General features: G+C 69.6%; 58 protein-coding genes (2 of these 58 running past the window's edge). 50 read left to right on the top strand and 8 right to left on the bottom strand.

Annotation, left to right across the window (positions count from 1 at the left end):
- Positions 1-218, bottom strand: partial view of an Lrp/AsnC ligand binding domain-containing protein gene (locus JNB_RS19130; RefSeq protein WP_009778184.1) — the 5' portion only. The gene continues 16 nt to the left of window position 1, outside the view; the window shows 218 of its 234 coding nt (coding positions 1-218); the start codon lies at positions 216-218; the stop codon falls past the left edge of the window.
- Between the two features lie 175 nt (positions 219-393).
- Here JNB_RS19130 and thiL point away from each other — a divergent pair, with 175 nt between their 5' ends.
- The gene (gene thiL / locus JNB_RS19135; RefSeq protein WP_237700714.1) at positions 394-1,407 is read left to right on the top strand and encodes a thiamine-phosphate kinase; all 1,014 of its coding nucleotides are present in this window, start codon (positions 394-396) and stop codon (positions 1,405-1,407) included.
- Between the two features lie 95 nt (positions 1,408-1,502).
- Here the strand turns inward: thiL and rpmB are convergent, their stop codons facing one another.
- Positions 1,503-1,697 carry a 50S ribosomal protein L28 gene (gene rpmB / locus JNB_RS19140; RefSeq protein WP_009778186.1) on the bottom strand — a complete coding sequence of 65 codons (195 nt, stop codon included), beginning with the start codon at positions 1,695-1,697 and terminating at the stop codon, positions 1,503-1,505.
- A gap of 167 nt (positions 1,698-1,864) precedes the next feature.
- Between rpmB and JNB_RS19145 the strand changes: the two genes are divergently transcribed.
- The 10 genes from JNB_RS19145 (at position 1,865) to JNB_RS19190 (ending at position 11,063) form a co-directional block, all read left to right on the top strand.
- Positions 1,865-3,577 carry a DAK2 domain-containing protein gene (locus tag JNB_RS19145; RefSeq protein ID WP_009778187.1) on the top strand — a complete coding sequence of 571 codons (1,713 nt, stop codon included), beginning with the start codon at positions 1,865-1,867 and terminating at the stop codon, positions 3,575-3,577.
- Positions 3,578-3,581: 4 nt separating this feature from the next.
- Positions 3,582-5,789, top strand: a complete 2,208-nt coding sequence (locus tag JNB_RS19150) for an ATP-dependent DNA helicase RecG (RefSeq protein WP_009778188.1) — start codon at positions 3,582-3,584, stop codon at positions 5,787-5,789.
- A gap of 1 nt (position 5,790) precedes the next feature.
- Positions 5,791-6,339, top strand: coding sequence for a 16S rRNA (guanine(966)-N(2))-methyltransferase RsmD (gene rsmD, locus JNB_RS19155; RefSeq protein ID WP_040883992.1), 549 nt, complete (start codon positions 5,791-5,793; stop codon positions 6,337-6,339).
- A 47-nt stretch (positions 6,340-6,386) separates the two neighbouring features.
- Positions 6,387-7,019 carry a hemerythrin domain-containing protein gene (locus tag JNB_RS19160; RefSeq protein ID WP_009778190.1) on the top strand — a complete coding sequence of 211 codons (633 nt, stop codon included), beginning with the start codon at positions 6,387-6,389 and terminating at the stop codon, positions 7,017-7,019.
- Positions 7,020-7,053: 34 nt separating this feature from the next.
- Positions 7,054-7,557 (top strand): pantetheine-phosphate adenylyltransferase, encoded by a 504-nt coding sequence (gene coaD, locus JNB_RS19165; RefSeq protein WP_009778191.1) that lies wholly within the window; start codon positions 7,054-7,056, stop codon positions 7,555-7,557.
- A gap of 198 nt (positions 7,558-7,755) precedes the next feature.
- Positions 7,756-8,337: a DUF177 domain-containing protein gene (locus tag JNB_RS19170; protein ID WP_040883993.1), complete on the top strand. Its 582-nt coding sequence runs from the start codon at positions 7,756-7,758 to the stop codon at positions 8,335-8,337.
- 1 nt (position 8,338) lies between these two features.
- Entirely contained in the window at positions 8,339-8,533 is a 195-nt protein-coding gene (gene rpmF, locus JNB_RS19175; RefSeq protein ID WP_009778193.1) for a 50S ribosomal protein L32, read from the top strand.
- A gap of 11 nt (positions 8,534-8,544) precedes the next feature.
- Positions 8,545-9,318, top strand: coding sequence for a ribonuclease III (gene rnc / locus JNB_RS19180; protein ID WP_050766652.1), 774 nt, complete (start codon positions 8,545-8,547; stop codon positions 9,316-9,318).
- Positions 9,319-9,329: 11 nt separating this feature from the next.
- Positions 9,330-10,202 carry a bifunctional DNA-formamidopyrimidine glycosylase/DNA-(apurinic or apyrimidinic site) lyase gene (gene mutM, locus JNB_RS19185; protein WP_009778195.1) on the top strand — a complete coding sequence of 291 codons (873 nt, stop codon included), beginning with the start codon at positions 9,330-9,332 and terminating at the stop codon, positions 10,200-10,202.
- Between the two features lie 141 nt (positions 10,203-10,343).
- Positions 10,344-11,063 (top strand): SGNH/GDSL hydrolase family protein, encoded by a 720-nt coding sequence (locus JNB_RS19190; protein WP_009778196.1) that lies wholly within the window; start codon positions 10,344-10,346, stop codon positions 11,061-11,063.
- Positions 11,064-11,097: 34 nt separating this feature from the next.
- Here the strand turns inward: JNB_RS19190 and JNB_RS19195 are convergent, their stop codons facing one another.
- Positions 11,098-13,050, bottom strand: coding sequence for an acyltransferase family protein (locus tag JNB_RS19195; RefSeq protein ID WP_009778197.1), 1,953 nt, complete (start codon positions 13,048-13,050; stop codon positions 11,098-11,100).
- 74 nt (positions 13,051-13,124) lie between these two features.
- Between JNB_RS19195 and JNB_RS19200 the strand changes: the two genes are divergently transcribed.
- The 3 genes from JNB_RS19200 to smc all read left to right on the top strand — a co-directional run bounded on the left by JNB_RS19200 (position 13,125) and on the right by smc (position 17,517).
- On the top strand, positions 13,125-13,448 hold the full coding sequence (locus JNB_RS19200; RefSeq protein ID WP_009778198.1) for an acylphosphatase: 324 nt from the start codon (positions 13,125-13,127) through the stop codon (positions 13,446-13,448).
- 85 nt (positions 13,449-13,533) lie between these two features.
- Positions 13,534-13,821: a chorismate mutase gene (locus tag JNB_RS19205; protein ID WP_009778199.1), complete on the top strand. Its 288-nt coding sequence runs from the start codon at positions 13,534-13,536 to the stop codon at positions 13,819-13,821.
- A gap of 129 nt (positions 13,822-13,950) precedes the next feature.
- Positions 13,951-17,517 (top strand): chromosome segregation protein SMC, encoded by a 3,567-nt coding sequence (gene smc, locus JNB_RS19210; protein ID WP_009778200.1) that lies wholly within the window; start codon positions 13,951-13,953, stop codon positions 17,515-17,517.
- A gap of 18 nt (positions 17,518-17,535) precedes the next feature.
- Here smc and lepB (JNB_RS19215) read toward each other — a convergent pair whose 3' ends face one another.
- Positions 17,536-18,243, bottom strand: a complete 708-nt coding sequence (lepB, locus tag JNB_RS19215) for a signal peptidase I (protein WP_237700716.1) — start codon at positions 18,241-18,243, stop codon at positions 17,536-17,538.
- Between the two features lie 96 nt (positions 18,244-18,339).
- Between lepB (JNB_RS19215) and JNB_RS19220 the strand changes: the two genes are divergently transcribed.
- The 6 genes from JNB_RS19220 to JNB_RS19245 are packed head-to-tail and all read left to right on the top strand — an operon-like array spanning position 18,340 to position 23,956.
- Complete coding sequence (locus tag JNB_RS19220) at positions 18,340-18,591, top strand: hypothetical protein (protein WP_009778202.1); 252 nt, start codon at positions 18,340-18,342, stop codon at positions 18,589-18,591.
- The gene (locus JNB_RS19225; RefSeq protein ID WP_009778203.1) at positions 18,591-20,552 is read left to right on the top strand and encodes a M13 family metallopeptidase; all 1,962 of its coding nucleotides are present in this window, start codon (positions 18,591-18,593) and stop codon (positions 20,550-20,552) included. Before JNB_RS19220 ends, JNB_RS19225 begins: the two co-directional genes overlap by 1 nt.
- A gap of 34 nt (positions 20,553-20,586) precedes the next feature.
- Positions 20,587-21,804 carry a signal recognition particle-docking protein FtsY gene (gene ftsY, locus JNB_RS19230; protein ID WP_009778204.1) on the top strand — a complete coding sequence of 406 codons (1,218 nt, stop codon included), beginning with the start codon at positions 20,587-20,589 and terminating at the stop codon, positions 21,802-21,804.
- A complete protein-coding gene (locus tag JNB_RS19235) occupies positions 21,804-22,490 on the top strand; it encodes a maleylpyruvate isomerase N-terminal domain-containing protein (protein WP_009778205.1) in 687 nt (228 codons plus the stop codon). Before ftsY ends, JNB_RS19235 begins: the two co-directional genes overlap by 1 nt.
- Before the next feature lie 45 nt (positions 22,491-22,535).
- Positions 22,536-23,024 (top strand): hypothetical protein, encoded by a 489-nt coding sequence (locus JNB_RS19240; protein WP_009778206.1) that lies wholly within the window; start codon positions 22,536-22,538, stop codon positions 23,022-23,024.
- Positions 23,021-23,956: an HTTM domain-containing protein gene (locus tag JNB_RS19245; RefSeq protein WP_148232522.1), complete on the top strand. Its 936-nt coding sequence runs from the start codon at positions 23,021-23,023 to the stop codon at positions 23,954-23,956. The genes JNB_RS19240 and JNB_RS19245 overlap by 4 nt, the downstream gene beginning before the upstream one ends.
- Here the strand turns inward: JNB_RS19245 and JNB_RS19250 are convergent.
- The gene (locus JNB_RS19250; RefSeq protein ID WP_009778208.1) at positions 23,889-24,281 is read right to left on the bottom strand and encodes a thiol-disulfide oxidoreductase DCC family protein; all 393 of its coding nucleotides are present in this window, start codon (positions 24,279-24,281) and stop codon (positions 23,889-23,891) included. The two genes, JNB_RS19245 and JNB_RS19250, sit on opposite strands and share 68 nt — an antisense overlap.
- A 159-nt stretch (positions 24,282-24,440) precedes the next feature.
- Between JNB_RS19250 and JNB_RS19255 the strand changes: the two genes are divergently transcribed.
- From JNB_RS19255 to JNB_RS19280, 6 genes are all read left to right on the top strand, one after another.
- On the top strand, positions 24,441-25,877 hold the full coding sequence (locus JNB_RS19255; protein WP_009778209.1) for an ammonium transporter: 1,437 nt from the start codon (positions 24,441-24,443) through the stop codon (positions 25,875-25,877).
- Positions 25,874-26,212 (top strand): P-II family nitrogen regulator, encoded by a 339-nt coding sequence (locus JNB_RS19260; RefSeq protein WP_009778210.1) that lies wholly within the window; start codon positions 25,874-25,876, stop codon positions 26,210-26,212. The genes JNB_RS19255 and JNB_RS19260 overlap by 4 nt, the downstream gene beginning before the upstream one ends.
- Positions 26,213-26,311: 99 nt before the next feature.
- Positions 26,312-28,681: a [protein-PII] uridylyltransferase gene (locus JNB_RS19265; RefSeq protein ID WP_009778211.1), complete on the top strand. Its 2,370-nt coding sequence runs from the start codon at positions 26,312-26,314 to the stop codon at positions 28,679-28,681.
- A gap of 43 nt (positions 28,682-28,724) precedes the next feature.
- Positions 28,725-30,335 carry a signal recognition particle protein gene (gene ffh / locus JNB_RS19270; protein ID WP_009778212.1) on the top strand — a complete coding sequence of 537 codons (1,611 nt, stop codon included), beginning with the start codon at positions 28,725-28,727 and terminating at the stop codon, positions 30,333-30,335.
- Positions 30,332-31,162: an alpha/beta fold hydrolase gene (locus tag JNB_RS19275; protein WP_009778213.1), complete on the top strand. Its 831-nt coding sequence runs from the start codon at positions 30,332-30,334 to the stop codon at positions 31,160-31,162. The genes ffh and JNB_RS19275 overlap by 4 nt, the downstream gene beginning before the upstream one ends.
- 68 nt (positions 31,163-31,230) lie before the next feature.
- On the top strand, positions 31,231-32,070 hold the full coding sequence (locus JNB_RS19280) for a class I SAM-dependent methyltransferase (RefSeq protein ID WP_083784541.1): 840 nt from the start codon (positions 31,231-31,233) through the stop codon (positions 32,068-32,070).
- Between the two features lie 14 nt (positions 32,071-32,084).
- On the opposite strand, the gene JNB_RS19285 is transcribed toward JNB_RS19280, so the two are convergent.
- A complete protein-coding gene (locus tag JNB_RS19285; protein WP_009778215.1) occupies positions 32,085-32,561 on the bottom strand; it encodes a flavodoxin family protein in 477 nt (158 codons plus the stop codon).
- 73 nt (positions 32,562-32,634) lie between these two features.
- On the opposite strand from JNB_RS19285, the gene JNB_RS19290 reads away from it, so the two are divergent.
- The 8 genes from JNB_RS19290 (at position 32,635) to JNB_RS19325 (ending at position 40,869) form a co-directional block, all read left to right on the top strand.
- Positions 32,635-33,723 carry an amidohydrolase family protein gene (locus JNB_RS19290; protein WP_009778216.1) on the top strand — a complete coding sequence of 363 codons (1,089 nt, stop codon included), beginning with the start codon at positions 32,635-32,637 and terminating at the stop codon, positions 33,721-33,723.
- Between the two features lie 136 nt (positions 33,724-33,859).
- A complete protein-coding gene (locus tag JNB_RS19295) occupies positions 33,860-34,906 on the top strand; it encodes an extracellular solute-binding protein (protein ID WP_009778217.1) in 1,047 nt (348 codons plus the stop codon).
- On the top strand, positions 34,903-35,826 hold the full coding sequence (gene cysT / locus JNB_RS19300) for a sulfate ABC transporter permease subunit CysT (RefSeq protein WP_009778219.1): 924 nt from the start codon (positions 34,903-34,905) through the stop codon (positions 35,824-35,826). Before JNB_RS19295 ends, cysT begins: the two co-directional genes overlap by 4 nt.
- Entirely contained in the window at positions 35,823-36,653 is an 831-nt protein-coding gene (cysW, locus tag JNB_RS19305) for a sulfate ABC transporter permease subunit CysW (protein ID WP_009778220.1), read from the top strand. The genes cysT and cysW overlap by 4 nt, the downstream gene beginning before the upstream one ends.
- On the top strand, positions 36,650-37,660 hold the full coding sequence (locus JNB_RS19310) for a sulfate/molybdate ABC transporter ATP-binding protein (protein ID WP_009778221.1): 1,011 nt from the start codon (positions 36,650-36,652) through the stop codon (positions 37,658-37,660). Before cysW ends, JNB_RS19310 begins: the two co-directional genes overlap by 4 nt.
- 189 nt (positions 37,661-37,849) lie before the next feature.
- Positions 37,850-38,317, top strand: a complete 468-nt coding sequence (locus JNB_RS19315) for an Rrf2 family transcriptional regulator (RefSeq protein ID WP_009778223.1) — start codon at positions 37,850-37,852, stop codon at positions 38,315-38,317.
- Positions 38,314-39,867 (top strand): SDR family NAD(P)-dependent oxidoreductase, encoded by a 1,554-nt coding sequence (locus JNB_RS19320; RefSeq protein ID WP_009778224.1) that lies wholly within the window; start codon positions 38,314-38,316, stop codon positions 39,865-39,867. The genes JNB_RS19315 and JNB_RS19320 overlap by 4 nt, the downstream gene beginning before the upstream one ends.
- A gap of 18 nt (positions 39,868-39,885) precedes the next feature.
- A complete protein-coding gene (locus tag JNB_RS19325) occupies positions 39,886-40,869 on the top strand; it encodes a phosphotransferase enzyme family protein (protein WP_009778225.1) in 984 nt (327 codons plus the stop codon).
- Here JNB_RS19325 and JNB_RS19330 read toward each other — a convergent pair.
- Positions 40,853-41,299 (bottom strand): hypothetical protein, encoded by a 447-nt coding sequence (locus JNB_RS19330; protein ID WP_040883996.1) that lies wholly within the window; start codon positions 41,297-41,299, stop codon positions 40,853-40,855. The two genes, JNB_RS19325 and JNB_RS19330, sit on opposite strands and share 17 nt — an antisense overlap.
- 163 nt (positions 41,300-41,462) lie before the next feature.
- Here JNB_RS19330 and rpsP point away from each other — a divergent pair, with 163 nt between their 5' ends.
- The 6 genes from rpsP (at position 41,463) to JNB_RS19360 (ending at position 48,728) form a co-directional block, all read left to right on the top strand.
- Positions 41,463-42,230 carry a 30S ribosomal protein S16 gene (gene rpsP, locus JNB_RS22325; RefSeq protein ID WP_371177693.1) on the top strand — a complete coding sequence of 256 codons (768 nt, stop codon included), beginning with the start codon at positions 41,463-41,465 and terminating at the stop codon, positions 42,228-42,230.
- 2 nt (positions 42,231-42,232) lie between these two features.
- Positions 42,233-42,475 (top strand): RNA-binding protein, encoded by a 243-nt coding sequence (locus JNB_RS19340; RefSeq protein ID WP_009778228.1) that lies wholly within the window; start codon positions 42,233-42,235, stop codon positions 42,473-42,475.
- A gap of 81 nt (positions 42,476-42,556) precedes the next feature.
- Positions 42,557-43,108, top strand: a complete 552-nt coding sequence (rimM, locus tag JNB_RS19345; RefSeq protein WP_009778229.1) for a ribosome maturation factor RimM — start codon at positions 42,557-42,559, stop codon at positions 43,106-43,108.
- Positions 43,109-43,123: 15 nt separating this feature from the next.
- Entirely contained in the window at positions 43,124-44,335 is a 1,212-nt protein-coding gene (gene trmD, locus JNB_RS19350; RefSeq protein WP_040885281.1) for a tRNA (guanosine(37)-N1)-methyltransferase TrmD, read from the top strand.
- On the top strand, positions 44,332-44,934 hold the full coding sequence (locus JNB_RS19355; protein WP_009778231.1) for a hypothetical protein: 603 nt from the start codon (positions 44,332-44,334) through the stop codon (positions 44,932-44,934). Before trmD ends, JNB_RS19355 begins: the two co-directional genes overlap by 4 nt.
- Before the next feature lie 311 nt (positions 44,935-45,245).
- The gene (locus JNB_RS19360; RefSeq protein ID WP_083784542.1) at positions 45,246-48,728 is read left to right on the top strand and encodes a DUF11 domain-containing protein; all 3,483 of its coding nucleotides are present in this window, start codon (positions 45,246-45,248) and stop codon (positions 48,726-48,728) included.
- Between the two features lie 81 nt (positions 48,729-48,809).
- On the opposite strand, the gene JNB_RS19365 is transcribed toward JNB_RS19360, so the two are convergent.
- Positions 48,810-49,568: an ABC transporter permease gene (locus JNB_RS19365; RefSeq protein WP_009778233.1), complete on the bottom strand. Its 759-nt coding sequence runs from the start codon at positions 49,566-49,568 to the stop codon at positions 48,810-48,812.
- 61 nt (positions 49,569-49,629) lie between these two features.
- On the opposite strand from JNB_RS19365, the gene JNB_RS19370 reads away from it, so the two are divergent.
- The 10 genes from JNB_RS19370 to dprA form a co-directional block, all read left to right on the top strand.
- The gene (locus JNB_RS19370; RefSeq protein WP_009778234.1) at positions 49,630-50,058 is read left to right on the top strand and encodes a hypothetical protein; all 429 of its coding nucleotides are present in this window, start codon (positions 49,630-49,632) and stop codon (positions 50,056-50,058) included.
- A complete protein-coding gene (locus tag JNB_RS21620; RefSeq protein ID WP_009778235.1) occupies positions 50,055-50,216 on the top strand; it encodes a hypothetical protein in 162 nt (53 codons plus the stop codon). The genes JNB_RS19370 and JNB_RS21620 overlap by 4 nt, the downstream gene beginning before the upstream one ends.
- Before the next feature lie 213 nt (positions 50,217-50,429).
- Positions 50,430-50,786: a 50S ribosomal protein L19 gene (rplS, locus tag JNB_RS19375; protein ID WP_009778236.1), complete on the top strand. Its 357-nt coding sequence runs from the start codon at positions 50,430-50,432 to the stop codon at positions 50,784-50,786.
- A gap of 44 nt (positions 50,787-50,830) precedes the next feature.
- The gene (lepB, locus tag JNB_RS19380) at positions 50,831-51,514 is read left to right on the top strand and encodes a signal peptidase I (protein WP_050766653.1); all 684 of its coding nucleotides are present in this window, start codon (positions 50,831-50,833) and stop codon (positions 51,512-51,514) included.
- 17 nt (positions 51,515-51,531) lie between these two features.
- Complete coding sequence (gene lepB, locus JNB_RS19385; protein ID WP_009778238.1) at positions 51,532-52,377, top strand: signal peptidase I; 846 nt, start codon at positions 51,532-51,534, stop codon at positions 52,375-52,377.
- 56 nt (positions 52,378-52,433) lie between these two features.
- The gene (locus JNB_RS19390; RefSeq protein WP_009778239.1) at positions 52,434-53,219 is read left to right on the top strand and encodes a ribonuclease HII; all 786 of its coding nucleotides are present in this window, start codon (positions 52,434-52,436) and stop codon (positions 53,217-53,219) included.
- Positions 53,209-53,523 (top strand): DUF2469 domain-containing protein, encoded by a 315-nt coding sequence (locus JNB_RS19395; RefSeq protein WP_009778240.1) that lies wholly within the window; start codon positions 53,209-53,211, stop codon positions 53,521-53,523. Before JNB_RS19390 ends, JNB_RS19395 begins: the two co-directional genes overlap by 11 nt.
- Before the next feature lie 109 nt (positions 53,524-53,632).
- Positions 53,633-53,992, top strand: coding sequence for a YraN family protein (locus JNB_RS19400; RefSeq protein ID WP_009778241.1), 360 nt, complete (start codon positions 53,633-53,635; stop codon positions 53,990-53,992).
- Positions 53,989-55,533, top strand: a complete 1,545-nt coding sequence (locus tag JNB_RS19405; protein WP_009778242.1) for a YifB family Mg chelatase-like AAA ATPase — start codon at positions 53,989-53,991, stop codon at positions 55,531-55,533. The genes JNB_RS19400 and JNB_RS19405 overlap by 4 nt, the downstream gene beginning before the upstream one ends.
- Positions 55,530-56,253 carry the 5' portion of a DNA-processing protein DprA gene (dprA, locus tag JNB_RS19410; RefSeq protein ID WP_009778243.1) on the top strand. Its footprint extends 449 nt past the window's final position, so only the first 724 of its 1,173 coding nucleotides appear in the window; its start codon is at positions 55,530-55,532; the stop codon falls past the right edge of the window. Before JNB_RS19405 ends, dprA begins: the two co-directional genes overlap by 4 nt.

Raw genomic sequence — 56,253 nt, forward strand, 5'->3', positions numbered from 1 at the left:
GTGCAGGTGAGGGTACGAGTGATGCCCTCGACCTCTTGGATCTTGGCGATGACGAGCTTGCCGAGCTCGTCGACCGTCTCGGCCTCGACGCGCGCGATGCAGTCATAGGGGCCGGTGACGTCCTCGGCGAGGGCCACTCCCGGGATCGCTGCGATCGCGGTCGCCACGGCTGCTGCGCGACCGACTTCGGTCTGAATCAGGATGTAGGCCTGGACCACTGGGTGTCACCTCACTGTCAGGGAGAGGCTCTGTGCGCCGCTCCGCCTGAGTCTTTCTGAGTCTCGGTCGACCGTCGCCGAGGCGATGGTGTCTGCACGGTACCGTGCCGATGGTCCGCAAGTCTCGGGTGGTTCAGGAGGTGGCCGTGTGGTCGCGCACACGACGATCGGTTCGGTGAGCGAGTCCGATCTCCTCGCACGGATCATCCCGATGTTCGGGGAGAGCCCCTTTGCTGGTTCCGGAGTGCTCGTGGCACCCGGTGACGACGCCGCCGTGATCACGGCACGCGAGTCCGTCGTCGTCACCACCGACTCCATGGTTCGCGGTCGGGACTGGCGCGACGACTGGTCCAGTGGCCACGACGTCGGCCTCAAGGTCGTCGCGCAGAACGTCGCCGACGTCGCCGCGATGGGCGCGGTCGCGACCGGCCTGCTCGTGTCCGTCGCCGCCGATCCCGAGACCGAGCTCGACTGGGTCATCGACCTCACCCGCGGGATCGCCGACGCGGCCGAGGACGCGGGCTGTCCCGTCGTGGGCGGCGACCTGTCGTCTGCGCCTGCTGGGGTCGTCCTGGTGGCGGTGACGGCGTTCGGGGACCTCCAGGGGCGTATGCCGGTCCTGCGGTCGGGTGCCCGACCGGGAGACGTCGTCGCGGTCGCAGGGTCGCTCGGCTGGTCCGGAGCAGGACTGGCGCTCTACGAGGCAGGAACGCCGGACCCCATCGCGCCGGACGCCGGGGCCGGTCACCTCACGGCCAGGGAGCGCGCCACGTCGGTGCTCATGTGGTTCCACCGCTCGCCCCGACCCCCGTGGGAGTCCGGGCCCGTCGCCGCCGATGCCGGTGCGACGTCGATGATCGACCTCTCCGACGGGCTCGTGCGCGATGGCGGACGGATCGCCGTCGCCAGCGGCGTCGAGCTGGCCCTCGACGAGGCGCAGCTGCGTGAGCACTTCCTCGCCGGCCCCATCGAGCTCGCGGTCGGGGAGGACGTCGGCTGGCGTCAGGTGCTGTCCGGGGGAGAGGAGCACTCGCTCCTCGCGACCTTCCCTGCCGATGCGGTGCCGGATGACCCGCACGCGCCCTGGACGGTCATCGGGCAGGTCGTGGAGGCCGGACCGCAGGGGCCGCGGCTCACCGTCGGTGGAGCCGTGCCGAGCGTAACGGGCTGGGACCACTTCGCCGGCTGACCGGCATACCCCGATGTCTTCTTCCCCGGTCACGCTGGGCATGCGAAAGGGCGCCGTCCGAATGGAGGGCGCCCTTTCGGGATACAGCTAAGGGGTCAGCGCTTGACCTTGCCGGCCTTGAGGCAGGAAGTGCACACGTTGAGCCGCTTCGGGGTCACACCCTTGTCACCGACGAGGGCCTTCACGCGCTGGATGTTGGGGTTCCAGCGACGCTTGGTGCGGCGGTGCGAGTGCGAAATGCTGTGGCCGAAGCCGGGTCCCTTGCCGCAGACATCGCAGTTGGCAGCCACGGTGGATCTCCTTGAGTCGTGTCATACGAAACGGCTGGAATGCCAGCCGCCTCAGGTCAGTGGATTCCGGTGCCCGCCCCATATGGGGCTCACGCGGAACCGTCAAAGCGTAGCCGAGTTCGGGTGTGGCTCCAAAACGAGCCGGGCACGCCCGATAGCCTGCCACCGTGCCTGCCGTTCTCGATGCCGATGGAGCCCGCCTCTGGGCAGCTCTCACCCGAGCCGCGTTCGCGCTGCGCCGCACGGAGATCGACGCGCTCAACGTCTTCCCGGTTCCCGACGGTGACACCGGCACCAACCTCTATCTCACGATGGACACCGCGATCAACGAGCTCAACCGCCTCCACGGCGCGCAGGGCACGATCGGTACGGCCACCCTCGTCGACGAGGCCCGCGACCTCGCCCGCGCCATGCTCATGTCGGCGCGCGGCAACTCCGGGGTCATCGTCAGTCAGCTCGTCGCCGGCATCAGCCACGTCATCGTCGAGGAGGAACTTGACGAGGTCGACGGGGCCGCCCTGGCCCGGGCTGTCACGCGCGGCGCCGAGCTGGCCCGTGCCAGCGTCGCCCATCCTCAGGAGGGCACGATCCTCAGCGTCGCGGACGCGATCGCCGAGGCCGCTCGCGCCAGTGCCGACGGGGGCGGGGACGCCGCCGAGGTCGCCGGATCGGCCGTCGCCGCTGCCGAGACCGCTCTGGCCCGCACGCCCGAACAGCTGCCGGCGCTCGCTCAGGCCGGCGTCGTTGACGCCGGTGGGGCCGGCTGCCTGCTCATGATCGAGGCGCTGCACCGCGCGCTGACCGGCGACTGGACCAGCGAGTCGGGCACGTTGAACCACGCATCCGAGGACCTCGTGCCGCGGGCGTCCTGGCACGCGGAGGCGTCCGCCGACGGCTCCCAGCCCGCGGGTGGTGGCGGCGTTCCGCGCTCCCCGGACGGCCATGACCCTCTCGACACTCCCGCCGCCGGGCTCGACGGCCCGGCCTTCGAGGTGATGTTCCTGCTCGATGACAGTGACGTCGGCCGGGTCGCGATGATGCGGACCGCGCTCGACGGCCTGGGCGACTCGCTCCTCGTCGTCGGGGGACCGGACCTCTGGAACGTCCACGTTCACGTCGACGACGTCGGTGCCGCCGTCGAGGCCGGCATCCTGGCCGGTCGCCCGCACCGCATCAAGGTCACGCACTTCGCCACGCAGATCTCGGCCCGGGAGCCGCAGCAGTTCGCCGTCGTGGCGTGCGCCGCAGGGCCGGGCATGGCCTCGATCCTCACGCAGGCCGGGGCGACCGTCGTGTCGAGCGCTCCCGGAGCGAGGGCCTCGGCGGGGCAGCTCCTCGACGCCATCCGCCGCACGGGCGCGGCCTCGGTCGTCGTGCTGCCCAACGACAAGGACACGCTCATGGCCGCCGAGGTGGCCTGCCGGGCAGCAACCGACGACGGCATCGACACCGCGATCATCCCGGCGCGCACCGCCGTCCAGGGCCTCGCGGCCCTGGCCGTCGTCGACTTCGACAAGGGCCTGCGCGAGAACGCCATCGGCATGACCGGAGCAGCGGTGGCGACTCGTCACGGCGCCGTGTCGATCGCGTCGCGTGAGGTGCTCACCTGGGCCGGTTCGGTGTCCGTCGGCGACATCCTCGGCATCGTGAGCGGCGACGTGGCCCTCATCGGCGACGACCTCACGGCCACAGCCGTCGAGGTTCTGGATCGCCTGTTGTCCGGTGGCGGCGAGCTCGTCACCCTCGTCTCCGGCGCCGACGCCGACCCGGCCTTCATCGATGCCGTCGAGGAGAGCCTGGGCAAGAACCATGCCGAGGTCGAGGTCGTCCGCATCGACGGTGGCCAGCAGGTCTACCCGCTCCTCGTGGGGGTGGAGTAGCCCGGTGTACGACGAGTCGACTCCGCTCACCAAGGTTCTGGACAAGCGCGAGGCGAAGAAGTTCAAGGACGCTCGCGGGATCGAGACCGTGGGCGACCTCCTGGCCTACTGGCCCCGGCGCTACCAGTCGCCCGAGAGCAACCTCGCGGCCGCCCGCATCGGGTCCTACATCGTCGCCGTCGCAGAGGTGAAGACGGCGACCACGCGGTCGATGAAGAACCGGCGCGGACGCATGCTCCAGGCCGTCATCACCGACGGCTCCAAGGACCTCGAGATCACCTTCTTCTCCTCGCATGGACACGAGGGCAAGCTCGTCCCCGGCGCACGAGCGCTGTTCGCGGGCAAGGTGTCGGCGTTCAACAACAAACTCCAGCTCGCGCACCCCGGGTATTCACTGCTGAGCGACTTCGACCGCGGCGACCGGCGCAACCTCATCCCGATCTACAAGGCCGTCGGCAACCTCCACACGTGGACGGTGACCGAGTGCGTCCGGATGGTCCTCGACCTGCTGGACGAGTCGCCCGAGGCGATTCCCGAGGACGTTCTCGACCGTCGCGATCTCGTGGACCGGATGGCTGCCCTGCGGGGTATCCACACGCCGGACTCGCGAGCCGAGATCGACGCGGCGGAAAAGCGCATGTCCTACGAGGAGGCCCTGATCCTCCAGGTCGCCCTTGCGCAGCGTCGGGCGCGTCAGGCCAAGGAGTCGACGCTGGCGAGAGTGCCCCGCCCCGGTGGGCTGCTCGACGCCTTCGACCAGCGGTTGCCCTTCACCCTCACGGCCGGCCAGGTCGACATCGGCGAGACCCTTGCGACGGAGATGGCCCGCGACGTCCCCATGCACCGACTCCTCCAGGGAGAGGTCGGCTCGGGCAAGACCGTCATCGCCGTGCGCGCGATGCTGGCGGCAGTCGACGCCGGGGGACAGGCCGCCCTCCTTGCCCCCACCGAGGTCCTCGCGTCGCAGCACCACCGCTCGATCACCACGATGCTCGGCGACCTCGCCGAGGGCGGCATGCTCGGCGGCAGCGACATCGGCACCAGGGTCACCCTGCTCACCGGCAGCATGTCGACCCAGTCACGCCGCAAGGCGATGCTCGACATCGCCAGTGGCGACGCCGGGATCGTCATCGGGACACATGCCCTCATCCAGGAGCACGTGAGCTTCCAGGATCTTGCCCTCGTCGTCGTCGACGAACAGCACCGCTTCGGCGTCGAGCAGCGAGATGCGTTGCGGGGCAAGGCTGCTCAGCCCCCACACGTCCTCGTCATGACGGCCACGCCGATCCCGCGCACGGTCGCCATGACCGTCTTCGGTGACATGGAGACCTCGACCCTGAGTGAGCTGCCGGCGGGGCGAGCGCCCATCACCACCCACGTCGTCCCCGAGGCCAAGCCCGGCTGGCTCCAGCGCACCTGGGTGCGCATCGCCGAGGAGGTCGCCCTGGGGCGCCAGGCCTACGTCGTGTGTCCGCGCATCGGCGACGACGACGAGCCGGACGAGGACGCCGAGATCTTCGCGCCCGACGCTGGCGGCGATCCCGACTCCGATGGTGACGGCGCCGACGAGGGCGCCGAGGGAGACGCTCCGCCACCTCGCCCGCTCGCCTCGGTCCACCGTGTCCACGCCGACCTCGTGGCCAACCCGGCGCTCGAGGGGCTCAGCATCGAGATCCTGCACGGCCGCCTGCCCGCCGACGAGAAGGACGCGATCATGCGCGACTTCGCGTCGGGCGCCATTGACGTCCTCGTCTCCACGACGGTCATCGAGGTCGGTGTCGACGTCCCCAACGCCAGCGTCATGGTGGTCATGGATGCCGATCGCTTCGGTGTCTCGCAGCTGCACCAGCTCCGTGGTCGCGTCGGCCGTGGTGGCCTCCCCGGCCTGTGCCTGCTCGTGCACGGTGGCGACGCCGACGCCCCGCACGAACGCCTCGACGCCGTCGCCGGCACGACCGATGGTTTCGAGCTGGCCCGCATCGACCTCCGTCAGCGCCGCGAGGGTGACATCCTCGGGTCCTCCCAGCACGGCAAGCGCACCCAGCTGCAGTTCCTCCACGTCCTCGAGGACGAGGACCTCATCGAGGCAGCACGCGAGGACGCGTTCGCCGTCGTCGCCGACGACCCGGACCTGGGGGCACATCCCCGACTCGCCGAGCTGGTCCACGCACGAGTGGACGCCGAGCAAGCGGCATACCTGGAACGAGGCTGACGTGACCCGAATCATCGCCGGAACGGCGGGCGGACGTGAGCTGAAAACCCCTCCCGGCAAAGGCACGAGGCCCACGAGCGACCGCGTGCGCGAGGCGCTCTTCTCCGCCCTCCAGGCGCGTGATGCGCTCTCGGGTGCGCGGGTCATCGACCTGTATGCCGGGTCCGGCGCCCTGGGCCTGGAGTCCGCCAGTCGTGGTGCGGGGGAGGTGACCCTCGTCGAGTCCGACCGGACCGCTGCGGGCGTCATCCGCGACAACGCCGGGCGACTGGGGCTCAAGGCGACCGTGCTCCCGGTGACGGTGGCGTCAGCGCTCGCGGGCACGCCGCGCGAGCTCGACCTCGTCTTCCTCGACCCGCCCTACGACCTCAGCGAGGAGGCGCTCGCCGCCGATCTCGAGGCCTTGGCCACGCGCAGTTGGCTGGCCGACGGCGCCCTCGTCGTCATCGAGCGGTCGAAGCGTTCCGCCGAGCCGACCTGGCCGAAGGGGCTGGAGCCGGAACGCCTCAAGAAGTACGGCGAGACCGTCATCTGGTACGCCACGCACTGACCCAGCACGCCGCTCCCACAGGGAGCCTGACCTGCAAGGATGGGGTCATGAGCGACTTTGAGATTCCCCGTCCGACCAGTGGTGACGTCCTCGAGCTCATCCTCGACGACCACCGACTCTTCGAAGACCTCCTCCGGGCGGCACGGCGCAACGACGTCGACCGTGAGGCCGCGCGCTCGGCCCTGACCGAGCTGCTCGTCGCCCACGCGGAGGCCGAGGAGGAGAAGGTCTACCCGACCCTGCGCAAGAAGCGCGCGATCGGGGCGCACGAGGAGGAGCACGGCGAGGAGGAGCACGCCGAGATCACCGAGGCGATCGTCGGCTTCCTCGAGGCCAAGGGCACCGACACGGAGAAGTACGACGCCGCCCTCGAGGACCTGGCGACCGTGGTCAACCACCACACCAACGAGGAGGAGCAGACGATCATCAACCCGGCTCGCGAGGACGTGGCCGTCACGGTTCGTGAGGAGCTCGGCGTCGCCTGGGCGACGCGCCGCAACGAGCTGCTCGAGCAGGGATGCGCCAGCCTCGACCAGGTGAAGGCCCTGCTTCACCGCGCCGAGAAGGAGGGCGTCATCGCGACCCCAGCGGCCCGTGACCAGGCCGAGGAGATCGAGGAGCAGGCCAAGGAAGAGGCCAAGAAGGTCGAAGAGGCCGCCAAGGAGAAGGCCAAGGACTGAGGTTGGGCCCGCCGCGGAACGTAGGGTTGCGCAGGTGAGCGACCAGCAGATCAGGCGAGCGGTGTGCCCCGGGTCCTACGATCCGGTCACCCTCGGACACATCGACGTCCTCGTGCGCGCGGCCGCGCTCTACGACGAGGTCGTCGCCGCGGTGCTGCACAACCCGGCCAAGAGCGGCACGTTCTCCGTGGAGGAGCGCATCGGCTTCATCGAGCGCGCCCTTCCTTCAGTGGTCGCCGACCGCGTGCGGGTCGAGGCGTTCGCGGGTCGCCTTCTTGTCGACGTATGCCGTGACGTGGGTGCCGATGTCGTCGTCAAGGGCCTGCGTGGCGGCACCGACTTCGCCTACGAGCTGCCCATGGCGCTCATGAACCGCCACCTCACCGGCGTCGAGACCGTCTTCCTGCCCGGCGCCCCGCAGTTCGAGCACGTGTCGAGCTCGCTGGTCAAGGAGGTCGCGAAGTTCGGTGGCGACGTCTCCGGACTCGTCCCGGACGAGGTTCTCGCCGCTCTGAAGGAGCGCCTGGCGCAGGAATGACTCCCGTCTTCGTGCCCCGTACGGACACGGCGAGCAGCAAGGCGTGTCCGCACGGGGCACAGAGACGGAAGGTGCGCACGCGGCATACGCTCGGCTCGGAAAGGGTGCATTTGGGGAGGTGGCACCACCTCCGGTACCTTTGATCTTCGGTCTGCGTCAGCCGTGACGAAGACCGAACCACCCGACCAAGGCAAGGCAATGACTCGTCTCGATCCTCGGTCTCCTCTGGTGCTCGACACCAAGGAGGTCGGCCGGCGACCCGGCTCGATGGCGGAGCTCTCTCGCGAGGTCGGGGCACCAGCTGAGTTCGGCACGGCGGTGCTGCGCGTTGTTGAGGGGGAACCCTTGGCGGTCAACGTGCGGCTCGAGTCCGTTGTCGAAGGAGTGCTGGTCACTGGTTCGGTGCGAGGAACGGCGACCGGCGCCTGCGTGCGGTGCCTGGATCCCATCAGCCACAATGTGGCCGGGAACTTCCAGGAATTGTTCGCCTACGCCGATCGCAACGCTCACCACCAAGAGGTGGGCGACGAAGAAGCAGCCGAGGAGTACCTCGTCGAGGACGGTCTGATCGACCTCGAAGCGGTGCTCCGGGACTCGGTGGTGCCTGCACTGCCGTTCCAGCCCGTGTGTCGCCCGGATTGCCCGGGGTTGTGTTCCGAATGTGGGATGCACCTCGCGGAGGATCCGGACCACGCACATGACGTGATCGACCCCAGGTGGGCGGCTCTCACGGACCTTGCGTCCGAGTCGTCCACGACACAGACTTCAGATAGGACCTGACGTGGCTGTTCCGAAGCGGAAGACTTCGCGTTCCAACACGCGCCACCGCCGTGCCAACTGGAAGGCCACGCCGGTCACCCTGACCTCGTGCCCCCAGTGCAAGGCCCCGACGCAGCCGCACGTTGCGTGCCCGTCGTGCGGGACGTACAACGGCCGCCACTACGGCGTTGCCGAGCGCACCGAGCACCAGAGCTGATCCCACTCCTCATGGGGAGGGGCTCGCACGGCCCGGTGGCCAAGACGCCACAGCGCCCCGTCGTTGAGCTTCACCAACACCTCAAAGAGGTGACCGGTGAAGACATCGACGTGGCGCTGCTTGGTCGTGCCCTGACGCACCGCTCGTATGCGTACGAAGCCGGTGGCATTCCTCACAACGAGCGTCTGGAGTTCCTGGGCGACTCGGTCCTGGGGCTCGTCGTTACCGACTCGCTCTATGTGACCCACCCCGACCTCACGGAAGGGCAGCTCGCGAAGCTGCGCGCCGCCGTGGTCAACATGCGTGCCCTCGCGGCCGTCGGTCGCACCCTCGGTCTGGGGGACTACCTCCACCTCGGTCGCGGTGAGGAGTCGACGGGTGGGCGCGACAAGGACTCGATCCTGGCCGACACGGTCGAGGCCGTCATCGGCGCGACCTATTGCAGCGCCGGCCTCGTCGCGGCCGGTGACCTCGTGCACCACCTCCTCGACCCGCTGATGGCGTCGTCGGCCACCCTCGGCGCGGGTCTGGACTGGAAGACGAGCCTGCAGGAGATCTGCGCCCTGCATTCAGCGGGCCCGGTCGAGTACGTCCTCGAGGAGGACGGCCCCGAGCACTCCAAGACGTTCAGCGCCCGCGTCCTCGTCGGTGGCGTGGAGCATGGCTCCGGCGTCGGCCGCACCAAGAAGGACGCCGAGCAGCAGGCCGCCGCCCAGGCCTGGCAGACCCTGCGCGAACGTCACGGCGATGGCCTGTCGACCGCGCCCCTGCCCGACCTGTCCTGAGCGACTGAAGCGTGCCAGAGCTGCCCGAGGTCGAGGTCGTCCGTCGCGGACTCGCCGACCACGTCGTCGGCCGCCGCATTGCCACGGCCGCCTTCACGGGTGCGCGAGTGGCCCGGCGCCACGTCCCGGGACCGATCGACCTTGCTGAGCGGATCGTCGGGCTCGACATCACGCAGGCGCGCCGCCGCGGCAAGTACCTCTGGCTCGTCCTTGGCCACGACGGAGAGCCGGTCCACGGCCTCATTGCACACCTCGGGATGAGCGGGCAACTGCTCGTCGAGGCGGCTGACGCCCCGGACGAGAAGCACCTGCACGCGCGCTTCACCTTCGCCGACGGCGATCCCGAACTGCGGTTCGTCGACCAACGGACCTTTGGTGGTTTCGCCCTCGACGATCTGGCCGACGACGGCGTGCCGCACCAGATCCGACACATCGCGCCAGACCCCTTCGAGTTGGCCTATGACCAAGTGGCTGTCGTGCGTCGGATCAAGGCCAGCGACAGTGCGATCAAGCGGATGATCCTTCACCAGGGCGTCGTCTCGGGCATCGGGAACATCTACGCCGACGAGGCCCTGTGGCGGGCGAAGGTCCACGGTGAGCGGCCCTCGAGCAGTCTCACGAAGCCGGTGATCGCACGCGTCCTCGACCACGCCCGCGAGGTCATGGCAGCCGCGCTCATCGAGGGTGGGACGAGCTTCGACGCGCTCTATGTCAACGTCAACGGGGCCTCGGGCTACTTTGACCGTTCCCTGCACGCCTACGGCCAGGAGGGTGAGCCGTGTGCGCGGTGCGGAACCCCGATCCGTCGCGAGCACTTCATGAACCGGTCGTCGTTCTCGTGCCCGACCTGCCAACCCCGTCCGCGGGGAGCCCGCCACAGCTGATCAGGCCCGAGCTGGCGAGAAGTCGCCAATGGTGGGTCTGCCTCACGTCGCGGCGCGTACCCTGTTCTGCGGGGGTTGCAATCGCGGTCGTGCCCTCGGGTCGGCAAGGCCCAGCAGAGCCACACCGGGGGAGATCACTTGATGAAGAAGTCCATGCTTGCTGGCCTCGTGGCTCTCGGGGGAGTCGCTGCGGCGCTCGCGCCGGCGGAGATGGCCTCGGCCACCACCATCACGCCTGGCTCGCACTACCGGATGTACACCGGAGCGGGTTCCGGCAGCCTGGGGGACTGGAAGCTCCTGGGGCGCACCACGTCCACCGATGCGTCCTTCAAGGCCGCCAAGGCGGGGGTGTGGGTCTACGGCGACTCGATCACCCGGGCCGACTACGCCGACCTCGCGGCGAGCCTCACTGCGAAGGGTGTTCCTTCGGCCGTGGACGCGCAGGGCGGCCTGCCCACGTTGCCGGCCGTGGATCGACTCGCGGCCCGGGTCGCACGGCAGGGCTCCCCGAGAATCCTTCTCATGGCGACTGGTTCCAACGACATCTTCCGACCCACCTTCGTCGGCTCTGCGGCGACGAAGGTGCGGGCGCTGGTTGGACCCGGCACCAAGATCGTGTGGGTCAACACCTACGTCAAGCGCACCCGCGTCCCGGCCACGATGCAGACCTACGACCTACGCAACTCGATGTCGGTCAACACTGCGGTCACCACGGCACGCGTCAACGTGGTCGTGGACTGGTCGGGGTTCCTCCGGGCGAAGGCGTCCCGGCCAGGCGCGTACCTGTCGGACGGTGTGCACACCACACCGCTGGGGCGGGACGCCCGCAACGCCTTGATCCTGGCCAAGATCGCACCCTGACCTCAGCCCCCGCAGCGGGATCCGACCCGGGCCGTCAGGGGATCGGGAGCTCCTTGAGCGTGACGGCCTTGCCGGTATGCCGTGTGCTCAGGTCCGCGAACGCCTGGCGGATGGTCTTGGCGTAGAGGTGGGCACCGATGAGGGAGGGGTGGATCCCGTCGGACTGGAGTTGGCCCGTCGTGCCGTTGAGGGCGGAGTCCCAGTCGGCCACGGCGACGTTGTCGCGACCAGCAGCGAGCTCCTTGAGGGCGGCGTTGTCCGCGGCGATCCGGCTGATCCGGCCGTGGAGGGTCACGAGGACGACCATGCGATCGGGACCGAGCGCATCGAGCGTCTGCCGCGCCCGGTCGAGGTCCGTGCCGGCGTTGGTGCCGAGGGCCAGGACGACGGCGCGACGGTTGGCGTTGCCGCGGGCACTGATGACCTTGAGGCCCTCGGCCCACTGACGGTTGGAGCGGGCGTCCATGCGGATGCCGGGGAAGTAGTAGCGCAGGGCGTGCACGCTGCCCACCATCATCGAGTCGCCGTATCCGTCGATCTCGTTGCCGGTCGGCATCGCCCACGATTGCGCGATGGGAGCGGCGGGCTTGGCGGCCGGGGTGGACTTCGACCCGGACGACGGGGATGCTGACGAGTTGGGCTTCGACGTGGGCACCGGCGCGGAGACCGTTGCGGCAGAGGCGTTTGCATCGAGAAGCTTCTCGACGCTGGTCCGGGTGGGGGCAGTCACGAGGACCACGGTCAGCACAATGGCGAGGACGGCCACCCCGGCCCAGACCGCCCGAGCGGTGCGGGTGCCGGCGTAGCGGATCGAGTGGAGAAGGTGAGCCGCGGACCCGCGGAAGCCGCGGCTCCGGACCGGAGTCTCGATGAAGCGATAGGACAGGTCGGCAATGGCAGCCGTGACGACCACGCACCACAGGCGCGACCAGAGGTAGTCGTCGGCGCCGCGAGAGGCCCACGGCAGGTCGGCCTCGACGATGAGGATCACGGGCCAGTGCCAGAGGTAGAGACCGTAGGACCGCTCGCCGATCCACCGCAGGACCGGCTGGTCGAGGGCAGAACGAAGGGGAGTGGGGCGCTCCACGACGCCGAGAACGAGAACGGTCGTGGCGAGCGAGGCCGCCAGGATGCCTCCGCGGAACGTCAGCGGCGTGGACTCGTCGAGCAGGGCCACCAGCGCGACGAGCACCAGGCCGGCGACCGCGACGGCGGGGACGCGAACCCGTTGCCAGGTGGCCGTCGAGGTCCAGGCACGGTGAGGTGCCGCCCAGGCGAAGGCGAGGGCCGCGCCGAGCATGAGACCCATGAGGTGGGTGTCCGTGCCGTAGTAGACGCGGGTCGCGCCCATCGCCGGGTCGTAACTGCTCGCCATGAGGACGGCGGATCCCAGCGCGAGCGCGACCGCGACGCCGGCGCGCGCCCGTGACGACGGCGCAAGCCGGAGCAGGACGAGGGCGACGACCGGCCAGACGAGGTAGAACTGCTCCTCGACCGCGAGCGACCAGAGGTTCATCAGCAGTTGCGGCGCGGTGCTGTGGAAGTAGTCGGAGCCGGCGCCGATCTCGAGCCAGTTGCTCGTGAAGGTCAGTGCACCGACGGCCTGGCGCCTGATGCCCACGAGCAGATCGGTCTCGACGAGCCGCGCCAGGAGGATCGTGCTCGGGACAAGGACGAGCAGGGCAGGCAGGAGGCGCCGGGCCCGACGCGTCCAGAATCCGCGCAGATCGACGCGTCCGTTGCGCTCGTGCTCGCGCACGAGGAGGGTCGTGATGAGGAAGCCGGAGATGACGAAGAAGACGTCGACGCCGAGGAACCCACCGGGCACCCAGCGCGGATCGAGGTGGAAGGCGAGAACGGCGAGGATCGCGATGGCGCGCAAACCATCGAGCCCGGGCAGGCGACCTGCCGGGCGCGACTCTGCGCTGCGGGAGGGAGTCGACGCGCTCGTCGCCCCGGGTCCCGCCTGCGAGCTCTCCACGCTCATGTCCTCAGGCTATGGACGGGCACTGACAGGGTCAGGGAGGCGCGCTGGGGAGTGACGGACCTAGCATCTCGCCCATGGAGACGAGCCTCGACCCCACAGGCGATGGGCTGCAGCCCGTCCGCGTGACCGTGAACGTCCGGGGGAGGGTGCAGGGCGTGGGCTTCCGGTGGTGGACCCGGGCCAGAGCACTCGAGTTGGGGCTGATCGGGCACGCCCGCAACACCTCCGACGGGCGGGTCGAGGTCGTCGCCCAGGGTCCACGCGGGGCGATCGCGCGCTTCCTCGACGTCCTCGCCGAGCAGCCCTCGACGAAGCACCGCCCCGGCCAGGTCGTCTCGGTCTCCACGCCCCTCGAGAGCGCCCCGCGCGCGGATCTCACCGGCTTCGTCGAGAAGTGACGCCCGGGAGCTCAGGGTGCGCACCCGGCATACCGGGTCGTGGGACGCAGGGACCGCGCGAGGTGTTCGTTCCTACGATGGGCAGATGAGTGACGTCCCTCCGGAGCTGGCCCGCCTGCGTTCGAGCATCGACAACATCGACGCGGCTCTCGTGCACCTGCTCGCCGAGCGCTTCAAGTGCACCCAGCAGGTCGGCGAGCTCAAGGCGGACGAAGGTATGCCGCCCGCGGACCCTGCGCGCGAGGAGCGTCAGATCCAGCGGTTGCGCGGCCTGGCGGACGAGAGCGGTCTCGACCCGGAGTTCGCCGAGAAGTTCATCAACTTCGTCATCGCCGAGGTCATCCACCACCACGAGTCGATCGCCAAGGGCTGACCCCGCCAGTCACATCCGCCACTCTCGTCACAGGCAACGCAGGGGCCCTTCTGCTTCCCCGTCGGTGCTCCGGCCCGCCGGTACAGTGAGCGGTCAACCAGCTGTCCCCGAGGAACCGAGAGTCATCGCGTGTACGTCAAGAGCCTGACCCTCAAGGGGTTCAAGTCCTTCGCCTCGGCCACGACCATGCGCCTCGAGCCCGGAATCACCTGCATCGTGGGCCCCAACGGCTCCGGCAAGTCCAACGTCGTCGACGCCCTCGCCTGGGTCATGGGGGAGCAGGGTGCCAAGACCCTGCGCGGCGGCAAGATGGAAGACGTCATCTTCGCCGGCACCGCCGGCCGCCCGCCCCTGGGTCGCGCCGAGGTCAGCCTGACGATCGACAACACCGACGGCGCGCTCCCCATCGACTACGCCGAGGTGACGATCACCCGGACGATGTTCCGCAACGGCGGCTCTGAGTACGCCATCAACGGCACGCCCAGCCGTCTGCTCGACATCCAGGAACTGTTGTCCGACAGCGGAATTGGCCGCGAGATGCACGTCATCGTCGGACAGGGACAGCTCGATGCCGTCCTGCGTGCGACCCCCGAGGAGCGCCGCGGCTTCATCGAGGAGGCCGCGGGTGTCCTCAAGCACCGCAAGCGCAAGGAGCGCGCCCTCCGCAAGCTCGACGCGATGGAGGCCAACCTCACCCGCGTCCACGACCTCACCGGTGAGATCCGTCGCCAGCTCGGCCCCCTCGGTCGTCAGGCCGAGGCCGCCCGCAAGGCCGCCGTCATCCAGGCCGAGGCCCGCGACGCGCGCCAGCGCCTGCTCGCCGACGACCTCGTGCAGCTCACCTCCACGCTCGAGCAGGAGGTCGCCGACGAGACCGCCCTCATCGAGCGCCGCACCACCGTCGAGAACGCCCTCGAGTCCTACCGCTCGCGCATCACCGAGATCGAGCGCCAGGCCTCCGATGCCGCCCCCGAGCTCGGGCGCTCACAGGACAGGTTCGTCAAGCTCCAGTCCCTGCGCGACCGCCTCGAGTCGACGGCCTCCGTCGCCCGCGAACGCGTTCGGCTTCTCAGCCAGGACGACGTCGACGAGACGACGACCGGCCGCGACCCCGAAGAGCTGCGCGCCCAGGCGGCCCAGGCCCGCGAGGCCGAACAGAAGCTCCTTGCCGAGGTCGCGACCGCCGCCGAGCAGCTCACCGCGTCTGTCGCCGCCCGTGAAGACGCAGAGAAGGCGTATGCCGCGGAGCAGGATCGCTTGTCACGTCTCGCCCGCGCCGCGGCCGACCGGCGCGAAGGCTTGGCCAAGCTCGCCGGCCAGGTCGGCGCCCGCCGCAGCCGCATCGAGGCGGGGGAGGCCGAGATCGGTCGCTTGCGTGGCGTGATCGAGGCCTCTCAGGCCCGCGCCACCGAGGCCGAGCAGTCGTTCGCACGCCTCGAAGGCACGGTCGCCAACGACGAAGAAGGCGAAGAGGGTCTCGACAGCGCCTATGAGACCGCCGCCGAGGAGCTCGCCGAGCTCGAGGGCCGCATCACCGCCCTCGAGAACGCCGAGCGCGAGGCCGAGCGCGACCGTTCGTCCGCTGCTGCCCGCGTCGAGGCCCTGGGCCTGAGCCTGCGCCGCAAGGATGGCGCCGCCGCCCTGCTCGCTGCCTCGGATGCAGGCCACGGCATCGTCGGCACCGTCGCCTCCCTGCTCCAGGTGACCGGGGGCCACGAGGGCGCGGTTGCCGCTGCCCTCGGTTGGGCCTCCGAGGCGCTCGCCGTCGGTTCCGCGCAGCAGGCCGCCCGCGCCGTCGACCACCTCCGGCAGGACGACCAGGGCCAGGCGACGCTGCTCGTCGGCGACACCGCGCGTGCGTCGAACCCCAGCACCTGGCCCGACCTCGACGGCTCCGGCGTCTGGGCCCGAGACGTCGTCTCCGCCCCGGCCGACGTCCTGCCCGCAGTCGAGCAGCTGCTGGATCGCGTCGCCCTCGTGGCCACCACCGAACACGCCCTTGCCCTCGTCGCACGCGGGGACGGCATCACTGCCGTCACCGAGGACGGCGACGTCTTCGCTCCGGGGTGGGTCCGCGGTGGGTCCAGCGCCGGCGAGTCCCTCCTCGAGATCCAGTCGGCCCTCGAGGAGGCCCAGGCGGCGGTCGCCGCAGCCACGACCAAGAGCGAGCAGACCCGATTCGGTCTGGCCACAGAGCGCGAGAAGGCCGCTGCGGTCACCGAGCGGGTCGAAGCCGCCCTCGAGGCGCTCCACGACAGTGACGCCCGCATGGCCGCCGTCGCCGAGCAGCTCGGCGGCCTGCAGTCCACGATCCGCACGAGTCGCGCCGAGGTCGAGCGCACCGAGCGGACCGTCGCCGACGCCGAGGCGGCCCTCGAGACCGACCGCTTGGAACTCGCAGCCCTGACCGCCCGTCTCGAAGAGGCGAGCGCCGAGCCGACCGAGTCGCAGGAGCCCTCCACCGACGAGCGCGACGACCTCGAGCTCGCCGCGAGCCGGGCCCGCACCGCCGAGACCGAGCTCCGCCTCACCCTGCGCACCCGCGAAGAGCGCGCCCGCTCCCTCAAGGGTCGGGCCGACTCGCTCGAAGGCGCCGCCCGCAACGAGATCCAGGCCCGCGAGAAGCTGCGCCAGCGCCAGGAACGACGTCGTCGGGAGGTGACGATCGCCGACGCAGTCAGCCGCGCGGCGGCATACGCCACCGATCGCATGGCGAGCGCGCTGGAACGCGCCGCTCGACTGCGTGAGGACGCCGAGCGCCAGCGCACCGAGCGCGACGCCGCGGTCCACGCGCTGCGCACCGAGATGGGCACCCACCAGGACGAGCTGCGTGAGCTCACCGACTCGGCCCACCGCGACGAGGTCGCCCGGGCCCGTCAGCTGGCCCGCATCGAGCAGCTGCAGGCCAAGGCCGTCGAGGAGCTCGGGGTCGACCCCGACGTCCTCATGGAGGACTTCGGGCCGCACCAGCTCATCCCGTTCATCGCCGGCCCCGACCACGAGGGCGACCTGCCCATGCCGTCGGCGTTCGTGCGCGACGAGCAGGAGAAGCGTCTGCGGCGGGCCGAGCGGGGACTGTCGGCCCTCGGTCGGGTCAACCCGCTCGCGCTCGAGGAGTTCGCGGCGCTCGAGGAGCGGCACAAGTTCCTCACCGAGCAGCTCGAGGACCTCAAGAACTCCAAGCGCGACCTCCTCGACATCGTCAAGTCCGTCGACGAGCGCGTCGAGCAGGTCTTCACCGAGGCCTTCCACGACACGGCCGCGCAGTTCGAGCAGGTCTTCCAGCGACTGTTCCCCGGCGGTGCGGGCCAGCTCATCCTCACCGACCCGAGCAACATGCTCACGACCGGCATCGAGGTCGAGGCGCGCCCACCGGGCAAGAAGGTCAAGCGCCTCTCACTGCTCTCCGGTGGCGAGCGCTCCCTCGTTGCCGTGGCCATCCTGGTCTCGATCTTCAAGGCGCGGCCCAGCCCGTTCTACATCATGGACGAGGTCGAGGCGGCGCTCGACGACACCAACCTCGGCCGACTCATCACGCTCTTCGAGGAGCTGCGTGACAGCAGCCAGCTCATCGTCATCACCCACCAGAAGAAGACGATGGAGATCGCCGACGCGCTCTACGGCGTGAGCATGCGCGGGGACGGCATCACGACGGTGGTGTCGCAGCGCATCCGCGACGTGGCCGCCAGCGCCTGACGCTCCGGGGCGAGAGCCTCAGTGGTTGTTGACGCGTCCAAACGACTCGAGCGGCCAGATCCGGAACACGACCGGGCCCACGACGCGGTTGAGCGGCACGAAGCGCGCGCACCCTTCGGCCACCGTGCCGCCCCGGCAGTTGACGACGGAGTCGGCGGACTGCGAACGGTGGTCGCCGAGGACGAGCAGCCGATCGGTGGGCACCCGGATCTCAGGGAAGCACCGTGAGGACCGTGGTGTCGTGTCGCACGTGAGCTCGGGGGTGCGGAACGCGTGGTCCTGGTAGATGTAGGGCTCCACGAGCGGCTTGTCGTTGACGAGAACCCGCCCGTCCTCGTCGCAGCACTTCACGAGGTCGCCGGGGAGACCGATGACCCGTTTGACCGTGTATGCCGTGTTCGACGGCCCGATCCCGGTGAGGTCACCGACCTTGCGCGCCGCCTTGACGAGCGGGTTGGGCGACTCAGGAAGCTGGGCTTCCTGCCAGGTCGCACCGTGGGAGAAGACGACGATGTCGCCGCGCTCCACCGTGGAGTTCGTGCGGTTGACGATGATGCGGTCACCGATGCGCAGGGTCTGCTCCATCGACTGCGACGGCACCCCGAACGGCTTGACGACGAACGTCTGGATGAGCGCAACCGCCAGGACGGCAAGCAGGATCTCGAACCCCACCGGAAGCCTTCGGCGGGTCCGTCGAGGGGCCCCTGCCGAAGTCGTCGCCGTCACGCGTGAGAGCCTACGCGGCGCCCGGCCGTGCACGCGCGCCATCTCACTGCGGGGTGTCGTTTTGCAGGGAGGGCCACCCTGGGAGACTCTTGACTCATGGTTGCGCTCATCATTGGCATGCTCGTCTGCGTCGGACTCGCTCTGGCAGTTGTTGCGCTCGTCGCGGTGCCTGCGCGACGTGATGGTCGTGACCTCCTCACGTCCAAGGGTGAAGAGGTCGTGAGTGCCCTCAAGGAGCGTCAGCAGTCGGCCCGTCAGCGCCTGGAGCGCGACGACACCGAGGACGGTGAGGCGGCGACGGACACGGACGTGTCCCCGACCGTTCCCGTCGACCCCGCTCGCTCCTGATGCGCTCCGGGATCGACCACTCCGCCAGCGACCCCGAAATCCGTCCCCAGGACGATCTCTTCGGCCACGTCAACGGCGGCTGGGTGGCACGCACCGAGATCCCCGCTGACCGCGGTCGCTACGGCTCGTTCGACATGCTGCGTGAGAGCGCAGAGCAGCAGGTGCACGACATCATCGCCGCCGTCGCTTCAGGCAACCCGGAGTCCGGCACGGTCGCGCGCAAGGTCGGCGACCTCTACCGCTCGTTCATGGACGAGGCGCGCATCGAGCAGCTCGGCGTCGAGCCACTCGCGCCGTTCCTGAGCGCCATCGACGAGGTCGCCAGCACGCGTGATGTCCTCGCCCTCCTCGGTCGCTTCCTGCGCGCCGGGGTGGACGGCCTCGTCCACCCCATCGTCAACACGGACGACCGGGACTCGACTCGCTATGTCGTCTACCTCGAGCAGGCCGGCATCGGTCTGCCCGACGAGGCTTACTACCGCGAGCCGCAGCACGAGGCGATCCGTTCGGCCTACCCGGCTCACGTTGCGCGACTGCTCACCCTCTCCGGCGCGTATGCCGGTGACGCGGCGACCGCTGCCGCCGACCGGGTCGTGGCCCTCGAGACCCGCCTTGCGGCCTCGCACTGGGACACCGTCGCCAACCGTGACGCGGTCAAGACCTACACCCTCGTCGACCGGGCAGAGCTCGACGAGCTGACGCCCGGCGTCGACTGGGACGCCTTCCTCGAGGGCGCTCAGGCGCCCGACGGCGCGTTCGACCAGGTCATCGCCCGCCAGCCCGACTTCCTGCAGGCCATCAGTGCAGCCCTGTCCGAGGTCGAGCTCGCGCACTGGCAGGACTGGCTGCGCTGGCGCGTCGTCCACGCCCTCGCGCCCTATCTCACCGATGCGATCGTCGCCGAGAACTTCGACTTCTTCGGCCGCACCCTCTCCGGCGTCCCGGAGATCCGGGAGCGCTGGAAGCGCGGCGTGGGTCTGGTCGAGGAGGCGCTCGGCGAGGCCGTCGGGCAGCTCTACGTCGAGCAGCACTTCCCGCCGCGGGCCAAGGACCGGATGGTCGAGCTCGTCGCCAACCTCGTCGAGGCGTTCCGCCGCAACTTCGAGACCCTCGAGTGGATGGGCGCCGACACGCGACGCGAGGCCGTCGCCAAGCTCGAGGCGTTCACTCCCAAGATCGGCTATCCCGACGAGTGGCGCGACTACTCCGCGCTCGCCGTCGACGGCGACGACCTGGTCGGCAATGTCGCGAGGGCCTCGGCCTTCGAGATCGACCGCAACCTCGCCAAGCTCGGTGGACCCGTCGACCGCGACGAGTGGTTCATGACGCCGCAGACGGTCAACGCCTACTACAACCCCGGGCTCAACGAGATCGTCTTCCCGGCCGCGATCCTGCAGCCGCCCTTCTTCGACGTCGACGCCGACGATGCCGTCAACTACGGCGGCATCGGTGCGGTCATCGGACACGAGCTCGGCCACGGCTTCGATGACCAGGGCTCGCAGTTCGACGGCTCGGGCAACCTGCGCAACTGGTGGACCGAGGCCGACCGCGAGAACTTCGACGGTCGCGCCCAGCGGCTCATCGCCCAGTTCAACGACCTGGAGTCGCGCGACGCCCCGGGGCACAAGGTCAACGGCGCGCTCACGGTCGGCGAGAACATCGGTGACCTCGGCGGGCTCACGATCGGGCACGCGGCATACCGGATCTCCACCGAAGGTGGCGACGCGCCGGTCCTCGACGACCTCACGGGTGACCAGCGGTTCTTCGTCGGTTGGGCCCGCGTGTGGTGCGGTCTGGCCCGCGAGGCCGAGGCCGTGCGCCTCATCGCCATCGACCCGCACGCGCCGATGGACCTGCGCGCCAACGCCGTGCGCAACCTCAGCGAGTTCCACGAAGCCTTCGACGTCACCGAGGGTGACGCGATGTGGGTGCCCGAGAAGGACCGCGTCCGGATCTTCTGACGGAGCCGTCCCAGCGTGATGCGAGGATGACTGCGTGAGCGCCATCGACACCCTCTGGGAATTCCTTGCCATCGGCTTCGGCCTGCTCGTCGTCCTCGGCGGACTTGCAGCAGCACTCCTGCGAGGGCGAGGTGGAGCCACCAAGGAGCTGCCCGGCGACCGGCCAGCTGACGCGTCGCCAACGCGGCCGGGATCTGCTGGCGGAGCCGACGATCATGACGATCTGCCGACTGGTGGGTCGTCCGTCGACACCCTTCCGGCGCCGGTTGATGACGCGGCGGTCGTCGAAGACCTCCCCACGACCACGGTCCCGGACGTCGAGCGTCCGGAGTCCCCGCAGACCCGACTGCAGCGACTGCGCGCCCGCCTCGCCCGCTCCAACACGGCGCTGGGCAAGGGTCTGCTCGCGCTGCTCTCGCGCGGCGACCTCGACGAGCAGGCCTGGGAGGACGTCGAGGACACCCTCCTCACGGCCGACCTCGGTGTCGAGGCCACCACCGAGCTCGTCGACGCCCTGCGCACCAAGGTCAGGGTCCACGGGACCGCCGACGAGGCCACCGTGCGCGGCTGGCTGCGTGAGGAGCTCATCGCCCTCGTCGACCCCTCGATGGACCGCTCGATCGCGTCGTCCCGCGTGGACGGCCGCCCGGCGGTGATCGTCGTCGTCGGCGTCAACGGCACCGGCAAGACCACCACGGTCGGCAAGCTCGCCCGCGTCCTCGTCGCCGAGGACAAGGACGTCGTCCTCGGAGCGGCCGACACGTTCCGTGCCGCCGCCGCCGACCAGCTCCAGACCTGGGGTGAGCGCGTGGGCGTGCCCACGATCCGCTCCGACCGCGACGGTGCCGACCCGGCTGCCGTCGCCTTCGACGCCGTCAAGGGCGCCGCGGAACTCGAGTCCGACGTCGTCATCATCGACACCGCCGGCCGGCTCCACAACAAGGTCGGCCTCATGGACGAGCTCGGCAAGGTCAAGCGCGTCATCGAGAAGCAGAGCCCCATCGACGAGGTCCTCCTCGTCCTCGACGCCACGACGGGCCAGAACGGCCTGCGTCAGGCCGAGGTCTTCAGCGAGGTCGTCGGCATCACCGGCATCGTCCTCACCAAGCTCGACGGCACCGCCAAGGGCGGCATCGTCGTCGCCGTCCAGCGCAAGCTCGGCGTCCCCGTGAAGCTCATCGGGCTGGGCGAGGGACCCGACGACCTCGCGCCGTTCGACCCCGAGGGCTTCGTCGACGCCATCATCGACTGATGAGCACTCCCGTCCATCCTGTCCGGCTGGGCCCGGTCCTGGATCGCGACGTCGCGGGGGCCGCCTTCCTCTCGTGCGCCTCGGTCTCTCTGGAGCTCGCGTCCCGTGACGAGGTGCGGGACGCGTGGGCACACGAGAGCTCCTGCGACGGGATGACGGTGGGCGGGCTGACCCACCACCTGCTCCAGCAGCTCGTGAACTGCGGCAAGGGGCTGGCTGCACCGGCGCCGACAGACGCGCCCGTCATCGGCCTGCTCGACCACTACGCGCAGGCGCCGTGGGTCGCGGCCTCGCGTGAGGGAGACCTGGACCCGGACCAGAACGCCAAGGACAACGCCGCAGCCGAGGCCGGGCCTGACGCAGTGCTCGACCTCGGGCGTGGCGCACTCGCCGACCTTCCGGCGCTCTTCGCGCAGCCGCGGGAGCCCGACGTCATCCACATCCCGTGGCAGGGCTGGTCCCTCGCCACGCCGGACTACCTCACGACCCGGATGATGGAGCTCGTCGTCCACGGCGACGACCTGGCGTCGAGTGTCGACCTCCCCACGCCAGAGCACGAGCCCACCGTGGTGTCTGCCGTCCTCGGCCTGCTGGCCGACGTCGCGCTGGCGCGGCACGGGCAGGTGGCCATGGTGCGGGCGCTGAGTCGTCCCCAGCGACTGACCGGGAGCATCTCGGCCTTCTGAGTGTTCGTTTCTCCGGGTCGCCGCGGGCCGCGTAGCCTCTGGCCCATGAGCGTGGGGGAGAGAACGGAGGTCGCGACCGCCGAGCCGGTGCGGCTGAGCGGGGTCGCGAAGGCATGGCGGACGGCCGTGACGGTTGCGCTGATCGGGCTCTTCTGCGCCGGCTCGCTCATCGGCAACGACCACTGGTGGCCGTTCAGCCCTTGGCGGATGTTCTCCACGTCGCAGGCCGCAACGGGATCGGTCTGGTCAACCGGTATCGAGGTCCGCACGGCCGACGCCCCAGCCGTGTGGATCCCGGCGCCCCTCAGCCCGGCGAACGTCGGGGTCAACCGGGCCGAGATCGAGGGCCGGATCCCTCAGATCAAGGCCGACCCTGCCCGCCTCGGCACCCTGGCAGAGAGCCACTCCAGGCTACGACCGAACTCCGCCGCCTGGTTGGGCCTGCGGGTCGTCGTGCACAAGATCGTCGTGGTGGACCGCAAGCCCACGGGTGAGGTCCAGACCGAGGTCCTGGCCGAGTGGTCGGCGTCATGAAGCGCCTGTCCGGGTGGTTGTTCGCGCCCATGCCCGTGGCCCGCGTCGCGGTCCTGCGCTGGCTCGTCTTCGCCTTCGTCATCATCGACGTCCTGCTGCTCCACACGTCGGGCTGGTACCACGGTTATGCCGACCCGGTCTGGTACGAACCGTTGGTCATGGGCAAGGTGCTGCACCTGCCCGCGGCCTCGGTGCTGCTCGTCCAGGGCCTCAAGTGGGGCTGCGTCCTGGCGGCTCTCGCGGCCATGACCGGCCGGGCGCCACGACTGCTCGGCTGGGCCGTCGCCGTGGGCTGGATCTGGTACCAGTACGTCGCCTTCAGCTACGGCAAGGTCGACCACGACCGCGCAGACTTCGTCGTCGCGCTCGCCCTGCTGCCGACCGTGGGCCTCGCGCACCTGTCGGACCGTCGCCGCTCCGAGGCCGCCGGCTTCGCGCTCCGGGCCGTGCAGATGGCTGCTGTCGCGACCTACTTCCTCTCCGCGTGGGCCAAGCTCCGCTTCGGCGGGGTGGAGTGGGTCAACTCGGCCACCATGGTGCGCGCCGTGGTGCGCCGCGGCACACCGTGGGCCGAGTGGCTCCTCGAGGTCCCGTGGACCCTGCACGCGGCTCAGTGGGGACTGATGATCGCCGAGATCACGGCTCCGGTGATCTTCCTGCTGTCGGAGAGGTGGCGACGACGTGCCGTCGCCGGCTGGTTCGTCTTCCATGCCATGACGTATGCCGCGATCACGATCGCGTTCTGGCCGCACCTCGTGATGATGCTCGCGTTCCTCCCGCTGGAGGAGTATGCGGACCGCCTGCGGGCGCGCTGGGGGAGGAGCCGCGCCGGCCGATGGTGGGTCGAGAGAAAGGTCGGAGGAGTCAGCTCGGGCGCTGAGCTGCCGGAAGCGAGCACGCCGGTGTCCCACCGGGCAGCCGGTGCCGGTTGAGCGCGACCCAGCGGTAGACCAGTCCGGCGAGGGCGTTGATGCCGGGGACGAGGATGACGGCGCCGAGCGGCTTGAACGGCGCACGGCCGGCCAGGAGGACTCGTGCGACGGCGTCCTGGGCCGAACTGACCCGCCCGGTGGACGACACCCACTGGAGTGCTTCGTCGCACTGCTCCGCCGTGAGGCCGAGCGCGTCGAGGTCTGCGTCCTGGTAGGCGCTCACGGCGAAATCGCCAGCCGTCCTGCGCACCCCCGTGGTGACGAACCGGGACAGCTTCGTGCAGACGCCGCAGTCACCGTCATAGATGAGTACCGAAGTGGCCATGACTCCAGTGTCGCACCGGTGAGCTGACCCTCGAACGCGGGCAGGCGGCATACCCTCCGCGCTTGCGAAACACACTTCTTACGCGCACGGGGAACGTGCAACATGGCTGTAACACAAGGCGGTGCGACGTGAAACGGGCCGATCGCAGACTCCTTCCCCATGAGCCCAACACTCCTCCCTCTCGCGGACACTCCCGCGATCGACGCATCGGCGACAGCCTTCGTCATCCTCTGCTCCTCCCTGGTGCTGCTGATGACGCCGGGCCTCGCCCTCTTCTACGGCGGCATGACGCGCGCCAAATCCGTCCTCAACATGATGATGATGTCGTTCGGCGCCATGGGCGTCGTCGGTGTCATCTACGTGCTGTGGGGCTACTCGATGTCCTTCGGCGGCGCCAACATCGGCGGCATCATCGGCAACCCCTTCGAGAACTTCGGCCTCAAGGGCGTCGTCGGTGACGCCACCGGCGCCACCCTGGACGCCAACGGCACGGCCGTCATCGACGTCTTCGGGTCCGGCGCCTGGATCCCCGAGGTCCTCTTCGTCGGGTTCCAGCTCACCTTCGCGATCATCACCGTCGCGCTCATCAGCGGTGCCATCGCCGACCGCGTGAAGTTCTCGACCTGGCTGGTCTTCAGCGCCTTCTGGGTGACCCTGGCCTACTTCCCGATCGCGCACATGGTGTGGGGCGGCGGACTGCTCAGCGGCTCCGCTGACGGCATCTCGGCCAAGATCTTCGGTGCGACCGACGGTGCGGCGAACGTCCTGCCCATCGACTTCGCGGGTGGAACCGTGGTCCACATCAACGCCGGTATGGCTGGCCTCGTGCTCGCCCTCATCGTCGGCAAGCGCCTCGGCTTCGGCAAGACCGCCATGCGCCCGCACAACGTGCCGCTCGTCATGCTCGGTGCCGGTCTGCTGTGGTTCGGTTGGTTCGGCTTCAACGCCGGCTCCGAGCTCGCCGCCGACGGTGTCGCCAGCCTCGTCTGGGTCAACACCACGGTCGCGACCTGCGCCGCGATCCTTGGATGGCTCGTCGTCGAGAAGCTGCGTGACGGTCACGCCACCTCGGTCGGTGCCGCGTCCGGTGTCGTCGCGGGTCTCGTTGCCATCACCCCGGCCTGTGGCGCCCTGTCGCCCGTTGGCTCGATCGTCCTCGGTGCCGTTGCTGGTGTCCTCGCGGCCCTCGCCGTCGGTCTGAAGTTCCGCTTCGGCTACGACGACTCCCTCGACGTCGTCGGCGTCCACCTCGTCGCTGGCATCTGGGGCACCGTCGGTGCCGGCCTCCTCGCGACCTCCGGTGGCCTGTTCTACGGTGACGGCCCGAAGCAGCTCGTGGTGCAGATTGTCATCGCGCTCGCCTCGATCATCGTCTCCGGAATCGTCACCGCCATCATCGGTCTGGCCCTCAAGCGCACGATGGGCTGGCGCATCTCCGACGACGACGAGGTTGCGGGCATCGACCAGTCCGAGCACGCTGAGTCCGGCTACGACCTGGTGTCCCGTGGTGGACGCCTGGGTACGACGTCGTCCGGCGCGCTGTCCCACGATGCCCGTCACCACGACGAGCTCACCTCCGAAGGAGTCAAGGCATGAAGCTCATCACCGCCATCATCAAGCCCCACCAGCTGGACGCGGTGAAGGAAGCTCTCGAGGCCTACGGCATCTCCGGCATGACGGTCAGCGAGGCGTCCGGCTATGGCCGCCAGCGCGGACACAGCGAGGTCTACCGCGGCGCTGAGTACAACGTCGACTTCGTGCCCAAGATCCGCGTCGAGGTCCTCGTGGATGACATGGACGCCTCCAGCGTCGCCGACGTCATCCTCAAGGCCGCCCAGACCGGTCGCATCGGCGACGGGAAGATCTGGACCGTGCCGGTCGAGGACGTCGTCCGCGTCCGCACCGGAGAACGCGGCTCCGAAGCCATCTGAGGCTCGCCTTGTGTGCCTGAGCGGGCCCGTACCGGGACCGCTCAGGCACACAAGGCAGGTTCGGTCAGGCAGGCACGACAGATCTAGGGGAGTGAACGCATGACGGACGTCACGGACGTTGCGGCTCGACGGCTCGACCTCGCGGGAACGCGGGCCTTCGAGACTGCCGGTTCGGGCGTGCAGCGCCGACTCCGGCTGGCGGAGTTCAACCGCGAGTGGTTGGACGGCGTCTGGCAGGAGGCGACGAAGGGACAGCGGGTCGAGGGTGTCGCCCTCGCCGCGGTGGGCAGCGTGGGCAGGGGAGACGCTGGACCGCTCTCGGACTACGACCTGGTCCTCCTGCACTACGGACGGACGCTCTCGACCGACGAGATCACCCGGCTCGCCGACCGCATCTGGTACCCGATCTGGGACGCCGGAGTGCGACTCGACCACAGCGTGCGGACCGTGAGCCAGTGCCGCACGGTCGCCGCCGAGGACCTCACCGCGGCCGTGGGGCTGCTCGACATCTCGGCTGTCGCGGGGGACGCCGAGGTCGTCGCAGCAGCTCGGGCCACGGTCAGTCACGACTGGCGCGCCAATGCCCGCAAGCGTCTGCCGCAGCTCACCGAGGCCATGGCCGTGCGCCACCACCGCCACGGGGACCTCGCCCAGTCCATCGAGCCCGAGCTCAAGGAGGCGCACGGCGGCCTGCGTGACATGACCGTCCTCGCCGCCCTCGCCGAGGCCTGGCTCGCCGACCGACCGCGAGGTGAGGTCGACACGGCATACGGGCTCCTTCTCGATGTGCGCGACGCCGTGCACGTCACCACCGGTCGCGGACGCGACCGCCTCGGACGTGAGGACCACGACGCCGTCGCCGCGCTCTTGGGCTACGACGACCCCGACGACCTGCTCGCCGACGTGTCCGACGCTGGCCGGGCCATCGCCTATGCCCTCGACGGAACCGTTCGGCGGGCCAGCCAGTCTCAGCGCGCTCGCGTCCTGCGCGTCGGTCCGCGGCGTCCGCAGATGACGCCCCTGGGCTACGGACTGTTCGAGAGCGACGGCGAGGTCGTCCTCGGGACCGGCCGGCTCATCGACAGCGACCCCCACCTGCCCCTGCGGGCGGCGGTGCTCGCGGCTCGGGCCAACCTCCCCATTGCACCGACGACCCTCGAGAACCTCGCGACGAAGTGCGCCGACCTGCCGACCCCGTGGTCGCCTTTGGCACGCGGCCTCTTCAGTGACCTGCTCGCCGCCGGCCCGGGTCTCGTCACCGTCTGGGAAGGGCTCGATCAGCAGGGCATCATCGAGCGCTGGCTGCCCGAGTGGGTTTCCGTGCGTTCGCGGCCGCAGCGCAATGCCGTGCACCGCCACACGGTCGACCGCCACCTCATCGAGACCGTCGTCCACGCGACGGGCCTGCTGCGCGGCGTTGGACGTGCGGACCTCCTGCTGCTCGCCGCCCTGCTCCACGACATCGGCAAGATCCCGGGCGCTCGCGACCACTCCGTGACGGGCGCGCCCATCGCCGAGACGGTCATGCGTCGCCTCGGCCACCCCGAGGCCGATGTCGAGGTCGTCGCGTCGCTCGTGCGCGAGCACCTCACGCTCATCGAGCTCGCGACCCGCCGCGACCACTCGGACCCGCGCACGATCGACGCCGCCCTGGCCGCAGTCGACGGCGAGGCCGACCAGTTCGAGCTGCTGCTGGCTCTCACCGAGGCCGATGCGGTGGCTGCTGGACCCAAGGCCTGGACCGACTGGCGGGCCGCGCTCCTGGGCCAGTTCGCCACAGCGGTGCGGGCGCGCCTGAGCCCTCCGACGCCGGCCGTCGGCCACTCGGAGCCGTCGCTCGTGCCGGATGACCTCATCAACACCCTCGCCACGGGGGAGCCCTACGTCGACGTCGTCTCCAACGGCGGCTCCTACCGGATCGACATCGCCGACCGCGACCGCCTGGGCCTCTTCGCCGACACGGCCGGGCTGCTCGCCGCCGAAGGGCTCGTGGTCCGCACGGCCGTGCTGCGCACTGTCGATGGGATCGCGGTCAACGAGTGGCACGTCGAGAGCCCGAGTGACACCGAGCCGGAGAAGGCCCGTCTCGTGCGCGGTCTCATGCGTCTGGCGACCGGTGACCGGGCGCCGTTGAGCCTGCTCGACCGGCGCCGTCAGTTCGCCACCCGTCCCAGTGGTTCGTCGACGATCGGGACGCCCGGTCAACCGCGGGCCCTCGTGGTGCCCGGTGCGAGCACGGACGCCACGGTCATCGAGGTGCGCGCCCACGATCGCCCCGGGCTGCTCCACGAGCTGGGAATGTGCTTCGCGAAGGCGGGAGTGTCGGTCCGGTCGGCGCACATTGCGACGTATGCCGGTCAGACCCTCGACACGTTCTACGTCTCGGACTTCTCGGGTCGCCCGCTCGACCCGGGCAAGGTCGCGCAGGTCGTCGCCGCCGTCATCGACACCTGCGACGGCACCGTTTGACCACGAAGTCAGTGGTGGTCCTGACTCCGGTTAACCTTGGGCGGTGTTCACGAGCCTCTCCGACCGCCTGACAGCGACCTTCAAGAACCTCCGTACCAAGGGGCGCTTGTCCGAGTCCGACGTCAACAAGACCGTCCGCGACATCCGCATGGCGCTTCTCGATGCCGACGTGGCCCTGCCCGTCGTCAAGGAGTTCACGTCGGCGGTCCGTGAGCGTGCGCTCGGCGCCGAGGTCTCCCAGTCGCTCAACCCGGCCCAGCAGATCGTCAAGATCGTCAACGAGGAGCTCGTCGACATCCTCGGCGGGCAGACCCGCACGATCCGCTTCGCCAAGACCGGCCCGACCGTCATCATGCTCGCGGGCCTCCAGGGCGCAGGCAAGACGACCCTCGCCGGCAAGCTCGCCCGCTGGCTCAAGGACCAGGGCCACACCCCGATCCTCGTCGCCGCCGACCTCCAGCGACCCAACGCCGTGACCCAGCTCCAGGTCGTCGGTGAGCGTGCCGGCGTCCCGGTCTTCGCTCCCGAGCAGGGCAACGTCGGCGGCCACGACGCCGTCGGCGGCACCGGCGAAGGCACCCGAAGCTTTGGTGACCCGGTCACGGTCTCGCGTGACGGCATACGCGAAGCAGTCAACAAGCACCACGACGTCGTCATCGTCGACACCGCCGGACGCCTCGCGGTCGACGCCGACCTGATGAAGCAGGCCGGAGACATCCGCGCCGCCATCAACCCCAACGAAGTCCTCTTCGTCATCGACGCGATGATCGGTCAGGCTGCTGTCGAGACCGCCGAGGCGTTCCTCGAGGGCGTCGACTTCACCGGTGTCGTCCTGTCCAAGCTCGACGGTGACGCCCGCGGTGGTGCGGCCCTGTCGGTCGCCAAGGTCACCGGCCGCCCGATCATGTTCGCCTCGACCGGCGAGGGCGTGAAGGACTTCGAGGTCTTCCACCCCGACCGCATGGCCTCGCGCATCCTCGACATGGGTGACGTCCTCACCCTCATCGAGCAGGCGGAGAAGGCGTTCGACCGTGGCCAGGCCGCCGAGATGGAGCGCAAGTTCCTCGCGGCCGAGGACTTCACGTTCGACGACTTCCTCCAGCAGATGTCGGCCATCAAGAAGATGGGCTCGCTCAAGTCGATGCTCAAGATGATGCCGGGCATGGGGCAGATGTCGGCACAGCTCGACAACCTCGACGAGCGTGAGTTCGACCGCGTCGAGGCGATGGTCCGCTCGATGACGCCGTTCGAGCGCAACCACCCCAAGCAGATCAACGGCTCCCGCCGCGCCCGCATCGCCGGCGGTTCAGGTGTCACCGTCTCCGAGGTCAACCAGCTGCTCGAGCGCTTCGGTGAGGCGCAGAAGATGATGAAGCAGCTCGCCCGCGGCGGCGGCATCCCCGGTATGCCGGGCATGGGCGGTGGCGGCGGCAAGAAGGCCCGTCAGCAGCAGCAACAGATCCGCGGCAAGAAGTCGAAGTCGGGCAACCCTGCCAAGCGGGCGGCCGACGCGCAGGCGGACGCCCAGCGCGCCGCGGCCAAGCCGGCTGGTGGTTCGTTCGGTGGCGGAGCCGGGGCAGATGCCGGCATCGATCCCGCGAACCTCGACCCGTCGCAGCTGCCCAAGGGCTTCGAGAAGTTCCTGGGCAAGTGAGCGCCGCGGCCGCGGACACCGGGCCGCTGCACACGCTGTCGGTCGGCACTGCCGGGCCGCGCGTCGCGTTCCTCCATGGCCTGTTCGGTCAGGGGCGCAACTGGTCGACGATCGCCAAGGCGCTGGCCGGTCCCGAGGGTGACCTCGCGCGATGCACGCTCGTCGACCTTCCCGACCACGGTCGCAGTCCGTGGACGGAAGAGTTCTCCTTCGCGGCGTATGCCGCGTCGGTCGCCTCCACGTTGCGCGCCATCGACCCGGGGCCGTGGATCGTCGTCGGCCACTCACTCGGTGGCAAGACCGCGATGGTGCTCGCCCTGACCGAGCCGGACCTCGTGTCACGGCTCGTCATCGTCGACATCGCGCCCAAGGGGTATGGCGACCTCGAACGCTTCAGTGGCTACATCGCCGAGATGCAGGCGCTGCCGCTGGGGGAGCTGTCGGACCGGGCGGATGCCGAGGCCCGCTTCGAGGAGTCGAATGCTGGGGTCAAGGCCTTCCTCCTGCAGAACCTCCGTCGCGAAGGCACGTCCTGGCGCTGGCAGGCCAACGTCGAGCTGTTTGCCGCTGATGCTGCGCGCGGGAGTGGGTCGGTCATCGCCGACTGGCCGCTGGCCGTGGGCTCGGTGGAGCCGTTCGCCGGTCCCGTCCTGTGGATCGCTGGCTCCGAGTCGAGCTACATCAAGGACGAGGACGGCGAGACGATGCGCGCCTTCTTCCCGCGGGTGCGCCAGGTGACCGTCAAGGGTGCGTCGCACTGGGTCCACACCGACGCCCCCGAGGTCGTCATCGAGGCCCTGCGCCGAGTCGTCGCTGCCTCTTCCTGAGTTCGCACCGCTCCTGCGCGTTGGGCAAACCCGGTCCATGCGGGGCCGAACGGGCGGACACTGGTGGCATGGCGGACAGCGATTCGGGGGCAAGGCCCGGGGTGGGCGCACTGTTCAACGCGGTCGCCGACGACTACGACCAGAGCGGAGTGGACTTCTTCGCGCCCATTGCTCAGGGGCTGGTCGACGAGCTCGCCCCGACCTCGGGCGAACGTGCTGTCGATTTGGGCTGTGGCCGTGGAGCGGCAACGGTGCTGCTCACCAGAGGCGTGGGTGCGACCGGATCCGTCGTGGGGCTGGACCTGAGCGAAGGAATGCTCGCCCACGCCCGGGCCGACCTTGACCGCCAGGGCCTGGTCGTCGATCTTCGGGTCGGCGATGCGTCGGAACCGGATCTGCCCACGGGCGAGTTCGACATCGTGGCCTCCTCGCTGGTCCTCTTCTTCCTCCCCGAACCACGTGTGGCGCTCGAGCGTTGGGTGCACCTGCTTGCCCCGGGAGGCCGGATCGGTCTGGCGACCTTCGGCGACCAGGACCCGGTGTGGGGCTCGGTTGATCGCGAGTTCAGGCCGTGGCTTCCGCCTGCGATGCGCGACCCGAGGGTGATGGGACCGCAGAGCCATTTCGGATCCGACGAGGGGATGGAGCAGCTCCTGTCGGATGCAGGCGCCACCGACGTGCGCACGAGGTCGGTGCGCCTCCCCGTTCGGTTCGGCACGGTGGAGCGGTGGGAGGCCTTCTCGCGTGGCACCGGCCAGCGGGCCATGTGGGCCAGCGTGCCGCCCGACGAGGTGGCGGGAGTGCGGGACCGTGCCGCCGCCCACCTCGAGGGGGCCCGGAACGGTCACGGTGAGATCGAGGTGTGGCAGGACATCCGCTACACCCTCGGCGGTCGACCTCATCCCTGACCCGAGACGGGGGCTCAGGCTCCCGGCATGATCGATGCGGCGAGCACGGCGCCGAGTTCGCGGCACGAGTCCAGCGCCGCCCGGTCAGGGGCTCCCATGACCTCAAGCGGTGGCGCGACGGCCTCCCAACCCAGGGCGGACGCGATGCTCGTGATGCCGCGCACCGCTCCTTCGAGCCCCTCGTTGCCGTGCACGTACGCGGCATACGGACGCTTGGTCGTGGCCGTGAGGCAGGGGTAGTAGATCTGGTCGAAGAAGTGCTTGAGCGCCCCCGACATGTAGCCGATGTTGGCGGGTGTGCCGAGCAAGCAGGCGTCGGCCTCGAGGACGTCCACGACAGCGGCCGTGAGCGCGGGACGGACGACGACGTCGACGCCCTCGATGTCCTCGTGCCGCGCGCCCTCGAGGACTGCCTCGAGCATGGCCTGCATGCCGGGAGACGGCGTGTGGTGGACGACGAGGAGCCGACGACGACCGGTGGAGGGGTCCATGGCCACAGAGTACGGATCGGCCGTGCTGGCCGTGGCTGCGAGTGGATCGGGGCGGGTGGATAGTGTCGGAGCCATGACGGCACCGGTGCTGCACCTGTTGGGCGAAGTCCTCGTCGGACTCGAGGACGTGAGACCCGAGGCCTGGGTCGTCGGGGGACGGCTGACCTTCGAACGGCCCACGGGGGCAGGCAACGACATCGAGACCCTGCGCGGCTGGTTCGTGCCCGGCATGGTCGACGCCCACTGCCATGTGGGACTTGACCGTCACGGCGCCGTGGACGACGAGACCGCGCTGGAGCAGGCCACGACCGACCGCGACAACGGGACGCTGCTCATCCGGGACGCCGGCTCGCCCGCGGACACGCGCTGGATCGACGCACGCGACGACCTCCCCAAGATCATCCGTGCCGGTCGCCACATCGCCCGCCCGAAGCGCTACATCCGCAACTTCGCCCACGAGGTCGAGCCCGAGCAGCTCGTCGAGCGGGTCCGTATCGAGGCGCGTGCCGGTGATGGCTGGGTCAAGCTCGTCGGCGACTGGATCGATCGCGACACCGGTGACCTCGAGCCCTGCTGGCCCCGCGACGTGCTCATCGAGGCGATCGCCGCCGCCCACGAGGAGGGCGCGCGCACCACGGCGCACTGCTTCGGTCCTGACTCCCTGCGCGACTTCGCGGCGGCCGGCACCGACTGCATCGAGCACGCCACCGGTCTCGAGCCCGACACCATCGATTCCTTTGCGGCACAGGGGATTGCGATCGTTCCCACCCTCGTCAACATCGCGACGTTCCCGGCCATCGCCGAGCCCGCCAAGGAGAAGTTCCCCGACTACCACCGGCGCATGCTTGACCTGCACGCACGACGTTACGAGACGTTCGGCGCGGCGCGAGAGGCCGGCATACCCATCTATCTCGGGACCGACGCGGGAGGTTCGATCGCCCACGGACTCGCGGCGCAGGAAGCCGTGGAACTGAGCAGGATCGGCTTCACCAACACCCAGGTCCTGGCTGCCGCTACCTGGGGCGCGCGCGAGTGGCTGGGACGTCCCGGCCTCGAGGAAGGCGCGGACGCTGACTTCCTCGTCCTCGACCGTGACCCGCGACACGACATCACCGCCCTGGGGGAGCCGAGCGCGATCGTCCTGCGAGGCGTGACGTACTGAGCCGCATCCACGATGCGAGATATAATGCGATGTTATTTGACGGATAACGTCTGACTATCAAAACTCCTAGGTGTCCGGTAGGAATTGCGGCCACCCTGGGTCCGCTCTACCGGGCCGTGAATGAAGGAGTTCTGTCATGAGTCGTCATCCCCGTCTCGCCCTGGCCGCCGTCGCGACCGCTGGTGCGCTGGTGATGTCGGCCTGTGCCGGCGGAGGCGCGAGCGACACGGCCGGTGCGGCCAAGGCCGAGGGCGCAGCGCCCGCCTCGACGAGCACGCTCAACCTCTTTGCGTATGCCGTGCCCAAGGTCGGTTTCGACAAGCTCATCCCGGCGTTCAACGCCACCGACGACGGCAAGGGCGTGACGTTCCAGCAGTCCTACGGCGCGTCGGGTGACCAGTCGCGCAAGGTCGCGGCCGGAGCCGAGGCCGACTTCGTCAACTTCTCGGTCGAGCCCGACATCACCCGCCTCGTGGACGCCGGCCTGGTGGCCGCGGACTGGAACGCGGGCGAGCACAAGGGCATCCCGTTCGGCTCCGTGGTGACGATCGTGACCCGCAAGGGCAACCCCAAGGGCATCAAGGACTGGGACGACCTGCTCAAGCCGGGTGTCGAGGTCGTCACGCCCAACCCGTTCAGCTCGGGTTCGGCCAAGTGGAACCTGCTCGCTCCCTACGCCGCCAAGAGCGACGGTGGCAAGAACGCCGCGGCCGGGCTCGCCTACATCGAGCAGCTGGTCACCGGGCACGTCAAGGTCCAGCCGAAGTCTGGTCGCGAGGCGACTGAGACGTTCCTCCAGGGAACGGGCGACGTGCTCCTGTCCTATGAGAACGAGGCGCTCTTCGCCGAGCGCAAGGGCGACCCGGTCGAGCACGTCACGCCACCCACGACGTTCAAGATCGAGAACCCCGTCGCGGTCCTGACCAAGGGCAAGAACGTCGAGAAGGCCACGAAGTTCCGTGACTTCCTGTACACCCCCGCGGCGCACGAAGCTGTGGGCGCAGGCAGGGTTCCGCCCGGTCGACCCGACGGTCGCGGCGGAGTTCGCCAAGGACTTCCCGGCCCCGACCAAGCTGTGGACGATCGACGACCTCGGTGGGTGGAAGACCGTCGACGGCACGCTCTTCCAGAAGGACACCGGCTCCATCGCGGTCATCTACGACAAGGCGACGTCCTGACATGACGGCAACCGTGACCGGCGGCAGGGACGACACCGACGTGTCGGCCCTGCCGCCGAGCGCGCAGCCACCGGAGTCAGACCCGGGTGCTGCCGAGAGTGAACCGTCACGCCCCGTTGGGCGCTCGCGGTTCGGTGTGGTCGGGCGACCGCTCGGGGTCGGCGTCGTGGGCCTGTGGCTCAGCGTCATGGTGCTGCTGCCGCTGGCCGCGCTCACGGTCACGTCCTTCGAGGAGGGCTGGGGCGGCTTCTGGGAGGCCGTCACCGCACCGGTTGCCCTCGCGTCGTTGCGCGTCACGATCGTGGCCGCCCTGGTCGTGGCCCTGATCAACGCGGTCATGGGCACGCTCATCGCGTGGGTGCTCGTGCGCGACGACTTCCCGGGCAAACGCATCGTCAACGCGCTCATCGACCTGCCGTTCGCGCTGCCGACGATTGTCGCGAGCATCGTGCTCCTGTCGCTCTACGGACCCAACAGCCCGGTGGGGATCCACCTCAACGCGACCCAACCCGGGCTCGTGGTGGCCCTGGCGTTCGTCACCCTGCCGTTCGTCGTCCGGTCGGTGCAGCCGGTGCTCATCGAGGCCGACCGAGAGGTCGAGGAGGCCTCCGCCTCGCTCGGCGCCTCGAGCTGGGTCACCTTCCGCCGCGTCGTCCTGCCGACCCTGCTGCCCGCGATCATCTCCGGCACGGGACTGGCGTTCGCGCGCGCCATCGGTGAGTACGGCTCCGTCGTCCTCATCGGCGGCAACATCCCGCGCGAGACCCAGGTGGCGTCCCAATACATCCAGCAGCAGATCGAGATCGACCGCCCGGTCAACGCGGCTGCGGTCTCGGTGGCCCTGTTGGCGATCGCCTTCCTCACGCTGGCGGTGCTGCGCTGGTTCGCCGGGCGTTCGCTGCGCCGTGAGGAGACCGCGTCATGAGCACCGCCACGCGCACCGGACCCTCGACCCGGACACCGGCCAAACTCGCCCTGCGCACCATCGCGCTGGCCTACCTCACGCTCCTCGTGGCGGTCCCGATCGTCCTCATCCTGTGGCGCACGTTCCAGCCCGGCATCGGCGAGTTCATCGACTCGATCAGGACACCCGCGGCCATCTCGGCGCTCAACCTCTCGGTCCTCATCGTCGCGATCGTCGTGCCGCTCAACGTGATCTTCGGTGTGAGCACGGCACTGGCCCTCGTGCGCGGACGGTTCCCCGGCAAGGGTCTGCTGCAAGCCGTCGTCGACCTGCCGTTCGCGGTCTCACCGATCGTCGTCGGAGTCGCCCTGATCCTGCTGTGGGGTTCCGGCGGCTGGTTCGGTGGCGTGGAGAGCCTCGGCTTCCAGGTGATCTTCGGCCTGCCGGGCATGGTCATCGCGACCCTGTTCGTGACCCTGCCCTTCGTCGTGCGTGAAGTCGAACCCGTCCTCCACGAGATCGGCACCGAGCAGGAGCAGGCGGCCTCGACCCTGGGCGCGAGCTCGTGGCAGACGTTCTGGCGCATCACCCTCCCGGCGATCCGGTGGGGCCTCACCTACGGCGTGGTGCTGACGATTGCCCGCGCCCTCGGTGAGTTCGGCGCCGTGATCATGGTCAGCTCCGGCTTCCCCGGCGTGTCACAGACCCTCACCCTGCTCGTGCACTCGCGCTACATCGACGACCACAACACCTACGGCGCGTATGCCGCCGCCACCCTTCTCATGGGCCTTGCCGTTGCGACGTTGCTCGGCATGACCCTGCTCGACCGCAAGAGGAGCACACGATGATCAGCGTCACCGGCGCCCGCAAGAACTACGGCGACTTCACCGCCCTCGACGACGTCTCGCTCGAGATCCCGGCCGGCAGCCTCACCGCCCTGCTGGGTCCGAGTGGCTCCGGCAAGTCGACCCTGCTGCGCGCCATCGCGGGTCTGGAGAGTCTCGACGGCGGACGGATCGTCATCAACGGAACGGACGTCACCGGCATACCCCCTCAGAAGCGGGGGATCGGCTTCGTCTTCCAGCACTACGCCGCGTTCAAGCACATGACGGTGCGCGACAACGTCGCCTTCGGGCTCACGATCCGCAAGCGCCCCAAGGCCGAGATCAAGCGCAAGGTCGACGACCTGCTCGAGATCGTCGGGCTCGACGGGTTCCAGCACCGCTACCCGGCCCAGCTCTCGGGTGGGCAGCGCCAGCGCATGGCCCTGGCCCGCGCCCTGGCCGTCGACCCCGAGGTGCTGCTCCTCGACGAGCCGTTCGGCGCCCTCGACGCCAAGGTGCGTGCGGACCTGCGGCAGTGGCTGCGCCGCCTGCACGACGAGGTCCACGTGACGACGGTGCTCGTCACCCACGACCAGGAGGAGGCGCTCGACGTCGCCGACCGCATCGCCGTCCTCAACAAGGGACAGATCGAGCAGATTGGTGACCCGATCTCCCTCTATGACCGTCCGGCGAACGACTTCGTCATGTCCTTCCTCGGATCGGTCGCGCGTCTCGGCGGACAGCTCGTGCGCCCTCACGACATCGCGCTGCACCGCACCCTCGAACGGGCGGTGCAGCTCGACGCCCGGGTCGGCGGATCGCCCGGCGTCATCGAGGCAGTCGTCGAGCGCGTCGTCCGGCTCGGCTTCGAGGTGCGGGTCGACCTGCGCGCCACCAGCGGCGAGCGGTTCGCGGCCCAGCTGACCCGGGCCGAGGCCGACGCTCTCGCACTCGCGGCCGGGGACACCGTCTTCGCGCACACCGTGAACGTCGTCAACCCCGCCGAGACCGAGCCCGCCCTCGCCATCTGACCCTGCCAAACACAAGTCCGCGCGAATGGTCGGCTTCTCGACCACCCGCGCGGACGTTGGCGTATGCCGCACCCTTGCGTCCGCGCGGACGGCTGGGTTTGCGACCATCCGGGCGGACGCAAGCCTGGGCGAGTCGCGCAAGACGTGACCTATTGGTCGAATGTAGCTCGGGTAGGTGAGAATGCGGGCGTGGACATCTCGGCGCGCACGGACTATGCAGTGCGGGCCATGCTCATCCTCGGCGAGGCCCAGCAGGCCGAGTCGGGCCCGGTGAGCGTCGAGACGTTGGCCCAGCGGCAGAGCCTGCCGCGCAAGTTCCTCGAGGAGATCGTGGCCGACCTGCGCACCGCCGGGCTCGTCACGAGCACTCGCGGAGCCCGCGGCGGCTACTCGCTGGCCCGACCTGCGACCGAGACGGTCCTCGGTGACGTCTTCCGTGCCGTCGACGGACCCCTCGCGGAGGTGAGGGGACTGCGTCCGCACGAGACGGCATACGAAGGTGTTGCCCTGCACCTGCCCCAGGTCTGGGTCGCCGTTCGCGCCGCCCTGCGGGCCGTCCTCGACACGACCTCGCTCGCCGACGTCCTCAGCGGCGAACTGCCCGACACCGTTCGCGAGCTCACCGCGAACCCCGACGCCTGGATCAACCGCGCATGACCGAACGCCCCGCCAAGAACGACCCAACCGACCCCAGCCTTCGGGTCCACGACCTCGGGCCGGGAGTCGACCCCGACGACCTCGCGACCCTGCTCCGGGTCCTCGACGAGCTGCCGACCCTCGACGGCGACCACCCCGACATCCAGGTCGTCAAGCGCGCGGTCGGGCGCATGTACAAGCAGGTCCGCAAGGCCCGCCGCCGCGAGGCCAAGCAGCCGCAGATCGACCACGACGAGGCGATCATCGCCCAGACGGCCACGGGCTCGCCCATGCGCATCGACGACGAGACCAAGGGGATTCTCCTCGAGGTCCCGCCCGTCGGGACCACTGTGGGGGAGTTGATCGAGCCGCGGGGCTGCTACATCTGCAAGGACGACTTCACGCTCGTTGACGCGTTCTACCACTGGCTCTGCCCGCCCTGCGCCGCCAAGAGCCACCTCAAGCGGGTCCAGCGCGCCGACCTCACCGGCAAGCGCGCCCTGCTCACCGGTGGCCGCGCCAAGATCGGCATGTACATCGCGCTCATGCTCCTGCGCGACGGAGCCCACCTGACGATCACCACGCGTTTCCCTCACGACGCCGCGAGAAGGTTTGCGGCACAGGAGGATTCGCACGAATGGATTGACCGGCTCAAGGTCGTCGGCATCGACCTGCGCGACCCGACCCAGGTCGTCGCGCTCGCCGACGAGGTCGCGTCAGCTGGCCCGCTCGACATCCTCATCAACAACGCAGCGCAGACGGTGCGCCGCTCGCCCGGGTCCTACTCGCACCTCGTCGATGGTGAGCAGGTGCCTCTCGAGAGCAACGTGCGCTACCCGGAGCTCGTGACGTTCGACCGGATCAGCGAGGCCCATCCCGCCAACCTGCTCGGCACACTCACCGGACACAAGGTCGCCCACCACGAGGGCGAGTCCGAGGAAGATGCTGCTCGCTCCCTGGCCCAGCGCACCGCCGCCTCGATGACCGAGATGGCCCTGACCGCAGGGCATGCGAGCCTCGAGGCCCACCTCGCCGGGACGGCCGTCGACGCCGGTGGCCTCCTGCCCGACACCCAGCGCAACAACAGCTGGACGCAGGTCGTGGACGAGGTCGACCCGCTCGAGCTCCTTGAGGTGCAGCTCTGCAACTCGACGGCTCCGTTCATCCTCATCTCGCGCCTTCGCCCGTCGATGCGCGCGGCGGTGCAGGCTGGCGCCCGCCGCGCCTACGTCGTCAACGTGTCGGCGATGGAGGGTCAGTTCTCCCGCAAGTACAAGGGCCCCGGCCACCCGCACACCAACATGGCCAAGGCCGCGCTCAACATGCTCACCCGCACGAGCTCGGGGGAGATGTTCGAGACCGACCGCATCCTCATGACCGCCGTCGACACCGGATGGATCACCGACGAGCGGCCGCACCACGAGAAGCTGCGGATGGCCGCCGAGGGCTGGCACGCGCCGCTCGACCTCGTTGACGGCGCGGCCCGCGTCTACGACCCGATCGTGCGCGGCGAGGCCGGCGAAGACCTCTACGGTGCCTTCGTCAAGGACTTCGAACCCAGTCCCTGGTGACAGAACGGGGTATGCCGCGTGGACGACTTCGCTGAGTGGGTCCGGGTCGCCTTCGGGCTGGGTGAGGGCCCGCTCGTCCGCACCGTCGGCGGCAGGGGCGCGGACGGCGACGTCTGGCACCTCCGGGTTCGGGATCGGGAGTATGCGGTCAAGCGCCCCTTTCGCGCCTTCGACCCGGCTGCAGTCCGGCACGAGGCTGCACTCCTCGAGCACCTCACCTCGGGCGGGGTCGAGGTGCCAACGCACGTCGCGTCGCCAGAGGGCCAGCTGGTCGTCGAGGTCCCGGACCACCTGGGCGGCGGCAACGCCCGCGTGAGCCATTGGGTGACCGGAACGTCCGTCACGGATCGCACGTCCGAGGTGGCCGAGCAGCTGGGAACCCTTCTGGCACAGCTGCATCGGGCCGCCCCGGCCACGTGGGACCGGCCCCGGAGCTGGCACACCGCGATGGTGCCGCCCGACGAGTGGGCCGAGCTGGTCAGGCGCTCATCCGGACAGCCATGGCACCAAGCCCTCGTCGCACGACACGACGACCTCACGGCATACGCCGAAGTCGTGGACCGGGCCGGTCCGGGGACGGGACCGTTCGTCCTCGGCCACTGCGACCTCCATCCCGACAACGCGCTGGCGGCGCCGGACGGCAGCCTGCGAGCCCTCGACTGGGAGGACTGCGGGCCGGTGGACCCGACCCGCGAACTCGCCAAGACCCTCGTCCAGTGGCACGTGCTCGGCGAGAGCGTCGACGACGACGCGATCACGAAAACCGTTGCGGCCTACCGAGACGCGGGTGGGCCCGGCTTGCTCGCAGACACACCGGACTTCGCCATGGTGCTGTGCAGCGAGACGAACTTCCTGGCCAACCAGGTCCGGCTCGCCCTCGATGTCAGTGCACCGGGGGAGCGGCGCGATCAGGCCCGCGGCGAGATCACCGAGGCGCTCGCCGACTACCTACCCAGCATCGCCGCACTCGAGCGCGTCCTGTCGGTCACGCGACCTGGTTGACGCGTTTGCGCAACGCGACGTAGCCAAGGCAGCTCAGCAGGACCACAGCCGCCGCGGCCGCGAACCAGGGGATCGCCTTGGCCCATGCGATGGCGTTCTCGTCGATCGGGACACCGTTCGACGTGCAGGTCGTGGGCACGTCAGAGCCACCGGAGCACGAGATGTCGTTGGGGCCAGCCGTGGCCAGGACCCAGCCGAGCCAGATCAGCCCTGCGGCCAGCGAGAGACCGAGGCCGGCGACGGCGGGCCAACCGTTGGGGCGACGCTCCGTCAGGATGATCGACAGGACGAGCAGCGCGATGGCGATCGGGAGCACGAAGATCCCGATCGTGAGCATCCCCATGAGGGCCAGGACCCCCGCCAAACCCGTGAGCATCCACAGGACGAACAGCCCCGTGGGTGCTGAGGTCGGACGCGCCATGACGGTCACACCAACCACGATAGGACCGGAACCCGCCCACGGACAGGAGCTCACGGCATACCCGGAAAAATGGGGGTATGCCGCACGCTCACCTTGCGCGGTTCGGACCACCTCGCGTGGTCTGGCAGAATGGTCGGCTGTACACCTTCTGGTTGGCGCTGATGTCGACCGGATGCCTACCCCGGGCCGTTCGGTACCCCGCGTGTTTGCTCCCGCGGTCTGGCCGTGCCCACAACCTGAAAGCGAGACCACACACGTGGCCGTCAAGATTCGTCTCAAGCGTATGGGCAAGATCCGTACCGCCATCTACCGCGTCGTCGTCATGGACTCGCGCACCAAGCGCGACGGTCGTGCGATCGAGGAGATCGGCAAGTACGACCCCAACCAGGAGCCGTCGCTCATCGAGATCGACATGGAGCGCGCGAACCACTGGCGTTCGCTCGGCGCCCAGCCGACCGAGGCAGTTGCTGCCCTCCTGAAGATCATGGACGAGGGCACCCTCAAGGTGGCCGAGCCCAAGCCCAAGAAGAAGGACCTCTACGAGGCCGCTCTCGCCGCTGCTGGCAAGACCGAGGGCGACGACGCCTCGGGCGCCACCACCGCCAAGAAGAAGGCTGCAGCCAAGAAGGCCGACGAGGCCAAGGCTGACGAGGCCCCCAAGGCCGAGGAGAAGGTCGAGGAGGCCCCCAAGGCTGACGAGGCTCCCAAGGCTGAGGAGACCACCGAGGCTGCTGCTCCCGCCGCCGCCGACCTCCCCAAGGGTGCGGCTGCCGCACTCGAGGGTGGCGCCGCTCCCGAGGGCTACACCATCAAGGGCAACGCCGACTCGATGAAGTTCCACGAGCCCGACGGCCAGTGGTTCGAGCAGACCGTCGCCGAGGTCTGGTTCAAGAACGCCGCTGACGCCGAGGCCGCTGGCTTCGTCAAGGCTGGGTCCTGACAATGCTCGAGGAGGCGCTGGAGCACCTCGTCACCGGGATCGTCGACCACAAGGACGACGTCGCGGTGCAGCGCAAGGAGCTCCGTCGCGGCGAGATCATCGAGGTCCGGGTTCACCCGGATGACCTTGGTCGCGTCATCGGCCGCTCCGGCCGCACCGCCAGCGCACTGCGCACGGTGTTGACCGCGCTCGCCGGTGGTCGCCCCGTCCGGATCGACATCGTCGACACCGACCGAGTGCGCTGAGCACGTTTCATCTCGAACGCGCCGTGTCCCGACAGGGGCGCGGCGCGTTCGTGCTTTCCCCGGCCTGAGAGGATCTGACCCATGCCCCGCAGCTCCAACGCCCTCCTCGTCGCCCGCATCGGCAAGCCCCACGGGCTTCGTGGTGAGGTGACGGTCCAGACCCACACCGATGACCCCGAGGCCCGCTACGTCCCCGGCACGGTGTTCGACACCGAGGCCCAGCCCGGGACCGGCGTGCCGCGCACCCTCACCGTGAGCACGGCACGCCTGCACCGGCAGATCTGGCTGCTCGGTTTCGCCGAGATCCCGGACCGCACCGGAGCCGAGTCGCTGCGGGGGACCCAGCTGTTCCTCGACCCCGACGAGGCCGACGAGGTCGAGAGCGACGAGGACGACGGCTTCTACGAACACGACCTCGTGGGCCTCGCCGTCCAGGACCCCTCGGGAGCCGTTCTTGGCGAGGTGACCGGCCTCGTCCTCGGCGCCGTGCAGGACCTGCTCGAGGTGCGACTCACCAACCGTCGCGACGTCCTGGTGCCGTTCGTCGAAGCGATCGTGACCGAGATCGACATCGAGGCAGGGCACGTCGTCGTCGACGCACCCGCGGGCCTCTTCGACCTCGACGAAGCCTGAGTCGTGGGCATCGCCATGCGCCTGGACGTCGTTTCGATCTTCCCCGAGTACCTCGCGCCCCTCGACCTGTCGCTCATCGGCAAGGCCCGGCGTGAGGGCCTGATCGACCTGAAGGTGCACGACCTCCGCGACTTCGCCCACGACAAGCACCGCACGGTTGACGACTCGCCCTATGGCGGGGGAGCGGGCATGGTCATGAAGCCCGGCCCGTGGAGTGAGGCGCTCGAACACGTTCTGGCACAGGAGGATTCGCCCTCTGGTGACGAGCCGCGCAAGGTCCCCACGCTCATCATCCCCGGCCCGGGTGGCGAGCCCTTCACCCAGCAGATCGCCCGCGAGCTCGCCGACGAGCCGTGGCTCGCGTTCGCCTGTGGTCGCTACGAGGGCATCGACGAGCGGGTCTACGAGTGGGCCGGCGAGCGCATGCCCGTCCGCGTCCTCTCGCTCGGTGACTACGTCCTCAACGGCGGTGAGGTCGCGGTCCTCGCCATGGTCGAAGCCGTTGCCCGCCTCCTGCCCGGTGTCATCGGCAACGCCGAGTCGCTGGTCGAGGAGTCCCACGAGGACGGCCTGCTCGAGTACCCCGTCTACACCAAGCCCGCCGAGTGGGACGGGCGCGCCGTGCCCGACGTGCTCCTCGGAGGCAACCACCGGGCCATCGCAGACTGGCGCCACGAGCAGCGGGTCCAGCGCACCGCCGAACGCCGCCCCGACCTCCTCCCTCCGACCGCGGCCGCATCTGCCCTGAGCGACCTCGAGGAGCGCGTCGCCACCCCCGCTGATGCCCCCGACCTCCAAGTCCTCACCCGGGCCTGCTGGGCGCCGGAGTTCGCCCGCTACGGCATGTTCGGTGCAGGCGAGGAAGACCTCGAAACGGTGCGGGACGGCATACAGGAATGGGACACGCGGGTCTGGCGCAAGGACGGACAGCTCCTCGCGTCCGTGCGGGTGCGGTCGCACCCGACCCAGGAGGCGACGTGGCAGATCGGTCGGCTCATGGTCGCGCCGTACCTCCAGGGCCGCGGTCTCGGTCGAGAACTTCTCGGGTATGCCGAGTCGCTGGCTTCCGAGGGCGTCCGCACCTTTTGGCTCAACACCGGTGCCAAGAGCACCGAGAACCTACGGATGTACAAGAAGGCGGGCTACAAGGTGCGCCCCGGCGAGGGCGAGTTCCCCGGCACGGTCGACCTCACCAAGCGTCAGGTGACGACTAGCCTGCCTGAGTGACTTCTCAGCCGCCGCCCGCGACCCAGCCCACTCTCGTTGATCTCCGACTCGAGCACGAACGGGTCCAGAAGCAGTTCCGCGTCGCCAAGATCGCAGCACTCTCTGTGCTGTTCGTCGTCGCGCTGATTCTCGGCGCGGTGTCCACCGCCATCACGCCGGGCCCGACCGGGCTCCTGATCGGCCTGCTCGTCTTCCTCGCTTTCGTCGGGCTCTTCCTGGGCCTCATCGCCCTGTCCGCCGCCAAGGAGCGTCGTCAGGCAGGTCCGGCCGGCAATGGTCCGTCGAGCTTTGGCCAGGTCGTGACGAGTGCTCCCGGTCCGCAGGTCTGGGAGGCGGTGAACGCGGCCCTGCAGTCGCAGAAGTTCGTCGCACCCGGTCGGCCCATCGACCCGCAGACCGTCGTCTCCACCCGGTCGCTCTCGATGGCGAGCTGGGGCGAGACGGTGACCATCCGGATCGTGGGAACCACGGATGGTCGCGGCCTCGTCACCGTCTGGTCGCGGCCGGCCTACCCGCTGCAGTGGCTCGACTACGGACGCAACCGCGGGTTCGCGAACGCCGTCCTCAACGCGATCCCCGGCGGCACCGCGGTCAGCTGATCACCGAGCGTATTTTCGCGATTCCCGGGACCTCGGGCGGGCTGCGGTTCTAAGATGTGCGACGCCACATGACGCCTTTGTGGTGGTCGAAGGTCGGATGAAGGCGCGCCTTCGCGAGGACTCAGGTCCCGACGCGAGGCGCCTGCATGGCCCCGTCAGCGCGGCCCCGTGCCCGCTCTTCCCACCCTCGCACTTCCCGCCCACTCGTCGGCCTTCGGTCAGGCCCGGGTGATTCCACTGCCGTGGGTGCTGCCACCCACGGGCAGTGTCCCCGTGCCCTCCACCGTTCCCATCGGAATCAGGGGATCTTCATGTCCATAGCTCGCACACCACTTCGGCAGGTGGCGCTCGCTGCCAGTGTCATCGCCCTCGCCACGACAGGTGCCGCGCCCACGTTCGCGGCATCGGTGGCCCAATCGAAGGCTGCGGTGCCATCGGCCGCCGCAACCAAGGCGGCGTCGAAGGTGCCGTCCCTGGTCAGCCAGCGCATCGCCAAGGTCACGGCGGCGGCTGGGAGCCGGCACTCGCTCGACGCCAAGGCGCAACGCTCCCTCAGCGACTCCACGCTCAGGGTCGATGGCCAGGGGCGGCTCGACCTCGAACTCCACGCGCTCACGACCCTCAAGGGTCGAGAGCGAGCGGACCTCAACAGACTCGGCGCATCGGTACGCAGCGGCTCCGACCAATGGGTGAAACCCGCCAAGGTGAAGTCCCTGCCCAACGCGGGGATCCTGCGCGCGCTCGTCCCCTACGACAAGGTCGACAGCGTCGCGGCGCTCCCGTGGGTGGCCGCGGTCCGACCGACGGAGATCTCGCCACCGGATGCCGGGTCGTTCCTCAGCGAGGGAGTGCCACTGCACCGGGCCGACGACACCCAGGCCATCGGGGTCGACGGCTCAGGCATCGACGTGGGCGTGATCTCCGACGGTGTCACGAGCATCGCCGCCGCACAGGCCCTGGGTGACCTGCCGGCGGGCGTCAACGTCCTCAACGCCGGAAGTGGTGACGAGGGCACCTCGATGCTCGAGATCGTCCACGACATGGCCCCCGGTGCCGGGCTGCTCTTCCACGGCACGGGTGGTGGTGTGGGCGCGCACGTGACGGCCCAGAACGCCCTGGCCGCAGCGGGCGTCGACATCATCACGGAGGACATCCCCTTCGACTCGGAGCCGGCCTTCCAGAAGGGTCTGGCCGCGACGAACGGCGAGACGCTCGCCGCTTCGGGTGTGTGGGTGAGCTCCTCGTCCGGCAACCTCAACAGCAGCCACGCACCGCGCGTTGCCGCGAACAGTACGGGGACGTTCCCCGACGGCGCGGCAGCGGCACCGGCCGGCTGCCCCGGCATCAACGCCAACTCGGTGGCCTTCAATGGTGCCGACACGACCTTCGACGTGAGCGTTGCCGCCGGTGCCTCGATCGGCGCGACCCTTCAGTGGAGCGAGCCGCGGGCGATCTTCCCGACCGCCGGCGCGGGTGGATTCACCAACCTCGACCTCTACATCCTTGACGCTGCCGGCGCCAACTGCGTCGCGTCCAGCACGGGCGCCCAAGGTGGTGGCAGCGGTGACACGATCGAGCAGGCCTCGTGGACCAACGGTGGCGCGGCCGCAGCGACGGTGAAGCTCGTCGTGAACCGCACTGGCGCAACGGGCGCCAAAGCAGTGCCGACGATCGACCTGCGGTGGCGCGGCAACGCCAACGCCGTGGACGCCCTCGGCAGCCCAGGGTCACTCAACCCGGACAGCAACTACACCGACTTCGCGACCTCCGCGGGCGCCGTCAACGCCGGGTCCAGCCAGGACCCGACGACCGTCGGGCTCGAGACCTTCAGCGGGCAGGGGCCGGTGACCCTCCTCGGGACGACGGTGTGCTCGACGAGCTACCCGTGTCCTGCTTCCGCCCCCGCAGGGCAGAACCAGAGCGTGGCCGGAGCAGCAGGCCGCACCGCCATCGCACCCACCTACACGGCCGCTGATGGCGTGTCGGTCAGTGGAGCGGGTGGCTTCGGAGCCGGAACCTGTCCGGCCGTCGCTCAGGGTGACTGCAGATTCTTCGGGACGTCGGCGGCAACCCCGTCGTCAGCCGGAGTTGCTGCTCTCGTGCTCGACGCGTCGGGAGGGCCAGGTTCTCTCACGGCCAGCGGCCTGACCTCGGTCCTCAACGCAAACGCCACGGACCGTGGCCCAGCCGGGGCGGACAACGCCTGGGGTTCGGGGGTCCTCGACGCCTACTCGGCGGCGACGAACCGGGCCGACCTGCGGGTGGCCAAGAACTGCCTCCCGAACGGCGATGCCGCAGCCGGTGCCGCCTACCCGTGCACCATCACGGTGACGAACGACGGTGCGGCAATTGCCCGGGCGGTCACGCTCAGTGACCAGGTCCTCGGCAGCGGCAGTTTCACCCTGGCGACCACGTCGGCCGGATGCACGGCTCCCGCCGGTGTCCAGACCGGATCCGCCCCGGCAACCTGCGCCCTCGGCGACCTCGCCTCGGGTGCCTCCGTCGTGGTGGTCATCAGCGAGCGGTCGGACGAACCGCAGGATCTCGCGGACACGGCCACCGTGAGCAGCGGGACGATCGACCCGAACCTCGGCAACAACGTCGCCTCCGACACGCTCCACTTCGTCGGGTCCGCCGACGTCAGCATCGTCAAGAGCGCGCCGCCGACAGCGACGAGCGGGGGGCAGATCACCTGGACGAGCACGGTGAGCAACACCGGCCCGTCGACGGCGACCAACGTGGTCGTTCGCGACGTCCTCCCGGCGGCCGTCACCGTCAACTCCGTGGCCGGCTCGGGCGGCGCATCGTGCACCGCCGGCGTTCCGGGTCAGGCGTCCCAGCCGACGACCTGCTCCTTCGGAAATCTCGCGTCCGGTGCGTCACGGTCGATGACGGTCGTGGCGACCATCGACCCCGGCTTCTCGGGGTTGATGCACAACGACGCCGTCGTCAGCGCGTCCACTCCGGACCCGGACATGTCGGGCAACACGGCGACGGTCTCCACGTCGGTGTCCGCCTCGGCGGACCTGTCGGTGACCAAGGTCGACACTCCTGACCCGGTCCTCGCCGGTCGGACCGTCACGTGGACCGTCGACGTCCGCAACAACGGCCCCTCGACCGCCACCCAGGTCAAGCTCGTCGACGCGCTTCCGGACGAGGTCACCTTCGTCTCGGCGTCGGCGACGGCTGGCACTGCGTCGTGTTCCTACCTCGCGGTTCCAGTCGACCCACCGGCTCACCGGGTCGACTGCAACCTCGGCACGATTGCCCCGACCGCCGGACCCACCACGGTGGTCATCCGCGGCCTGGTCAAGTCGGAGACACCGAGCGGGACCATCTCCAACACGGCGACGGTGTCGTCCGTGACGACCGATCCCGTGCCCGGGAACAACTCGGCCACCGCCCAGACGACGGTGAACAGGGCCGCCGACCTGAGCCTGGCGTTCACGGCCGACAAGGACGTCTACAAGCCGTCGTCGACCATCATCTACACGGCGACAGTGACCAACATCGGCCCCTCCGATGCCCAGACACCCAAGGTCACTGTGGCCCTGCCGCCGATCAAGGCCGCGGTCTACGTCTTCGACACGGCGTCGTGCGTCAAGGCAGGTCAGACGTTGACGTGCACGCGCCCGACGTCTCTGGTTTCCGGCGGCACGTGGTCGTTCAACGTCCACCTGCTCGTCAAGGGCAGCAAGGGAGTCGTGGACACGACGGCCACCGTCACCTCCGCGACGAGCGATCCGGTGGCGGGCAACAACTCCGTCACCCGCTCGGTGAAGATCGGCAAGTGATCACCTTCTCGGGGCTTGCCTGATCAGGCCACGAGGACAGAGTGGCCCGTACCTGCGGAGGTGCGGGCCACTCTGCGCGACTCAGGGGCGCAGGCGGGCGTGCAGGTCCTCGGGCAGGAGTCGCGCCGACGAGATGAGCCGTCCCGCGACGACGGTCGTTGTCGTCTGGGCCGCCATGATCCCGAGCAGGACGAGCACCTGCGCGGACGCCGCCTGTGCCGGCGAGCCACCACCGAGCAGCACCCCGATGAAGGCGCCCGGCAACGTCACGACGCCCGCCGTCCTCACCTGGTCCAGGCCCGGGATGAGCGCCTCGGGCAGCCGCCGGTGGACAATCTCGTCGATGGACTGGGCCCGGGTCATGCCGATCGAGAGCGCCGCGTCGTACTGCCCCGTCTCCTCGCGCAGCGCCGCGAACGAGCGCCGTCCCACGAGGGTGTGCCCGTTCATCGTGTTGCCGAGGATGATCCCGACGACGGGAATGAGGGCGATGCCCTCGAGCGGCACCGTGCGGGTCAGCAGGATGATCGCGACGACCGGAAGGAGGCCGGCGAGCATCGCCACCGTCGTCCACGGCCACGCAGACACCGCCTCCACCCGGCGAGTGGTCGTGAACACCGCCACGGCAAACATCGCGCACAGCAACAGCACCGACAGCAGCAGGTTCTGCGCCACCGCCGTGATGACGAGCGCAGCCACACCGAGCTGGACCACCGCACGCCCGGCCGCAACGAGGGTGGAAGCGGGCTGCGGAAGCTGCCCCACGGCATACATGACGAGCGTCAGCACGAGAAGGGTGACGCACGCCAGGGCGACCGGCCACCCGGGATCGATGCTCATGTCGCAAAGGTAGCCGCGGCTGCGGCGCGCGGTTGTCGGCGCGCCTTGGCATGCTGGAGTCATGTCAGGGGAGTGGTGGCCGGCGATCCTCGCCTTCGTCGGCGCAGCGGTCGGCTCGGGTGCGAGCTTCTATGCCGCGCGACGCGACACGCAGGCGCAGTCCGCAGCTGCTGCCGATGACCTCGTCCAGCGCGAGCGAGCGAGCGCCCGCGAGGAGTGGGGGCGTCGCTTCACCGCGGCGCTCGCGGACATCACCGCCGACGACTCGTTCCGGCGGCGCGAGCTCGGCCGCATCGTCCTCGTCGAGCTGGCATCCAGCGGCCTCGCCGCCCCCGAGGAGCGCGAGCTCGCCGAGTCCGTGCTCACGGCGGACGCGCGCCTCGACCCCGACGGTGACGAGGTGGACCTCGGCCGTCGCGGAATGCTCGTGGACGATGTCCTCGTTGTGGAGGATGATGGTGATGAAGCACCCGAGAGGAGTCGCGCATGAGTCAGCGCATCGTCAAGGTCACCCGTGACCAGATCGAGTCCGCCAAGGCACTCATCCGACTGCGCGGCGGCGAGGACAAGGTCGACCCCGACATCGTCCTCATCGCGAACGCTCGTCGACGGCCGCGGCCGACCAACACCGAACCGCTGACCCCGTAGGGATCGCGCCGCACACGCTCGATTTCTCGGTATGCCGTGTGCTCTGGCAAACTTGCTCCTTGCGTCCGTCGATCACAGCCCCTGCCACAGGGGGAGTGTCTGACTCTCGACATGTGAGTCACGAAGCACGAGGCACGACGCCGCACCACCATTCATCGCAGTACCAGCACATGTGGGTGTCCTGTGGCACCGCACGAGAAAGCGAAACCAGCCATGCAGCTTTTCGACGAGATCGACAAGGCGTCCAAGCGCGACGACATCCCGGCCTTCCGCGCCGGCGACACCGTCAACGTCCACGTCAAGGTCATTGAAGGCACGCGCTCGCGCGTCCAGGTCTTCAAGGGCATCGTCATCCGTCGCCACGGTGGCGGCCTGGGCGAGACCTTCACGGTCCGCAAGGTCTCCTTCGGCGTCGGTGTCGAGCGCACCTTCCCGCTCCACACGCCGGTCATCGACCACATCGAGCTGGTCACCCGCGGTGACGTCCGTCGCGCGAAGCTCTACTACCTCCGCGACCTGCGCGGCAAGGCTGCCAAGATCAAGGAGAAGCGCGAGACCCCGGTCAGCTGAACCGCGGCACGACGCTTTCAGGCGCGGCGGATAGCATCGACTCGATGACTTCCGCGGCCACCCCAGACACCGACCCGGTTCCCGCCACCACGGCGGGGGCCGGGTCGAGTCATGCCCACCGGGTGCCGGTCCTGCTGGCTGCCGGTGTCCTCGCCGTCATGCTCGTGCGGGCCTTTCTCCTGCAGCCGTATGCCGTGTCGAGCGACTCGATGTCGCCCACCCTCGATGCGGGTCAGCGAGTTCTTGTCGCCAAGGTCGGCTCACCGTCGGTCGGTGACGTCGTCGTCGCGGACGTCACCCAGGCGTGGCCCGGGCCGGACCGCTCGACCCACGTCGATGACGGTCTGCTCGGTCGGGCGCTCGGTTCGGCGTCAGGTGCCCTCGGCATCGACCTCGGCGAGCGCTCCGTTCTCGGCCGTGTCGTCGCCACGGGCGGTGACGACGTTGTCTGCTGCACCGAGGGACGCGTCACCGTGGACGGTCGTCCGGTCGGCCCACGGCTCGCCGACAACGCCGCTCCGTTCAAGATCGCGGTCCCGCAGGGTCGATACTTCCTTCTCAGTGACACGGCATCCGATGCCATGGACTCGCGCACGCACGTCGGTGCCGGTTCCGACTCCACGGACGGAACGATCGCCGCGGACGCCATCATCGGTACCGTCGTCACGCGCATCTGGCCGCTGAGCCAGCTGGGCGCCCCATCCACACCGACCACCACACAGCCCTGAGAGCGCGGACACCAGTGATGACGAGCAACGAGGCCCGGTTCGAGTCGGGCCAGTTCGAACCTGACGCGCCTCAGGAGACCCCGAACGAACCGGCGGTGCAGCAGGGCGATCCCGGTCGTGACGGGCCAAACCGCGCCCGTTCAGCAGCAGGAGCTGCCGGTGCTGCGATCCGCGAGTTCGTCGTCGTCGTCGCCATGGCGCTGGCCTTGTCGTTCGTCGTCAAGACCTGGCTCATCCAGGCGTTCTACATCCCCTCCGGGTCGATGGAGGACACGCTGATCCTCAACGACCGCGTCGTGGTCAACAAGCTGGTCCCGGGCGTCGTCGACCTGCAGCGCGGCGACATCGTCGTCTTCGAGGACCCGGGCGAGTGGCTGTCGTCGATCCCGGACGTGAGCCACGGTCCGGTGCGTGACGGCGTCGAGCGCGTGCTGTCCTTCGTGGGACTGCTGCCCAACACCTCCGACAACCACCTCATCAAGCGGGTCATCGGCCTGCCCGGCGACAAGATCGTCTGTTGCGACGCGCAGGGCCACCTCACGGTCAACGGCGTCCCGATCACCGAGCCCTACATCAAGCCCGGCGACGTCCCGAGCTCGATCACCTTCAGCATCACCGTCCCTGCGGGCAAGGTGTGGGTCATGGGCGATCACCGCAGCGACTCCGAGGATTCCCGCTTCCACGACCCCGACGGCACCGGCGCGCAGGGCTCCGTGCCCATCGACCACATCACTGGTCGTGCCGTCGCCATCGTCTGGCCCTTCGAGCGGGGCGGCTGGCTGGGCCGGCCCGAGACGACCTTCGCGAAGGTGCCCGCACCAACCGCGGACTCGAAGCAGCCCGCGCCGTCCACCAGTCCCTGACCCTGCACTGCGCGTCACTGAACCGCCGAGCCCCGAAAGAGACCGCACCACCTGCCATGCCCCCCGCAAGCCGTTCCCGCAAACCGAGTCTGCGCGTCGAGCGCGCCCTCCAGCGCGACGGCTACCGCCTGCTCGCAGGGATGGACGAGGTGGGCCGCGGGGCGCTCGCCGGGCCGGTGTCGGTCGGCGTCGTCGTCATCGACGAGACCTGCCGCTCGGCACCACAGGGAGTGCGCGACTCGAAGCTGCTCCAGCCGAGCGCACGAGAGCTCATGGTGCCGCGGATCCGACGCTGGGCGTTCGCCCATGCCGTGGGCCACGCGTCGCCGGCCGAGATCGACGAGGTGGGGATCATCGCCGCACTGCGGCTCGCGGGGCGTCGTGCCCTGGCGTCGCTCGACGTCGTGCCCGACCTCGTCATCCTCGACGGCAACCACGACTGGCTCACCGCCCCGGACGAGGTGGGGCTGCTCGCCTTCACCTCTGACGACGTCCACACTCCGCCGGTCACGACGATGATCAAGGCCGACATGAAGTGCTCCTCGGTGGCGTCCGCCAGCGTCCTCGCCAAGGTCGAGCGCGACCGGATGATGGTCGACCTCGCACCGGACCACGCGGCATACCGGTGGGAACTCAACAAGGGATACGCGGCGCCGGAACACATGGACGCCCTCCGCGAGCACGGGCCGACCGAGTTGCACCGACGCTCGTGGAGACTGCCGGGGACGATGGACGATGATGGAGTCTTCGCCGAGCCGGAACCCGTCGCGGTGAGCGCACCACCCCTGGTGTCGGCGACCGCCGGCCCACACGAAGACGGAGCTGGGACGCATGAGCGCTGAGGACCTCGAGAAGTACGAGAGCGAGATGGAGCTGTCGCTCTATCGCGAGTACCGCGACGTCGTCGGCCTCTTCTCCCACGTCGTCGAGACCGAGCGACGCTTCTACCTGTGCAACTCCGTCGACGTGAAGGTCCGTAGCGACGGCGGCGAGGTCTTCTTCGACGTGACCATGCAGGACGCCTGGGTCTGGGACATCTACCGGCCCGCGCGCTTCGCCAAGCAGGTGCGCGTCGTGACGTTCAAGGACGTCAACGTCGAGGAGCTCGCGAAGTCCGAGCTCGAGCTCCCCAAGGGCGATTTCTGAGCCGCTGAGCACGCTCGCTCATCCACAGGTGACCGATCCTCACCGCGTCGTCCACAGATCTCGCTGAGGCCGTGGCGCCGACCCTGCCGTCACACGGACGCTGCTCCGCATGGACGGACACGTGGACCTGGGCAAGTACGGCGAGGATCTCGCGGCGCGATATCTGCGAGAGCGCGGCATGCAGATCATCGAGCGCAACTGGCGATGTGCCGAGGGCGAGATCGATGTGGTGGCGCTCGACGGGGACTGTCTCGTCGTCTGTGAGGTCAAGACGCGGCGCGGCACCGGAGTGGGGGACCCGCTCGAGGCGGTGACGTGGGAGAAGGCGCGGCGGCTGCGGCGCCTTGCTGCGGCCTACCTGCGGTCGCGGCCCGGTGCCGTGCCAGAGGTGCGCATAGATGTCATCGGCATCCTCGCGGAGCGCGGCCGTCGACCCGTCGTGCGGCATGTCGTGGCGGTGGGTGCGTGAGCGCCAAGCTGGGCCGCACGCTCTGCGTGGCCCTCACCGGACTCAACGGTCGCCTCGTCGACGTCGAGGCGCACATCTCGTCGCAGCTCCCGAACTTCAGCGTCACCGGACTGCCCGACAAGGCGTGCGGGCAAGCACCCGACCGAGTACGTTCGGCGGCCGCCACGAGTGGCTTCCCGCTGCCGCCACAGCGCATCACGGTCAACCTGTCGCCAGCCTCCATCCCCAAGCAGGGCACCGGCTTTGACATTGCCATCGCCTTGGCGGTGCTGGCGGCAGCGGGGGTGGTGGAGGCGCGGCGCATCTCCCGCGTGGTCCACCTCGGAGAGCTCGGCCTCGATGGTCGGGTGCGCGGAGTGCGCGGGGTCCTGCCGGCAGTGCTCGCAGCGGTCCGGGCGGGCGTCACGCACGTTGTCGTCCCGCCCGAGAACGTCGCTGAGGCGCAGCTCGTCGACGGGGTCACCGTGCACTGCGCGCCCACCCTCGCGACGTTGGTGCATTGGTATGCCGTCCGCGGCGGTGTCGACCCGCTGCCGGTTGCCGGGCCGGTCGACGAGGAGCTCGAGGAGGCGCACCGTCACGGCGACCTCGCGGACGTGTTGGGACAGCCCGAGGCTCGGCTGGCGGTCGAGCTCGCCGCCGTCGGCGGCCACCATCTCTTGATGAACGGCCCTCCCGGGGTTGGCAAGACGATGCTCGCGGAGCGGCTCGTGACGATCCTGCCGCCGCTGTCGCGGGAGCAGGCGCTCCAGACCCACGCCATCCGCTCGCTCACCGGCGACGAGATCCGGGCCAGCGAGCTCGACCTCACGCCGCCGTTCGTCGCGCCGCACCACAGCGCGTCGATGGCCTCGATCACCGGTGGCGGTTCGGGCGTCGTGCTTCCGGGCGCGATCTCGCGGGCGCACTGCGGTGTGCTCTTCCTCGATGAGGCCGGCGAGTTCAAGACCTCGGTCCTGCAGCAGCTGCGGCAGCCGCTCGAGTCCGGTGAGGTGACGATCGCCCGGGCCAAGCAGCTCGTCCGCTATCCGGCGCGGTTCCAGCTCGTCCTGGCCACGAACCCCTGCCCGTGTGGGCGGGCGTGGGGCAAGGGGATCGACTGCGTGTGCAGTGCGGTGGAGCTGCGGTCCTACCAGGCCAAGCTCTCGGGGCCCCTCATCGACCGCGTCGACATCCAGGTCGTGGTGCCGCCGGTCTCCCGCGCCGCCTTCGGCGATGAGGAGGGCGAGACGAGCGCCGTTGTCCTCGAGCGGGTCCTCCAGGCCCGCGGTGCCCAGCAGGAACGGTGGGCTCGGCAGGGATGGGTGATCAATGCCCGAGTGCCCGGTCATGCTCTGCGTCGGCCACCGTGGCGACTGTCGGGGCACGCGACGGCGCCCATCGACCGGGCGCTCGACCTGGGGCAACTGACCCTGCGCGGCTACGACCGCACTGTGCGGCTGGCATGGTCCGCCGCTGACCTGGCCGGGCGCACCTCGCCCACGGCGGAGGATGTCGGTCTGGCGTTCACCCTGCGCAGCCAGGGGAGGGCGGCGGCATGAGCGTGTCCAGGATCCGGGAGGTTCGCGGTGGCAGTGCCGGTGACGGTGCCGGTGGCGTTCCAGGTGGTGCCGCGTTGGTCAGCGAGCGGTGGGCCCGCATGGCCTGGAGTCGCATCGTCGAACCCGAGACGGTCTCGGTGCGCGACTGGATCGCTGAGCACGGCGCGGTGGAGTCGATGCAGCGACTGCTCGCCGGATCGCTGGTGCGGGACGGCCGTTATGACCAGCGCATCGCAGCTCTGGACCTCGACCAGGCTCGACGAGCCCTCGACCGTCTGCAGGTCAGGGTCGTCATCCCCGGCGACGACGAGTGGCCCCTCGGGCTCGACGAGCTCAAGGTTCCCCCGCTCTGCATCTACGCCCGCGGGCTGTGTGAGCTGTCGATCACCGACGGCAGCGTGGCCATTGTGGGATCGAGGGCGGCAACGCACTACGGACTGAATGTCGCGGCCGACCTCGGTGAGGGCCTGGCCCAGCGGGGCGTGACTGTCGTGTCCGGAGCCGCGTTCGGCATTGACGCGGCCGCCCACCGGGGTGCGCTCGCTGGGGGTGGGCCGACGATCGCCGTCCTGGCCCGCGGCCTGGACCGTGCCTATCCGCAGGCCCATGAAGGCCTTCTGCGCGAGATCGCGGACATCGGCGTCGTGGTGAGCGAGCTCCCACTGGGCTGGGCGCCGTACAGGGCGCGGTTCATCGCGCGCAACCGGCTCATCGCCGCGA

The organism is Janibacter sp. HTCC2649, assembly GCF_000152705.1.
GTDB lineage: Bacteria > Actinomycetota > Actinomycetes > Actinomycetales > Dermatophilaceae > Knoellia.

Bases quoted from the DNA above. Each gene is read 5' to 3' on its own strand.
- JNB_RS19400 (WP_009778241.1), top strand. From the start codon at position 53,633: ATGGACGGACACGTGGACCTGGGCAAGTACGGCGAGGATCTCGCGGCG.
- JNB_RS19240 (WP_009778206.1), top strand. From the start codon at position 22,536: ATGAGCGTGGGGGAGAGAACGGAGGTCGCGACCGCCGAGCCGGTGCGG.
- rnc (WP_050766652.1), top strand. From the start codon at position 8,545: ATGGGGAGGGGCTCGCACGGCCCGGTGGCCAAGACGCCACAGCGCCCC.
- JNB_RS19395 (WP_009778240.1), top strand. From the start codon at position 53,209: ATGAGCGCTGAGGACCTCGAGAAGTACGAGAGCGAGATGGAGCTGTCG.
- trmD (WP_040885281.1), top strand. From the start codon at position 43,124: ATGCGCCTGGACGTCGTTTCGATCTTCCCCGAGTACCTCGCGCCCCTC.
- JNB_RS19250 (WP_009778208.1), bottom strand. From the start codon at position 24,281: ATGGCCACTTCGGTACTCATCTATGACGGTGACTGCGGCGTCTGCACG.
- JNB_RS19160 (WP_009778190.1), top strand. From the start codon at position 6,387: ATGAGCGACTTTGAGATTCCCCGTCCGACCAGTGGTGACGTCCTCGAG.
- JNB_RS19190 (WP_009778196.1), top strand. From the start codon at position 10,344: ATGAAGAAGTCCATGCTTGCTGGCCTCGTGGCTCTCGGGGGAGTCGCT.
- JNB_RS19365 (WP_009778233.1), bottom strand. From the start codon at position 49,568: ATGAGCATCGATCCCGGGTGGCCGGTCGCCCTGGCGTGCGTCACCCTT.
- cysT (WP_009778219.1), top strand. From the start codon at position 34,903: ATGACGGCAACCGTGACCGGCGGCAGGGACGACACCGACGTGTCGGCC.
- JNB_RS19280 (WP_083784541.1), top strand. From the start codon at position 31,231: ATGGCGGACAGCGATTCGGGGGCAAGGCCCGGGGTGGGCGCACTGTTC.
- JNB_RS19220 (WP_009778202.1), top strand. From the start codon at position 18,340: ATGGTTGCGCTCATCATTGGCATGCTCGTCTGCGTCGGACTCGCTCTG.
- JNB_RS19235 (WP_009778205.1), top strand. From the start codon at position 21,804: ATGAGCACTCCCGTCCATCCTGTCCGGCTGGGCCCGGTCCTGGATCGC.
- JNB_RS19245 (WP_148232522.1), top strand. From the start codon at position 23,021: ATGAAGCGCCTGTCCGGGTGGTTGTTCGCGCCCATGCCCGTGGCCCGC.
- JNB_RS21620 (WP_009778235.1), top strand. From the start codon at position 50,055: ATGAGTCAGCGCATCGTCAAGGTCACCCGTGACCAGATCGAGTCCGCC.
- rpsP (WP_371177693.1), top strand. From the start codon at position 41,463: ATGCCTACCCCGGGCCGTTCGGTACCCCGCGTGTTTGCTCCCGCGGTC.
- JNB_RS19340 (WP_009778228.1), top strand. From the start codon at position 42,233: ATGCTCGAGGAGGCGCTGGAGCACCTCGTCACCGGGATCGTCGACCAC.
- JNB_RS19205 (WP_009778199.1), top strand. From the start codon at position 13,534: ATGAGTGACGTCCCTCCGGAGCTGGCCCGCCTGCGTTCGAGCATCGAC.
- JNB_RS19260 (WP_009778210.1), top strand. From the start codon at position 25,874: ATGAAGCTCATCACCGCCATCATCAAGCCCCACCAGCTGGACGCGGTG.
- JNB_RS19290 (WP_009778216.1), top strand. From the start codon at position 32,635: ATGACGGCACCGGTGCTGCACCTGTTGGGCGAAGTCCTCGTCGGACTC.
- rimM (WP_009778229.1), top strand. From the start codon at position 42,557: ATGCCCCGCAGCTCCAACGCCCTCCTCGTCGCCCGCATCGGCAAGCCC.
- JNB_RS19285 (WP_009778215.1), bottom strand. From the start codon at position 32,561: ATGGACCCCTCCACCGGTCGTCGTCGGCTCCTCGTCGTCCACCACACG.
- JNB_RS19295 (WP_009778217.1), top strand. From the start codon at position 33,860: ATGAGTCGTCATCCCCGTCTCGCCCTGGCCGCCGTCGCGACCGCTGGT.
- JNB_RS19360 (WP_083784542.1), top strand. From the start codon at position 45,246: ATGTCCATAGCTCGCACACCACTTCGGCAGGTGGCGCTCGCTGCCAGT.
- JNB_RS19370 (WP_009778234.1), top strand. From the start codon at position 49,630: ATGTCAGGGGAGTGGTGGCCGGCGATCCTCGCCTTCGTCGGCGCAGCG.
- JNB_RS19200 (WP_009778198.1), top strand. From the start codon at position 13,125: ATGGAGACGAGCCTCGACCCCACAGGCGATGGGCTGCAGCCCGTCCGC.
- rplS (WP_009778236.1), top strand. From the start codon at position 50,430: ATGCAGCTTTTCGACGAGATCGACAAGGCGTCCAAGCGCGACGACATC.
- cysW (WP_009778220.1), top strand. From the start codon at position 35,823: ATGAGCACCGCCACGCGCACCGGACCCTCGACCCGGACACCGGCCAAA.
- JNB_RS19195 (WP_009778197.1), bottom strand. From the start codon at position 13,050: ATGAGCGTGGAGAGCTCGCAGGCGGGACCCGGGGCGACGAGCGCGTCG.
- lepB (WP_050766653.1), top strand. From the start codon at position 50,831: ATGACTTCCGCGGCCACCCCAGACACCGACCCGGTTCCCGCCACCACG.
- JNB_RS19170 (WP_040883993.1), top strand. From the start codon at position 7,756: ATGACTCGTCTCGATCCTCGGTCTCCTCTGGTGCTCGACACCAAGGAG.
- JNB_RS19320 (WP_009778224.1), top strand. From the start codon at position 38,314: ATGACCGAACGCCCCGCCAAGAACGACCCAACCGACCCCAGCCTTCGG.
- JNB_RS19265 (WP_009778211.1), top strand. From the start codon at position 26,312: ATGACGGACGTCACGGACGTTGCGGCTCGACGGCTCGACCTCGCGGGA.
- JNB_RS19255 (WP_009778209.1), top strand. From the start codon at position 24,441: ATGAGCCCAACACTCCTCCCTCTCGCGGACACTCCCGCGATCGACGCA.
- JNB_RS19390 (WP_009778239.1), top strand. From the start codon at position 52,434: ATGCCCCCCGCAAGCCGTTCCCGCAAACCGAGTCTGCGCGTCGAGCGC.
- lepB (WP_009778238.1), top strand. From the start codon at position 51,532: ATGACGAGCAACGAGGCCCGGTTCGAGTCGGGCCAGTTCGAACCTGAC.
- JNB_RS19310 (WP_009778221.1), top strand. From the start codon at position 36,650: ATGATCAGCGTCACCGGCGCCCGCAAGAACTACGGCGACTTCACCGCC.
- JNB_RS19225 (WP_009778203.1), top strand. From the start codon at position 18,591: ATGCGCTCCGGGATCGACCACTCCGCCAGCGACCCCGAAATCCGTCCC.